Origin of the sequence: Streptomyces sp. NPDC002044 (genome assembly GCF_040296725.1) — a bacterium.
In the GTDB taxonomy this organism is placed as follows: domain Bacteria; phylum Actinomycetota; class Actinomycetes; order Streptomycetales; family Streptomycetaceae; genus Streptomyces; species Streptomyces antarcticus.
Genome location: NZ_JBEOXU010000050.1, coordinates 1 through 40,716, shown reverse-complemented (window position 1 = coordinate 40,716; position 40,716 = coordinate 1). Strand labels below are relative to the sequence as shown.

The window sequence follows — 40,716 nt, the reverse complement described above, 5'->3', positions numbered from 1 at the left end:
CCCGCGTACGGGACCGCACCGCGGACGGCGGCCGCCACCGCCGGGCGGTGCGGCGCCCGGCCCTGCGGTGTCAGGGCCCGTCGTCGGTCGGCACGCACAGCACCGGGACGGGCGAGAGGTGCAGCAGCTTGTGCGGGGTGGAGCCGAGCAGCGCGCCCCGGATCGGGCTGTCGCCCCAGCTGCCGACGATGATCACCCGGGCGTCGTGCCGCGCGGCGGCGTCGATCAGCGCCTGGGCCGGCTTCTCGTCGACCACCTCGACCGCGGACGGCACCCCGGCCTCGTCGGCCGCCTCGACGGCGTGCGCCAGGGCGCTGCGGCCCGCCTGCCGGACGGCCTCGCGGTGGGCGCGGTACTCCTCCCCGGTGGAGCCGGGGGCGGCGGCGCCGAAGACGAGGACGAGGGGCTCGCCGAAGGCGGCCGCGACCTCCAGCGCCACCCGCAGGGCACGTTCCGCGCCGGGTGACTCGTCGTATCCCAGGACGACGGACATCGGGCCTCCTCAGGACTTCTTCGCGTGGACGAGTTCGGGGTCGGCCACGCCGCGCCGCTCCTGCCAGAACCTGCCGTCGCGGACCCGCCAGAAGCACATGACGAGCACGCCGACGACGGCGATGGCGATGCCGATGACCAGCGGCGGGCCGAGGCCGAACCAGGAGACCCCGCCGGCCGAGTTCTCCGGGTTGGACATGTCGCCGATCGACTCCACCAGCAGCCAGGTCAGCAGTCCGGCCCCGACCAGCGGACCGAGCCCGATGAGCACGAAGTTGTGCACGTTCTCCAGCAGGTGGCGGCGGTAGTAGATGGCGCAGGCCAGCCCGGTGAGCGCGTAGTAGAACGCGATGAGCAGGGAGAGCGCGGTCAGCGAGTCCAGCAGCGCGTTCTCGCTGATCTGGTTGACGACCAGGTACCAGCCGATCGCGATGCCGGCCACCCACCACGTGCTCACGTCGGGGGTCCGGAACCGCGGGTGGATGTGCGCGAGCTCCTGCGGCAGCGCGTGCCTGCGGGCCATCGACAGGGCCGTGCGGGAGGCCGGGATGATCGTGGTCTGGGTCGAGGCGAGCGCGGAGGTGCAGACGGCGAGGAGCACCACCCAGTCCCAGCCGCCCATGACCTCGTGGGCGAGGACCGCGAAGACGGCCTCCTCCTCGGAGGCGTTCTCGGCGAGGAAGACGGTTCCGGCGTACGCGACGACGGCGAAGCCCACCGACAGGTAGGTCACCAGCAGCACCACGGTCGACCAGATCCCGGCCTTGCCGGGGGCGGTGGCGGAGTTCTCGACCTCCTCGGTGAGGTTGACCGCGGATTCCCAGCCCCAGTAGATGAACACGCCGAGCAGCAGCCCGCCGGTGAGCGCGGCGCCGCCGGCCCCGAAGGGGTTCAGCCAGGACAGGGACGGTTTGACCGAGTCGAGGGTGCTGGTGTCGGCGTAGACGCGGTAGAGGGCCACGACGGCGAAGACCAGGAGGAAGAAGACCTGGGCGAGGATCAGCACGTTCTGCAGCTTGGCGGACATCTCGGTGCCGATGACGCAGATGGCGGTCATCACCAGGATCACCAGGACGGCGAGGCCCTGGCGGATCAGCGCGTTGGTGGCCCAGCTGTCGAGCCCCGCGGCGAGCAGGCCGAAGTGGACGGCCACGTCGGCGAGCGAGCCGATGACGAGGACGCCCGTCATCGCGATCGCCCAGCCGCCGAGCCAGCCCGCCCAGGGCCCCATGGCCCGGGTGACCCAGGAGAAGGTCGTCCCGCAGTCCTGGTCGACCTTGTTGAGGTAGTAGAAGGCGGCGGCGATCAGGAGCATCGGTACGAAGGACGCCAGCATCACGCCGGGGGCGTAGATCCCGGCCAGGGCCACGATCGGGCCGATCACCGCTGCCAGGGAGTACGCGGGCGAGGTGGAGTTGAGGCCGATGACGAGCGCGTCGAGGAACCCGATCGCGTTGGCCTTCAGCCCCGCTTCCGGGATTCCGGTCTCCGGTCCGCCGCCACCGCCCGCACCGTCGTCGTGGGCCATGTACGCATCGTCGCCCCGGGCCCGCGTCCGCGCGAGGCGAGCGGCCGGAAACGGGGCCGGCCGGGGTGGGGACGGGGCCGGACGGGCCGGCGCCGGGTCAGGGGTGGGTGTTCCAGCCCGCGATCACCGGGAGGCCGTGCTCCGTGGAGAGCACGCTCACCGTGCCGGTGCGGAGCAGGAACAGCCGTCCCTCCTCGGGCCCGAGCCCCAGGTAGCGGGCGGTGAGGACGCGCAGGAAGTGGCCGTGGGCCACCACGACGGCGTTCCCGCCGTCCGCGCGCAGTACCGGGGCCAGCCGGGCCAGGGCGCGGTCCGCCCGGGCTCCCACCTGGGCGGCGCTCTCCCCCGGGTGCTCGGCGTCACCGGGCGGCACCCCGTCGGTCCACAGCGACCAGTCGGGGACGGTCCGCCGGATCTCGGCGGTGGTGACGCCCTCGTAGCCGCCGTAGTCCCACTCGTACAGGTCGGGGTCGGTGACCCCGCCGGTGAGGCCCGCGAGCTGCGCGGTGGCCACGGCCCGGCGCAGCGGGCTGGTCAGCACCAGCGCCGGCTGCCGGTCGCGGAAGTAGGGGGCCAGCGAGATGGCCTCCTCGACGCCGCGCGCGGTCAGCGGCACGTCGGTGCGCCCGGTGTGCCGCCCGTTCGCGCTCCACGCCGTCTCGCCGTGTCTCACCAGCAGCAGGTCGCTCATCCTCCGGACCCTACGCCCTGCGGCCCGCGCGATGCCCCGCGGCCCTCCCGGCATGTCGGCGCGGGATGATCCCGGGAGGCGTGTCACTGTCGGGCGTCATGGATGTGAGCACGTTCTACGCCCTCTTCTCCGCGACCTGTTTCACGCTCGTCGGCCTGTGGTGGAACGTGGTGCAGGGCCATCCGGACTGGATGCGCGCGCCCGCGCTGCGCCGGGTCGTCGGGGGGATCTACCTCTCGTTCCTGCTGCCCGCCCTGATGGGCCTGTTCGCCCAGGTGGGCGGCACGGAGCAGCCGCAGATCTGGCGGGCCAGCTTCGTCGTGGTGTCCGTCGTCGGCTGTGTGTCCACGCTGCGGCTGCTCGCCCGGGGCAGGTCCGGCGGGGACTCCCCCGAACTGCTCTGGCACCGGCTGGGAGTGGCGGTCCTGTACGTGCTGGTGGCCGTGGTGGGCGCGGCGCCCGAGGTGGCCGGCGTGGTGAACCTGCGGCCCATCCAGGCGGAGGCACTGCTGCTGATCCTGCTGGTGGTCCTCGGCCACGGGCTGGTGTGGCGGTTCATGGCGGGCGAGGGCCGGCCCGCCGAAACGGCCTGACGCCGGTGCCGCCGCCGTCACGCCCGTCGCTCACCGGGCCGCCCGCGCAGGTGGGGGGCGTTTCCGGGCCGTTCCGGGAGCGCCCGGGAATCGATGCGAAAACGCTGCGAGTTTGCCGGGCGGGCCGTGCTCGCGAGGCTCGGGCCATGAACGACGAGGAACGCGAGGAACGCGTCACCGCCGGATTCGCGGCGGGCGACGAGGGCTGCATGGAGACGGTCTACCGGCGCTGGCGGCCGCTGGTGCACTCCATGGCACGCCGTTCACTGGGCGACGAGCGGGAGGCCGAGGACGTCACCCAGCAGGTGTTCCTGGCCGCCTGGCGCGGCCGGCACGGCTACCGGCCCGGCCCCGGCGGGCTCGGCGCCTGGCTCACCGGCATCACCCGCCACAAGGTCGCCGACGCCCTGGAGGCGCGGACCCGGCGCGCCCGCGCGGCCGCGGCCGCCGCCCGCGCCTTCCCCGCCCTCGTCCCGCGCCCCGGCGGACACGCCTGGCCGGAGCCCGAGCCGGAGCGCGTGGTCGACCGGATCCTGGTCCTGGGGGAGCTGTCCCGGCTGCCGTCGGCGCAGCAGCGGGTGCTGCGCCTCGCCTTCTACGGCGACCTCACCCAGACACAGATCGCCGCCCGCACCGGGCTCCCGCTCGGCACCGTCAAGAGCCATATGCGGCGGGCGCTGCACGTACTGCGCCGGTCGCTGGAGGCGTCGTCCCCGCTGCTGCCAGTGCCGCGATGAGGTCGACCCCCGAGCGCAGCCCGAACAGCCGCTCGGTGCGCGGGTCCTGGGGCCCGGAGGCCCAGCCCGGTCCGGCGAGCAGCACGGCCGAGTGCCCTCGGGCGCCGCGCAGGCCCCACTCGATGCCGGCCACGGACCGCACCAGCGGCCGGTCCGCGGTCGTACGGGACTGGGACCACAGCACCACGGCCCGCGGGCCGGTACGCCGTACGGCCTCGTGCAGCGCGTCGGCGGGCAGCGCGGGCCCGAACATCCGCACCGGCAGGCCCCGCTCGCCCAGCGCCGCGGCCAGCGCCTCCATCGGCAGGCTGTGCAGTTCGCCCGGCACGCACGCGAGGAGCACCGGCGGGGTGTGCGGCTGGCCCGGCGCGGTCCGGATCCGGCGCAGCGCCGAGGAGACGTACCAGGACAGCAGGTGCTCGACCTCCACGTAGCGCTCCCCCGCCGAGGCCCACTTGCGGCCCACCGCGTGCAGGGTCGGCGCGATCACCTCCTCCCAGGCGGTGACGAGGCCGTGCTCCGCGAGGGCGGCGTCCAGCAGTTCCTCCACGGCCGGCGCGTCCAGGCGCACGGCGGCCCGTGCGAGCCCCCGGCACTCCGGGCGGACCTCGCCGAGGGGCAGGGAGTTGGGCCCGCCGGGGGCCCGGCCCGCGTCCTCCCGTACGGCGGGTGCCGCGGGAGCGGTGTCCTGGGCGGCCCGCGCCGCCTCGGCCGGGGGCACGCCCTGCGCGGTGAGCCGGCACATCAGCTCCAGCCGGGCGATGTCCTGCGCGGTCCAGCGGCGGTGCCGGCCGTCCTCGCGGCGGGCCGGGCCGATCGCGTACCGGCGCTCCCAGGAGCGCAGGGTGGTGGGCGACACCCCCAGCCGCCGGGCGACGGCTCCGGTGCTCAGCGCGGCGGCGGGGAGGTCCTGCGGCGGTGTGGTCGGCGGCACGGGCTGCACCCGCTCACGATACGTCCGGCGCGGTGCCGGACGGCCGGGTACGGAGCGCACGGGCCGTCCCGGCGCGGGCGGGGCGGCCGGGCCGGTGCGGCGGGCACGGGCCGGGCGGGTACGGCGCGGCGGCGCTCACTCGGTGCCCCGTCCGTGCCGGAAGCGGTCGAGGCCGTCGGCGAGCTCCACCACCGGGTCCGGGTAGTCGTAGCGGGCGCGGTCCGGGCCGGACAGCCGCCAGGGCTCGTGGACGCGCGGCGCGGGGAGGCCGGCGAGTTCCGGGACCCAGCGGTGCACGTAGCGGCCCTCGGGGTCGTAGCGCAGGCCCTGGCGGACGGGGTTGAGGACGCGGTTGGGCCGGCTGTCGGTGCCCGTCCCGGCCACCCACTGCCAGTTGAGCTGGTTGTTGGCGAGGTCCCCGTCCACGAGGAGGTCCAGGAAGTGGCGGGCGCCGACCCGCCAGTCGACGTACAGCGTCTTGGCCAGGAAGCTCGCGGCGAGCAGCCGGCCGCGGTTGTGCATCCAGCCCTCGTGGCGCAGCTGGCGCATCGCCGCGTCGACCACGGGGTAGCCGGTGCGGCCTTCCTTCCACGCCTCGGTCTCCTCCTCGGCGGCGGGACCGGTCCGCCAGTGGTCCTGGCGGGTCCGGTAGTCCTCGGCGGCGGCCGCGGGGCGGGCGGCGAGGACCTGGTGGTGGAAGTCGCGCCAGCACAGCTGCCGTACGAAAGCCTCGGCGCCGGGGCCGCCCGCGGCGCGGGCCCGGTGGACCGCCTCGGTCGGCGAGAGGGTGCCGAAGTGGAGGTGCGGGGAGAGGCGGGAGGTGGCGTCGCCGGCCAGGTCGTCGTGGACGTCCTCGTAGCGGGTGATTCCGGAGCGCAGCCAGTTCGTCAGCAGCCGGCGGGCCTCGGTCTCGCCGCCGCGGGCGAGGCCCGGGGAGGTGCCGGTGACAGCGGTGCGCCCGAGCAGCGGCTCGGAACCGATGCCGTCGGGGACGTGCAGGCCGCGCGGGGCGTTGCCGACGGGCCGCAGCGGCAGGTCGGCCCAGCGGCGGAAGTACGGGGTGAAGACGGCGAAGTGGTCGGATCCGGCGGGGGTGACGGCTCCGGGAGCGACGGCGTTGACCACCATGTCGTGCACGTACAGCCGCCGGCCCTCGGCTTCGAGGGCGGCGCGCAGCCGCTCCTCGCGGGCGTGGGCGTAGGCGCTGACCCCGGCGGACATGTGGACCTCGTCGGCGTCGGCCTCCCGGACCAGGGCGGTGGTCTCGGCGACGACGTCCCCGGAGCGGACGACGAGGCGGCCGCCGCGCTCGCGCAGGCCGGAGTCGAGGTCGGCGAGGCAGTCCGCGAGGAAGGCCCGCCGGTTCGGCGAGGCGAAGCCGGGGGCGGCCTCGACGGAACGGTCGCGGACGAAGAACGGGACGATCCGGTCGCAGGAGGAGAGGGCCGCGCGCAGCGGCGGATGGTCGTGCAGGCGCAGGTCTGAGGTGTACAGGACCACCGCGATGTTCATGGGCTCTCGCTCCGCGTCGGGACTGTCGGGACTGCCGGGGCTGTCAGGACCGTGGGTGACGGCCGCCATCCGGTACTTCGGTGACGGGGCCGCCCTTGGATGCGCCGCCGCCTTCGGCGCCGTCGAGGCGTTCGGCGGCGCGGGCGATGTTGCGGGCCATGCCGCCGAAGACGACGGCGTGGAAGGGCGAGACGCTCCACCAGTACAGGTGTCCGAGCAGCCCGTGCGGGTGGAACAGCGCCCGCTGCCGGTACCGCGTCCGGACCGCCCCGGCGCCGGGGGTTCCCCCGTCGGCGATGACCGGACCGGTGACCGGACCGGTGGCGCCGGCCCGTCCCGGTCCGGGCTCCCCGTCGGAGGCGGCCTCGCAGGGGTCCGCGTACATCTCCAGCCAGGCGAGGCCCGGGAGCCGCATCTCGGCGCGCAGCCGCAGCAGGCGGCCCGGTTCGAGCTCCTCCACCCGCCAGAAGTCCAGGGAGTCCCCCACCCGCAGGTGGGCCGCGTCCCGGCGGCCGCGGCGGATGCCGACCCCGCCCGCGAGCCGGTCCAGCCAGCCCCGCACGGACCAGGCCAGCGGGAAGGAGTACCAGCCGTTCTCCCCGCCGATGCCCTCCACCACCCGCCACAGCGCCTCGGGCGAGGCCCCGACCTCCCGCTCGCGCTCGTCCTCGTAGAGGCTCCCGCCCGCCCAGTCGGGGTCGGTCGGCAGCGGGTCGCTGGGCGCGCCCGGGACGGAGGCGGAGGACCAGCGGGTGTCCACCTTGGCCTCCCGCACCCGGCGCAGGGCCAGCGCGAGCGCCTCATCGAAGCCGATGGGGGCGCCGGGCGGATCGGGCACGTACCGGGCGATGTCGTGCTCGGAGCAGACCACCTCGTGGCGCAGGGACTCGGCCAGCGGCCGGGCCAGGGCCCGCGGTACCGGGGTGACCAGGCCGATCCAGTGGCTGGAGAGCCGCGGGGTGAGCATCGGGACGCGCAGGATGAGGCGTCTGGGCAGCTCCGCCACCACGGCGTAGCGGCGCATCATCTCCTCGTAGGTGAGGACGTCCGGGCCGCCGACGTCGAAGGCCCGGTCGACCTCGGGCGGCATGGTGGCGCTGCCGACGAGGTAGCGCAGGACGTCCCGGACGGCGATGGGCTGGCAGCGGGTGCCGACCCAGCTGGGGGTGACCATGACGGGCAGCCGCTCGGTGAGGTAGCGCAGCATCTCGAAGGAGGCCGAGCCGGAGCCGATGATGACGGCGGCGCGCAGGACGGTGGCCGGCACGGCTCCGGCGAGGAGGATCTCGCCCACCTCGGAGCGGGAGCGCAGGTGCGGGGAGAGTTCCCGGACCGGGATGCCGGCGGGGGTGAGACCGCCGAGGTAGACGATGCGGCGGACCCCGGCCGCGGCCGCCCGCTCGGCGAAGATCCGGGCGGCGTCCCGGTCGCGGTCCTCGAAGCCGGAGCCGCCGCCGAGGGCGTGGACCAGGTAGTAGGCCACGTCGATGCCGTCCAGGGCCGCCGCGACCGAGTCCGCGTCGGTGGCGTCGCCGGCCACCACCTCGGCGCGGCCGGCCCAGGGGTGGTCGCGCAGCTTCGCCGGGGTGCGGGCCAGGCAGCGGACCCGGTGCCCGGCGTCGAGCAGTTCGGGCACCAGTCGGCCGCCGATGTAGCCGGTGGCTCCGGTGACCAGGCAGTTCAGGCCCGTCATGTCGGTCTCCGCTCCGTGTCGTCCCGTATGGGGTTTCCGGTGGAGTGGCCCGTCCGGATGCGCCGTTCCCCCGATCGGCGCATCCGGATGACGTGTCCCGGCCGAAAGACGGTGCAGAGGACACCGACACACCGAACACACCGAACACACCGAAGCACCGGCGTACCCACGCGCCGCGCCGCCGGACAGCACCGCGCCGCCGGAAGCCGCACCACCACGAGCACCACCAGACCACAGACACCCCTCGGAACCCGGAGTGCCATGCGCCCGTCTCCGCGGATCACCCTCCTGGTGATTCCGTTCCCGCCGCCGATCGGTTCGCCCGGCGACACATCCGCACCCCCCTACGGCTCCGAAGTACCGCTGAAGGAGGGAACGCGATGACCGAACGACAAGGACCGCGGCCGCGCACGGCCGTGGTCGGCGGGGGCGTTTCGGGGCTCACGGCGGCATACGTGCTGGCCCGCGGCCACGAGGTCACCCTGTACGAGGCCGACGACCGGCTGGGCGGACACGCCCACACCCACGACCTGAAGGGCCCCGACGGACACATACGGGCCGTGGACTCCGGCTTCATCGTCCACAACGACCGCACGTACCCGCGGCTGCTGCGCCTCTTCGACGAGCTGGACGTCGCCACCCGGCCGACGACGATGAGCCTGTCGGTACACTGCGAGGGCTGCGGGCTGGAGTACGCGGGCGCCCGCGGCCCCCGGGGCCTGTTCGCCCGGCCGCGCAGCGCCCTGCGGCCCGCGTACCTGCGGATGCTGGCACAGGTCCCGGTGTTCCACCGGCAGGCGCGGCGGCTGCTGGCCGCGCCGGAGACCACCCGCGAGATCACCCTCGGCGCGTTCCTGGAGCGGTGCGGCTTCGGGCCCTACTTCACGGCGCACTTCGCGATCCCGCTGGTGGCCTCGGTGTGGTCCTGCCCGGCGGACACCGCACTGCGCTACCCCGCCCGGTACCTGTTCCGCTTCCTCGACCACCACGGGATGCTGGCGGTGGGCGGCTCACCGAACTGGCGTACGGTCACGGGCGGCTCGCAGCGGTACGTGGAGAGGCTGCGGGAGCGCCTGGACACGGTGTACTCCGCGACCCCGGTACGGGCGCTGGCGCGCACCCCGGAGGGCGTACGGGTCACCACCGCCGGCGGCGCCGAGGCGCTGTACGACTCGGTGGTCGTCGCCGTCCACGCCGACCAGGCGCTGGCGCTGCTGACCGACCCGACGGACGCCGAGCGGGCCGCGCTCGGCGCGTTCCGCTACTCCCGCAACCGCACGGTCCTGCACACCGACGACTCGGTGCTGCCGCGCGCGGGCGGGGCACGGGCCTGCTGGAACTACCGGCTGTCGGGCTGCGGGCCGGACGAGGCGCGGGTCCGGGTGAGCTACGACATGAACCGTCTGCAGGGGCTGGACTCCCCGGAGCCGTACGTGGTCACGCTGAACGCGGAGACGGGCGCGGGCCCCGGCGCGGTGCGGGCGGACCGGGTCCTGGCGGAGATGGAGTACGAACACCCCGTGTACACCCCGGAGTCGGTGGCCGCGCAGCGGCTGCTGCCCGCGCTGTCCGGGCCGGTGACGGCCTTCGCCGGGGCCTACCACGGGTGGGGGTTCCACGAGGACGGCTGCCGCTCCGGCGTGGAGGCAGCGGCCGCGCTCGGGGTGGTGTGGTGAAGCCCGCCCTGTACGAGGCCGACATCCGGCACGTCCGCGCCGGCGGGCCCGCGTACGCCCTGCGCCACCGCACCTACCTGTGGCTGGTGGACCTCGACGAACTGCCGCGGCTGCCGGGGCCGTTGCGCAGCCTGGCGCGTTTCGACCCGCGGGACCACTTCGGCGGCGGCCGGCCCACGATCCGGGCGGGCCTGGACGGCTTCCTCGCGTCCCGGGGCGCGGCGCTGCCGCCCGGGAGCCGGGTGCGGATGCTCGCGCACGCCCGGGTCTTCGGGTACGTCTTCAACCCGCTCACCGTGTACTGGTGCCACGGCCCGGACGGGGCCCTGCGCCAGGTGGTGGCCGAGGTGCACAACACGTACGGCGGGCGCCACTGTTACCTGCTCGGCCCGGAGGCCGCCGAGGCCGAGGGCAGCGTGCCCAAGGAGTTCTACGTCTCCCCCTTCCTCGACGTGGACGGCGCCTACCGGATGCGTCTGCCCGCGCCGGACGGCCGCCTCGCCCTGAGCGTCCAGCTCGCCGGCGGGGCGGACGGCGCCCGGCTGACGGCCACCGTGCGCGGGGTGCGCCGCCCCGCCGGCGCCCGCGGCGTCCTGCGGGCCGCCCTGCGCCATCCCTGGTCCACCGCCGCCGTGGCGGTGGGCATCCGTTTCCACGGCATCCGCCTGTGGCTGCGCGGCGTGCCGGTGCGGCCGCGCCCCCGACCCGTACCCCAGGAGGGTGTGCAGTGACCGCGACGACGACTCTTCCCTTGGTGCCGCCGTGCTCCCGGACCCGGGCCGCGGTCGGCCGGCTCATCATCCGCCGGGCCCTGGACCGGCTTCCGCTCCAGGTCCGGATGGGGCCCGACGGGACGCTCGGCCGGGGCGGTCCCGCCATGGCCGTGCACGATCCCATCTCCTTCGAACGGCGGATCGCGGCCGAGGGACTGATCGGCTTCGGCGAGTCCTACGTGGCCGGCGAGTGGGACGCCCGGGACCCGGTGGCGGTGCTGACCGTGCTGGCCGGGCACGTCGCGGCCCTGGTTCCGGCGCCGCTCCAGCGGCTGCGCGGGCTGTGGGCGGCCCGGCACCCGGTGACCGACCGCAACACCCCGGACGGCTCCCGGAGCAACATCGAGCGCCACTACGACCTGTCCAACGAGCTGTTCGCCGAGTTCCTCGACCCGACGATGACGTACTCGTCGGCGGTCTTCCCCGCCCTGCCCGCCCGTCACGAGGACCTCGCCGCGGGGCAGCACCGGAAGATCGACATGCTGCTGGACCTGGCCGCCGTCGGCCCGGACACCCGGCTGCTGGAGATCGGCACCGGCTGGGGCGAACTGGCGATCCGGGCCGCCCGCAGGGGCGCCGACGTGGTCACCCTGACCCTGTCGCGGGAGCAGAAGGACCTGGCGGAGCGCCGGATCAAGGCCGCCGGGGTCGAGGACCGGGTGGAGGTCCGGCTCTGCGACTACCGGGAGGCGCGGGGCAGTTACGACGCCGTGGTCAGCGTGGAGATGATCGAGGCGGTCGGTGCCGAGTACTGGCCGGTCTACTTCGCCACGCTCGACCGGCTGCTGGCCCCGGGCGGGCGGGTGGCGATCCAGGCGATCACCATGCCGCACGAGCGGATGCTGGCCACCAAGGACACGTACACCTGGATCCACAAGTACATCTTCCCGGGCGGGATGCTGCCGTCGGTGCAGGTGGTGGAGGAGATGGCACGCCGGCACACCGGACTGCGGGTGACCCGCTGCGAGGGGTACGGGGCGCACTACGCGCAGACGCTGAAGCTGTGGCGGGAACGGTTCACCGAGCGGGCCGGCCGTGTCGCCGAGCTGGGTTTCGACGAGACCTTCCGGCGGATGTGGACCTTCTACCTGGCGTACTGCGAGGCCGGGTTCGCCTCGGGCTACCTGGACGTGCACCAGATCCTGCTGACGGCCGGCGACGGGGACGGTGACCGGGCGTGAACTGGTCCGGTTTCGGCATCAACCTGGCGGTCGCCGCGGCGGTCGCCCTCGCGGTCATGCTCGCCACCTTCGCGGTCGGCGTGCGCAAGCGGATGCACCGCGTCGTGGACGTGGCGTGGGGCCTCGCCTTCGCCGCGGTGGCCGCGGCGACGTACGGGATGTCCGACGGCGGCGGGCGGGCGCTGCTGCTGGCCGTGCTCACGGCGGTGTGGGGGCTGCGGCTGGCGGGCCACATCGCGTGGCGCGGCCGCGGGCACGGCGAGGACCCGCGGTACGACCGGATGCTGGCGAAGGCTCCGGGCAGCCGGAACCTGTACGCGCTGCGCATGGTCTACCTCCTCCAGGCCGCGCTGGTGTGGCTGGTGTCACTGCCCGTGCAGGCCGGGTCGTACGCGACCGGCCGGCTCGGCTGGCTCGCGCTCGCGGGCACCCTGCTGTGGCTGACCGGGCTCGTCTTCGAGGCGGTGGGCGACCACCAGCTGGCCCGGTTCAAGGCCGATCCCGCGCACCGGGGGCGGATCATGGACCGGGGCCTGTGGTCCTGGACCCGGCATCCGAACTACTTCGGCGACTTCTGCGTGTGGTGGGGCATCTACCTGGTCGCCGCCGGTTCGGTGGGGGCCGCGGCGGTCTCGGTGGTGGCTCCGCTGGTCATGTCGTACCTGCTGACCGCGGGCAGCGGGAAGCGGCTGCTGGAGCTGCACATGGCGGACCGGCCGGGGTACGCCGCGTACCGGGAGCGGACGAGCGGCTTCTTCCCGTGGCCGCCGCGCGGGGGCCGGGCGCGCTCCGACTGACGCGACCGCCCGGCGGACGGCCCCGCTCCGGGCCGCGGGCGCGGGGCGGCCCGCGGCCCGGAGTGCGGTGGAGGGGGCCGTTGGTACAGTCGCGGCATGGCGGTGGACGAGCTCGACACCAGAATCCTGCGCCTGCTGATCGAGCAGCCGCGCACCAGCGTCCGCGAGTACGCCCGGCTCCTCGGGGTGGCGCGCGGCACCCTCCAGGCCCGGCTGGACCGGCTGGAGCGGACCGGGGTGATCACCGGGACCGGTCCTTCCCTGTCCCCCGCCGCGCTCGGACACCCGGTGCTGGCCTTCGTACACATCGAGGTCACCCAGGGGCACCTGGACGAGGTGGGCGACGCCCTGTCCGCCGTCCCGGAGATCATCGAGGCTTTCTCCATCACCGGTGGCGGGGACCTGCTGACGCGGGTCGCGGCCCGGGACAACGCGCACCTGGAGGACGTGATCCAGCGGCTGATCCAGTTGCCCGGCGTGGTGCGCACCCGGACCGAGGTGGCCCTGCGCGAGCGGGTCGCGCACCGGCTGCTGCCGCTGGTCGAGTCCGTGGGGCGGGCTGCCCGCACGACCTGACAGAATGGTCTAGACAGGACAGAACCGGCAGGACGGGCGCAGCGGATGATTTCCGTCATATTCGATCTCGACGGCACCCTCGTGGACAGTGAGCCGAACTACTACGAGTCCGGGCGCCGCACGCTGGCCCGGCACGGGGTCCCCGACTTCACGTGGGAGCAGCACGCCCGCTTCATCGGCATCGGGACCCTGGAGACGCTGGAGATCCTCAGGGACCGGTACGCGATCGAGGCGCCGGTGGAAGAGCTGCTCGCCGAGCAGAACGCCGTCTACCTGGAGCTGGCCCGCACCGAGACCGCGGCCTTCCCCGAGATGCGCGCGTTCGTGGAGCGGCTGCACGCCGCCGGCGTGCCGATGGCGGTGGCCTCCGGCTCCTCCCTGGAGGCGATCGACGCCGTGCTGGCCGGGACCGGCCTGGACGCGCTGCTGACCACGGTGGTCTCCGCGGAGGAGGTGGCGCACGGCAAGCCCGCGCCGGACGTGTTCCTGGAGGCGGCCCGCCGGCTCGGCGCCGAACCGGCCGACTGCGTGGTCGTCGAGGACGCGGCGCCGGGCGCGCTGGCCGCCCGGGCGGCCGGGATGGCGTGCGTGGCCGTCCCGTACGTGGCGCGGACGGCGCACGACCCGGCGTTCGCCGGCGCGGACCTGCTCTTCCCCGGCGGGCAACGGGAGTTCAGCGCGCAGGCCGCGCACGACTGGCTGACGGCACACCGGACCGCCTGAACGGCGGCCGGGGCGAGGGCCGTTCGGCGCCACTGCCGCCGGAACGGCCCCGCGCTTCCCCTGGTGTCCCGCGCGGTCCGCTGCCACCATGCCCGGGTGACCGCCACCCTGCCGCCACCCCCGGGCGCCGAGCGCGGACCGCGCCGGTGGCCCCTCCTCGGCAACCTCCCCGCCTTCGCCCGCGACCCGCTGGCCTTCTTCGAATCCCTCCGCGACGACTACGGCGACTGGGTGCCGTGGTCGCTCGGCCCCCAGCGCAACGTGCTGGTCTCCCGGCCCGAGCACGCCGGTGAGCTGCTCGGCGCCGTCGAGTCCACCTTCAAGCCGACCGAACTGGGCTGGGCCTTCCGGCAGTTGCTGGGCAACGGCGTGGTGGTCGCCACCGGCGACGACTGGCGTCGCAAGCGGGCGCTGGTCCAGCCCGCCGTGCGGCCGCGCCAGGTCCGCTCGTACGCCGCCGCGATGGTGGAGTGCGCGGACGCGCTGGCCGGCGGCTGGCGCGAGGGCGACCGGATCGACGTGCACCGGGAGATGGCCGGGCTCACCCAGCGGATCGCGGTCCGCACCCTGTTCGGAAGCGACGCCGCCGGCCGCGAGGCACCCATCAGCGCGGCCATGGCCACGGCGCAGCGGGAGCTGGGGACCGAGTTCCGCGGGATCACGCTGTTCCTGCCGCCGTGGGTGCGAACCCCGGGGCGGCGCCGGATGCGGGCCGCGGTGGAGGTCCTCGACCGGGAGATCGAGCACGTCATACGGGAGCACGAGAGCGCGTCCGCGGCGGGGGACGGGCGGGACGACCTGCTGAGCCGGCTGCTCGCGGCCCGCGACGAACGGGGCGGCCCGCTGTCCCGCACGGAGCTGCGGGACGAGTCCATCACCCTCTACATCGGCGGTCACGAAACCACCTCGACCACCCTGACCTGGGCCTGGCAGCTGCTGTCCGGGGCGCCCGGGGCGCGGGCCAGGCTGACCGAAGAACTGGACCGGGTGCTCGGCGGGCGGCTGCCGACGTACGAGGACTACCCGCGGCTGACGTGGACCCAGCAGGTGGTCAAGGAGGCCCTGCGGATCTACCCGCCGATCTGGCTGATCTCGGCGGTGGCCGCGGAGGGGGCCTCCATCGGCGGGCGGGCGGTGCCCGTCGGCACCTCGGTGTGGACCAGCCCCTGGTCGGTGCACCGGGACGAGCGGTGGTTCCCGCAGCCGGAGGTCTTCCGCCCCGAGCGGTGGGACGCGGACGCCCCCGATCCGGTGCCGGAGCACGCCTGGTTCCCGTTCGGCGGCGGCCCCCGGGCCTGCCTGGGGGCGCGGTTCGCCCTGGTGGAGGCGGCGCTCGTGCTGGCCGTGCTCGGGCAGCGGTTCCACCTGGACACCGGCGCCCGGCGGACCGGGGTGTTCCCCGGGCTCACCCTCCAGCCGGCGGGCCCGGTCCCGGCCACCCTGCGCGCGGCGCGGCCCTAGGGCACGCGCCCGTCCCGCACCGCGCCTCCCCAACTGCCGCCGGATACTGCCGCTCCGAGCCGTTTCCCCGTCCTACGTTCGTTCCGCAACAGGACCGCGGCGGAGCCTCCGCCGCCCACACCGGGAGAAGCCCCATGAACCCCATGAAGAAGAACAAGCTCAAGGCCGGCGGCGCCGCGGCCGTGATCGCGGCGGGCCTCGCGATCACGGCGGTGGGCGCGGCGAACGCGGCCGACGCGGCCCCGAGCCAGTCCACGCGCATCACCTCCGTACAGCAGCTGCACGAGAACCTCGCGCAGGCGGTGGAGCAGGAGCAGGCCCTCGGCCTCCAGGGCACCATCGGCGGGCCCGTCGGCCGCGCGCTGGACGAGTCGACCGCCGCGATCGACGGCTGACGGGACGGGTGAGCACCGTGGGAACCGACCAGTCAGCAGCCGCTCCGGCGACCTGGTGTCCGAGCGGCGACGCCCGGGCCCCCGAGTCGGTCGTCCTCGGCGTCCGCTCGGGTGCCGACGGCCGGGTGACGTACCTCGCCGACCCGGTCCCGGCGTCCGAGGTGCTCGGCGCCGTACCGGAGGGGATCGAGCCGACCCGCGTCCTGCGGTTCGCCTCGCACTGCGTCACCGGCTGCGCGAACCGGCGGGGGAACGACTGCACCCTGGTGGAGCGGGTGCTGACCCTGCCGCCTCCGGCGGCGGCCGAGGCCCGCGCGGTCCCACGGTGCCACCTGCGCTCCCGCTGCCAGTGGTGGCAGCAGACGGGCGTCGACGCCTGCCACCGCTGCCCGGCCGTCACCACGGCCACCTTCCAGGAGGACGAGTTGGCCACCCTGGTCGCCGACCCGTCCACCACCCCGGAGCAACTCGCCTCCTGGATCGCCGCGTCCGCCTGACCGGCGGCCGACGGCCGTCAGGCCCCTGCCCGGCCGGGACCCCGGCCCGGCGGCACACTCCCGCCCGGAACGCTCCGGCGCGGTCGAGGTGCTGCCGGGCCGTCGGCGTGTCCGGCGCATGCCCGGGCCCACCGGCGCGGGTCCGCGGGGGCTGCGTCCGGCCCGTCCGACCGGGGCCCGCGGGACGGCCTCCGCCACCACGTGTCCCAATATCGGAGACGCGATGTCCAGAGGGCGAGACACCATTGACCCGCCCCCGGCCATCTGGCTAGGTTTCGCCGCATGTTGCGTTCAGCCATGCTCACCACGCGCGGTCACATCGACCTGCTGCGGGTGGCCTCCGCCGCGTGTCGCCGCGGCTGCTGACGCCCTCATTCCCTGACGTGTCACGAGCGCTCCGCGCTCGGCTTCCGCGCGCCCCGGGCTCCCCGGCCCGGTGATCCGGCCCGGTGATCCGGCCCGGTGATCCGGCCCGGCGCCCCCTGTGGACCCGCCCCCGTTCCGCCGCACCGGTACGGGGCCGGCCCGGCGCGCGTTCCCCGCCTCCCCGCCTCACCCTTCCGTGGAGCCGCCATGAGCATCGACCTCGACCACGCGCCGCCCGACATATCCGCTAAATCGATATCCGCTCCGTCTTCCTCCCCGGCCCTCGTGGCCGTCGTGCCGACATCGGCACGACGGCGCTCCGTCCCCCGCTGGATCCGCCGGACCGCCGGCCCGCTGCTGCTCCTCGGCCTGTGGCAGCTGACCAGCAGTCTGGGATGGCTGCCCGTCGACACGCTCGCGCCGCCGTCGACCATCGCGTCCGCCGCGGCGGACCTGATCGAGGACGGGACGCTGCCCGGGGCGATGGCCGTGTCCCTGCAGCGCGTCGCGATCGGCCTGGTGATCGGCGGGACGGCCGGCACCGCGCTCGCCCTGCTGTCCGGGCTGTCGCGGCTCGGGGAGGACCTGATCGACGCCAGCGTGCAGATGCTGCGCACGGTGCCGTGGGTCGGCCTCATCCCGCTGTTCATCATCTGGATGGGCATCGGCGAGGCACCGAAGGTCGCCCTCATCGCACTCGGCACCGCCTTCCACCTCTACCTGAACGTGTACGCCGGGATCCGCGGGGTGGACGAGCAACTGATCGAGGCGGGCGGGGCGTTGGGCCTCGGCCGATGGGGTCTGGTACGGCACGTGGTCCTGCCGGGCGCGCTGCCCGGCTTCATGACCGGCCTGCGGTATTCGCTCGCCACCGCCTGGCTGGCCCTGGTGTTCGGCGAGTCCATCAACGCCGACGCCGGCATCGGCTTCCTGATGAACCAGGCCCGGGAGTTCTTCCGCACCGACGTGATCGTCGTCTGCCTCGTCGTGTACGCCTTCCTCGGCCTGACCGCCGACCTCGTCGTCCGCACTCTCGAAAGGCTGCTGCTGCAATGGCGACCGACCTTCACGGGGCAGTAGCCGCCGCCACCGCCGTACGGGTGGCCGGGCTGACCCGGTCCTTCGGCGGCCGTGCCGTCATCGACTCCCTCGATCTGACCCTGCGGGCCGGGGAGTTCACCGTCCTGCTGGGCCGCAGCGGCTGCGGGAAGTCGACCCTGCTGCGCATCCTCGCCGGCCTGGACCGCGAGATCGAGGGCGAGGTCCTGGTGCCGGAGCGGCGCGCGGTGGCCTTCCAGGCGCCGCGGCTGATGCCGTGGAAGCGGGTGTGGCGCAACGTGCTCCTCGGACTCCCCGGCCGCCCCGACCGCGAGCGCGCCGAACAGGCCCTGGCCGAGGTCGGGCTGGAGCACCGTACGGACGCCTGGCCCAAGACCCTCTCCGGCGGCGAGGCCCAACGCGCCTCACTGGCCCGGGCACTGGTCCGCGAACCCGATCTGCTGCTCCTGGACGAGCCGTTCGGCGCCCTCGACGCACTGACCCGGATCAAGGCCCAGCAACTGGTGGCCCAGCTGTGGCAGCGACGCGGCTGCGCGGTGCTGCTGGTCACGCACGACGTCGACGAGGCCGTCCTGCTGGCCGACCGCGTCCTGGTCATGGACGAGGGCCGGATCTCCTACGACACCCAGGTCCCGCTGGACCGCCCGCGCGAGGTCGGCGACCCGGGGTTCGGCGCGCTGCGCACCCGGCTCCTCGCCGAGCTCGGCGTCGTCTGACCCACCCCGCCCGCTCCGCACGCCCCGCCCCCCCACCTTCACCGCCCGTTCCCACCCTCCCCCGCCCCGTACGAGAGATCGAAGAGAAGCGACATGAGACGCCACTCCCTTTCCCTGCCCCTGCTGGCCACCCTGATCCCGCTGTCCCTGGCCCTGACGGCCTGCGGCGGCGACAGCGCCGCGGACACCGGCTCGGCGCCCGCCGCGGACGGCGGCAAGGGCGGCGCCAAGGTCACCCTCACCATCGGTGACCAGAAGGGCGGCAACGAGTCGCTCCTGCGCGCCGCCGGCGAGCTGGAGGGTCTCGACTACTCCGTCAAGTGGTCCACCTTCACCTCCGGCCCGCCGCTGCTGGAGGCCGTCAACGCCAAGGCCGTCGACATCGGCGGCGTGGGCAACACCCCGCCCGTGTTCGCCGCCGGCGCCAAGTCGAAGATCACCGTGGTGGCCGCCACGCACGGTTCCTCGGCCGGCGAGGCCATCCTCGTGCCGAAGGGCTCCGCGCTCCAGTCCCCCGCGGAGCTGCGCGGCAAGAAGATCGCGGTGGCGCAGGGCAGTTCGGCCCACTTCCAGCTGATCGCCTCCCTGGAGCAGGCGGGCCTGAAGCTCTCCGACGTGACCGTCAACTTCCTCCAGCCGGCCGACGCCCTGGCCGCCTTCAACAGCGGCTCGGTCGACGCCTGGGCGGTCTGGGACCCGTACACCTCCCAGGTGCTGCGCACCGGCGCCCGCATCCTCACCTCCGGCGAGGGGGTCGTCAACGGCCTCGGATTCCAGGTCGCATCGCCCTCCGCCCTGGAGGACGCGGGCAAGAGCAAGGCCATCGGCGACTACCTGACGCGGCTCCAGCGCGCCCAGGACTGGGTGTTCAAACACCCGGAGGAGTGGGCGAAGGTCTGGGCGAAGGAGACCGGGCTGCCGTACGAGGTCGCCTTCGACGCGGTCAAGCGCAGCAACGGCACCCGGGTGCCGGTCGCCGTGGACGACGCGGCTGTCGCCTCCGAGCAGAAGATCGCCGACACCTTCACCGAGCTGAAGCTGATCCCCGGCAAGGTCGTCTTCAAGGACTTCGTCGACCCCCGCTTCAACGGCACCCTGCCGCCGTCCACGACCACCCCCCGCACGTACGGGAAGGACTCCTGATGACCGTCCGCCTGCACTGGTTCCTGCCCACGGGCGGCGACGGCCGCACCCTCGTCGACCGGCACGCCTACGCCCACAACACGGCCGCGCCGGGAGTGCGCGAACCGGACATCGAGTACCTCGCGCAGATCGCGAAGGCCGCCGAACGCCTCGGCTTCGAGGCGGTGCTGACCCCCACCGGGACGTGGTGCGAGGACGCCTGGCTGACCACGCTCGCCCTCTCCCAGCACACCGAACGGCTGAAGTTCCTGGTGGCGTTCCGGCCCGGGGTGATCTCGCCGACGCTCGCGGCCCAGATGGCCGCCACCTACCAGCGCATCACCCGCGGGCGCCTGCTGCTGAACGTGGTGACGGGCGGCGACTCGGCGGAGCAGCGGCGCTTCGGGGACCACCTGGACCACGACCGGCGCTACGAGCGGACCGCGGAGTTCCTGTCGGTCGTACGGGGCGTCTGGCGCGGGGAGCCGTACGACTTCCACGGGGAGCACTACCGGATCGACGGCGGGCTGACCGCGCTGCCGCCGGACCCGCTGCCGGAGATCTTCTTCGGCGGGTCCTCGGCGGCCGCGGGGCCGGTCGCGGCCGAGCACGCGGACGTCTACCTGACCTGGGGCGAGCCGCCGCAGCAGGTGAAGGAGAAGATCGACTGGATCCGCTCGCTGGCCGAGGAGCGCGGGCGGACGGTTCGGTTCGGGATCCGGCTGCACACCATCTCGCGCGGCTCGGCGAAGGAGGCCTGGGGCGCGGCGGACCGGCTGCTGGCCGACCTGGACGACGCGGACATCACGCGGGCGCAGACCCTGCTGGGGGCGAGCGAGTCGGTGGGCCAGCAGCGGATGCTCGCCCTGCACGGCGGTTCGCGGGACAAGCTGGAGATCGCGCCGAACCTGTGGGCGGGCGTGGGCCTGGTCCGCGGCGGCGCCGGCACGGCGCTGGTGGGCAGCCACGGCGACGTGGCGGACCGGATCGAGGAGTACCACGCGCTCGGGGTCGAGAACTTCGTCCTGTCGGGCTACCCGCACCTGGAGGAGGCGTACTGGTTCGGCGAGGGGGTGACCCCGGAGCTGGCCTCCCGCGGGCTGCTCGCCCCGTAGCCGGGAAGATCCCCGCACCCCCGCGGGTTGGTAGAACCGTGAACGATCTGATGCGGGGCGCGGGTGCGGGCGTGAATCCGGCCCCGGACACGGAGGTCGACGTGGTGGTGGTCGGCGCGGGGCAGGCGGGCCTGTCCAGCGCCTACCACCTCGCCCGGGCGGGGCTGGACCACGTGGTCCTGGACCACGCGCCCCGCCCGGGCGGGGCCTGGCAGTACCGCTGGCCCTCGCTCACCTACGGCAGGGTCCACGGGATGCACTCGCTGCCCGGCATGGAGCTGACCGGGGCCGACCCGCTGCGGCCCTCGTCGGAGGTGATCGGGGAGTACTTCGCCGCGTACGAGGACCGCTTCGGGCTGCGCGTACGGCGTCCCGTGGACGTCTCGGCGGTCCGCGGCGCGGCCGACGGACGGCTGCGGGTGGAAACCTCCGCGGGCACCTGGTCGGCGCGGGCCCTGATCAACGCCACGGGCACCTGGGACCGCCCGTTCTGGCCCCGGTACGCGGGCCAGGAGACCTTCGGCGGCCGCCAGCTGCACACCGCGGACTACCCGGGGCCGCGGGAGTTCGCGGGGGCCCGCGTCATCGTGGTGGGCGGCGGCACCTCCGCGGTGCAGCACCTGCTGGAGATATCCGAGGTGGCGGCGGAGACCGTCTGGGTGACGCGCCGGCCGCCGGTGTTCCGCGACGGGGACTTCGGCGAGGCCGAGGGCAGGGCCGCGGTGGCCCTGGTCGACGAGCGGGTGCGGCGGGGGCTGCCGCCGCAGAGCGTGGTCAGCGTGACCGGGCTCCCGCTGAACGAGGCGGTGCGGGCCGGCCTGGCCTCGGGGGTCCTCGACCGCAGGCCCGTGTTCGACCGGATCACCCCCACGGGGGCGCTCTGGGCGGACGGCGGCAGCGTGGAGGCCGACGTGATCCTGTGGGCCACCGGCTTCCGCGCGGCGGTCGACCACCTGGCCCCGCTGCACCTGCGGGAGCCGGGCGGCGGCATCCGCGTCGAGGGCACCCGGGCCGTCCGGGACGAGCGGATCCACCTGGTGGGCTACGGGCCGTCGGCGTCCACGATCGGCGCGAACCGCGCGGGTGGCGCCGCCGCCCGCGCGATCCGCCGCCTCCTGGGCGGCGCGCGGGCCACGGCCCCGGCGGAGGCGGGGCCGCGCGCGGCGCAGGGAGGGGCGGCGCTGGGAGCTGCGGCGGGAGCGGCGGCGGCGCTCCCGGTGGCCGAAACACCGGCGGGCTGATCCGCGCGGAGGCTCCCGGGGGCGGCGGCTCTCGTCGCGCGGCGCCGCTCCCCGCCCCCCGCCGCCCGGCCACGTCAGGTGGCGGGAGGTCCGGCGCTGGCGCGGGCGCCCGCGGTGGCCCGCAGGCGGTTGAACTCCGCCACGTGCTTCTTGTGCTCCTCGTACGTCGCCGAGAAGCGGGTGTCCCCCGGCTTGACCGTCACGAAGAACAGCCAGTCACCGGGCGTCGGGGCGACGGCGGCCGCCATGGCCTCCAGCCCCGGACTGTCGATCGGCGTGGGCGGCAGTCCCTGGCGTTCGTAGGAGTTGAAGGGGCTGTCGATGCGCGTCTCGCTCAGCGTGGTGTCGAGGGTGCTGCGGTTCAGCGCGTAGTTGATCGTGGAGTCCATCTGGAGCGGCATCGACTTCGCCAGCCGGTTGTGCACCACCCGGGCGACCTTGCCCATGTCGGCGCGGCTGCCGGCCTCCGCCTGGAGGACGCTGGCCAGGGTGGCCGTCTGGTACGGGGTCATCCCGTGTGTCCTGCCGCCGTTCGCGACGGCCGGGGTGGCGAGTGTCCGGTTCGCCGTCCGCACCATGGAGGCGAGGAGGACGGCCGGCGTGGACTTCGAGGTCACCGGGTACGTCGCCGGGAAGAGGTAGCCCTCCGGGTTGCCCTTCGCCTCCGCGGGCAGTGCCAGTGCGGCGGTCGCCGCCGCGGCCTTGGCGGAGCCGGCGGGGAGTTTCAGCTCGCGGTCGACCGCGGCGTACACCTGCGAGGCCCGCCAGCCCTCGGGAATCACCAGCGTGCGGGGCTTTTCGGGGGCGCCCGCACCGCGCAGCAGCGGTATCAGGGCCGCCACCCCGATCGCGAGGAGCGTACCGAGGAAGAGCGCCAACCGGCCCCGGCGGGTGAGCCGGGAGCGGCGCTGTGGTGGCGGCAGGTACTCATGACGCATACGGGAACGCTAACCCGCGAAGCGGCGCATTCCCGGCATCCCACCCGTGCGCCGGTCATACGATCACACGTTTACGGGGGCCAGCTCGGCTCCCTGCGCCGTCTGTGCCTTCCGGGCGCCGTCCGGTCCGGTCACGGGTGCCAGCGCGGCGTCCCGGTCCCGGCGGACCAGGGCCGCGTACCGGCCTTCTGCCCGCAGCAGCTCCTCGTGCGTACCGCGCTCGGCTATACGGCCCGCGTCGAGGACCACGATCTGGTCGGCGTCGCGGACGGTGGACAGCCGGTGGGCGATGGTGATGGTGGTACGGCCCGCGGAGAGGTTGTCGATGGCCTGCTGGACGGCGTGTTCGGTGCGGGTGTCCAGGGCGCTGGTGGCCTCGTCGAGAATGAGCACCGGCGGGTCTCGCAGGATGGTGCGGGCGATGGCGAGCCGCTGCTTCTCACCGCCGGAGAACCGGTAGCCGCGCTCGCCGACGAGGGTGTCGTACCCGTCGGGCAGGGACGCGATGTGGTCGTGGATCTGGGCCGCCCGGGCCGCGTCGGCGATCTCCTCGTCGGTCGCGTCCGGCTTGGCGAAGCGCAGGTTGTCGGCCACCGAGGCGTGGAAGAGGTAGGTCTCCTGGGAGACCACGCCTATGGAACGGGCCAGCGAGTCGAAGTCCAGGTCGCGGACGTCGACTCCGTCCAGGGCCACCCGTCCTGCGGTGACGTCGTAGAGCCGGGGCACGAGGTAGCTCAGCGTGCTCTTCCCGGACCCCGTCGCGCCGACCACCGCGAGGGAGCCGCCGGCCGGGACGGTGATGTCGATCCCCTTCAGGGCGGGCCCGTTCTCCGCGTCGTACGCGAAGTCCACTCCTTCCAGGCGGACCTCGCCCGCGGCCCGGTCCAGGCGCACCGCGTCCTCCCGCTCGGTGATGTCCACCGGCAGGTCGAGGTACTCGAAGATGCGGGCGAACAGGGCCAGCGAGGTCTGGATCTGCACGCCGGTCGACAGCAGGCTCACGGCGGGCCGGAAGAGGCCCTGCTGGAGGGTGACGAAGGCGACGAGGGTGCCGACGGAAAGCGAGGGGGATCCCGTCTGGAGCGCCAGGCCGGCCGCCCAGTAGATGAGGGCCGGCATGGCGGCCATGACGATGCCGATGGTCGACATCCGCCAGCGCCCGGCCATGCTGGAGCGCACCTCCAGGCTGACGAGCTTCTCGGATTCGTCGGAGAAGGACGAGGTCAGCGAGTCGGAGCGGCCCATGGTGCGGCCGAGCAGGATGCCGCTGACCGACAGCGACTCGGTGACGGTCGCGGCCATCGCGGCCATCTGCTTCTGACGCTGTGTGGTGATCTTCTTGCGCTCGCGGCCGACCCGACGGCTGATCCAGACGAACACGGGGAGCAGCAGCAGCGAGACGAGGGTGAGCCGCCAGTCGAGCGCGAGCATGGCGACGACCGAGGCGATGACGGCCGTCAGGTTGGAGACGAGCGAGGTCGCGGTCGAGGTGACGGTGGCCTGCATGCCGCCGATGTCGTTGGCGATGCGGGACTGCACCTCACCGGTGCGGGTACGGGTGAAGAAGGCCAGCGGCATCCGCTGGAGCTGGGCGTAGACGGCGGTGCGCAGGTCGTGCATGACGCGCTGGCCGACCGTGGTCGATATGTAGGTCTGGAGCACGCCGAAGACGCTCGTGACCACGGCGGTGAGGATCATGCCGAGCGCGAGGAGGCTGAGGAGACCGGTGCGGCCCTGCGGGATCGCGACGTCGAGGATCTCCCTCAGCAGGAACGGCGAGGCGACCCCGACCAGCGAGGAGGCGCCGACCAGGAGACCGACGACGGCGAGCCTGCCCCGGTAGGGCCGGAAGAGGGACACGATGCGGCGCAGCTCGCGGGGCCGCTCCGCCGGGGCGGGGCGGCTGGGGTCGAGGGATTCGTTCGATGGGGTCCACTTCGGTTCTTCGGGGCGCATGGGCCTCCTTCTGACGAGACTCGAATGAGCATAGCTCATTGTTACCTATACTCACAATGAATCCGGTCCTGATACTGTTTCCCAGTATGAGGACACCTTCCGAGACCGACACCACAGACGGCGTTCTCGCCGAGCAGCTGCTGCGCCTGACCCGTCGGCTCCACCGCATCCAGAAGCGCCACATGGAGCCGCTCGGCATCACGCCCGCCCAGGGCCGCCTGCTGCGCCTGGTCTCGCACTACGAAGGCGCCCAGCCGCCCCGGATGGCGGACCTCGCCGCCCGTCTGGAGGTCGTCCCCCGCGCCGTCACCACGCTCGTGGACGGTCTGGAGGCCGCGGACTGCGTGCGCCGCGCGCCGGACCCCGCGAACCGGCGGGTCATAAGGATCGAGCTGACCGACACCGGCCGCGCCACGCTGCGCCGCCTGCGCAACGCGCGAACCGACGCCGCGGAGGAGATCCTGGCTCCATTGACCGCCGATCAGCGCGAGATGCTCGGCGGCCTGCTGAACGCCCTGGCGGACGTGCCGCCGGAGGGCGCCTGCCCATAAAGGCCACGCGCGGGCCGTGACGAGGCGAGGGGTCGGACCATGCCGATGCTGGAACCGAAGCCGGGAACGCTGCGCCCCCGCGGCATCGGCGGCCCCGCCCCCGACCGGCTGCCCGAGCACCGGGCCGGCGGCACCCCGGAGCCGCTGCGCACCGAGCTGACCGGACTGCTCGGCCCCGAGAAGGTCCTGTGGAAGGTGTCCGACCTGGTCCGCTACGCCTCGGACGCCTCCCCCTACCGGTTCGTGCCCCAGGTCGTGGTGGTCGCCGAGGACATCGACGACGTCTCGGCGGTGCTCTCCTACGCGCACGGCAGGCAGCGCGAGGTGGTCTTCCGCGCGGCCGGGACCTCGCTCAACGGCCAGGCGCAGGGCGAGGACATCCTCGTGGACGTACGCCGCCACTGGGCCGGCGTCGAGGTGCTGGACGAGGGCCGGCGCGCCCGCATCCGCCCCGGGACCACCGTCCTGCGGGCCAACGCCGCGCTGGCCCGGCACGGGCGGATCCTCGGCCCCGACCCGGCCAGCGCCATCGCCTGCACCCTCGGCGGGGTCGTCGCCAACAACGCCTCCGGCATGACGGCGGGGACCACGCGGAACTCCTACCGCACCCTCTCCTCCCTCACCCTCGTCCTGCCGACCGGGACGGTGGTGGACACGGCCGGCCCGCTGGCCGACGAGGAGCTGGCGCGCGCGGAACCGGCCCTGTGCCGCGGGCTGATGGAGATCAAGCGGGAGATCGAGGCAGACCCGGAGCTGACGGCCCGCATCCGCGCCAAGTACGAGATCAAGAACACCACCGGCTACCGCCTGGACGCCTATCTCGACGGCGCCACCCCCGTCGAGATCCTGCGCGGGCTCGCGGTCGGGTCGGAGGGAACCCTCGGCTTCATCTCCGAGGTCGTGTTCGACACGCTCCCGCTGGACCGCGAGCTCTGCACCGGCCTGCTGTTCTTCCCCTCCCTGCCGGCCGCGGCCGCCGCCGTCCCGCTCTTCAACGAGGCGGGCGCCCTCGCCGTCGAGCTGATGGACGGCAACACCCTGCGCGCCTCGGTCAGCGTCGCCGGCGTCCCCGCCGACTGGGCGGACCTGCCGCGGGAGACGGCGGCGCTGCTGGTGGAGTTCCGGGCGCCGGACGAGGCGGGCCGCGCCGCCTGCGAACGCCGTGCGGCCGAGGTCCTCGCCCGGCTGGACCTGGTCGCACCGGCGGCCTCCGTGACCAACGCCTTCACCCGGGACGCGAAGACCATCAGCGGCTACTGGACGGCCCGCAAAGCCTTCGTCACGGCCGTCGGCGGAGCCCGCGCCCCGGGCACCACCCTGATCACCGAGGACTTCGCCGTACCGCCCTCCCGGCTGGCGGAAGCCTGCGAGGCCCTCCTCGAACTCCAGGCGCGGCACGGCTTCGACGCCGCCGTCGCCGGCCACGCGGCCCACGGCAACCTGCACTTCCTGCTCGCCTTCGACGCCGCCGACCCCGCCGACGTCGAGCGGTACGCCGCGTTCATGGACGCCTTCTGCCGGCTCACCGTGGAACGCTTCGACGGCTCCCTGAAGGCCGAGCACTCCACCGGACGCAACATGGCCCCCTTCCTGGAACTGGAATGGGGTCCCAAGGCCACCGGGCTGATGTGGCGCACCAAGCGGATCGTGGACCCCGACGGGGTGCTCGCCCCGCGCATCCTCCTCGACCGCGATCCGCGGGCCCACCTGCGCGGGCTGAAGACGATCCCGCGGGTGGAGGCGGTGGCCGACCCGTGCATCGAGTGCGGTTTCTGCGAACCGACCTGTCCCAGCGGGGACCTGACGACCACACCGCGCCAGCGGATCGTGCTGCGCCGCGAGATGAACCGCCAGCAGCCGGGCTCCCCCGTCCTGGACGGCCTGCTCGACGCCTACGGCTACGACGCGGTCGACACCTGCGCCGGCGACTCCACCTGCAAGCTCGCCTGCCCGGTCGGCATCGACACGGGCGCGCTGATGAAGGACTTCCGCCACCGCCGGCACAGTGCCCGCGAGGAGCGGGCCGCCGCGCTCGCCGCGCGGCGGTTCGCGGCCGTGGAATCGGCCGCCCGGCTGGCCGTGGCCGCCGCCGGGAAGATCACCGACCGGGTCGGGGACGGGCTGCTCGAAGCCGTCACTGGAGCCGCGCGCAGGGCCGTACGCCCCGACCTCGTACCGCGGTGGCTGCCGCGGACGCCCGGCGCCGCCGCGCGGCGGCTGCCCGTCACCCGGCGGGCGGGCGCCGCGGCCGTCTACTACCCGGCCTGCGTCAACCGGATCTTCGGCGGCCCGGACGGCCACCCCGGCCCCTCGCTGCCGGAGGCCGTGGTGGTCGTGTCGGAGCGGGCCGGGAAGCCGGTGTGGATCCCCCGCGACGTCCGCGGCACCTGCTGCGCGACGATCTGGCACTCCAAGGGGTACGACGCCGGGAACCGGGTGATGGCCAACCGGATCGTCGAGGCGGCCTGGGGCTGGACGGCCGGCGGGCGGCTCCCGCTGGTGGTCGACGCCTCCTCCTGCACGCTGGGCATCGCGCACGAGGTGGTCCCGTACCTGACCGACGACAACCGGGCGCTGCACGCGGAGCTCACCGTCGTGGACTCGGTGGTCTGGGCGGCGGACGAGCTGCTGCCGCATCTGGAGATCCGGCGCACCGCCGGGTCCGCCGTGCTCCATCCCACCTGCTCGATGCGGCACTTGGGCGACGAGGCGCAGCTGCTCGCGGTGGCCGCGGCGTGCGCCGACGAGGTCGTCGTGCCGGACGACGCCGGCTGCTGCGCCTTCGCGGGCGACCGGGGCATGCTGCACCCGGAGCTGGCGGCCTCGGCGACGGCCCGCGAGGCCGCCGAGGTGACCGCGCGGTCCTTCGACGCGCACCTGTCGGCGAACCGGATGTGCGAGGTGGGCATGGACCGGGCGACCGGGCGGAGCTACCGCTCGGCCCTGCTCGAACTGGAGCACGCCACGCGTCCCTGAACGGGACGGATGCGTCGCCCAGGCCGTCCGCGGGTGGAAAACCCATTGCCCGGAGCGGGTCCGGAAGGCGAACCTTGCACGGTTTGGACCACTCGACCGTCATGGGGCGTCATGCAGATCAGCGATCTTCCGTATCCGGACCCCGGGGTACCCGACGCTCGCTCCGGCCCCCGTTTCCTCGTGTGGCTGGGACGCGGCCAACTCGGCGGACAGGCCAAGAGCCTGTGCTGGGGTCTGGTGCACTTCTCCGGCATCGCCGGACTGCCGTACGCGGTGGGGCTGGGAGTCGACGCCGTCGTCGACCGCGACGCGCACCGGCTGCTGCTCGTCGGCGGCCTGCTCGTCCTGCTCGGCGCGGCCGTCACCGTCGGCGACGCCATGCTCCACCGGACCGCCGTCACCAACTGGATCACCGCCGCCGCCCGCGTGCAGCAGCTCCTCGCCCGCAAGACGGCCGAGCTGGGCTCCGCGCTGAGCCGGCGGGTCGCCGCCGGTGAGGTGATCGCGGTGTCCACCGGCGACGTGGAGAAGATCGGCTGGTTCGTCGAGGCCGTCTCCCGGTTCCTCGCCGCCGCCTTCGCCGTCGTCCTCGTCTGCGTCGGCCTGCTCTTCTACGCCCCCGCCCTCGGCGTGGTCGTGGCGATCGGCGTCCCCGTGGTCGCCCTGGCGGCGCTGCCGCTGCTGCCGCGCGCCACCCGGCGCGCCGACTTCCAGCGGGAGAAGGCGGGCCGGGCGACCGAGCTGGCCTCGGACACGGTCGCGGGCCTGCGGGTGCTGCGGGGGATCGGCGGCGAGGAGCTGTTCCTCGGCCGCTACCGGGAGGCGTCGCAGGAGGTCCGCAAGGCCGCGGTGCGCAGTGCCCGGATGTGGGCGCTGATCTCCGCGATCCAGGTGCTCCTGCCGGGCGCGCTGCTGATCACGGTCGTCTGGTACGGCGCCACACTGGTCGTGGACGGGCGCATCGCGGTGGGTGAACTCGTCGCGGCGTTCAGCGCGGTGGCCACGCTGCTGTACCCGTTGCGGCACTTCGAGGAGATCGCCATGGCGTACTCCTTCTCCCGTCCGTCCGCGGAACGGGCGGCCCGGGTGCTGTCGCTGACGCGCGCGGACGCCGGGGAGCCGGGGGCCGCCGAGCAGGAGGCGCGCCCGGTTCCGGACGCGCCCGCGCCCGGCGCCGACCTGTACGACCCGCAGACCGGGCTGCTGGCGCCGACGGGCCGGTTCACCGCCGTGGTGTGCGGGGACCCGGATCTGGCGGGGCGGCTCGCCGAGCGGCTGGGCGGCCATCCGATGGAGGGCGCCGGCGGCGCCTCGGTCCTGCTGGGCGGGGTCGCGCTGGACGAACTCGCGCTGGACACCGCGCGCACGCTGGTCCTCGTACAGGACAAGGACCCGGTGCTGCTGTCGGGCACCCTGCGGGAGCTGTTCGACGTACCGGCCTCCGGGGCGGTCGGACCGACGGCGGCGCTGGAGGCGGCCCGGTGCGCGGACGTGCTGGAGGCGCTGGCGCAGTCGGCCCCGGACGGGGTCGACGACCCGATGGACGCACGGATCACCGAGCGCGGCCGCTCGCTGTCCGGCGGGCAGCGCCAGCGGCTCGCGCTGGCCCGGTCGCTGGTGACCGACCCGGAGGTGCTGGTGCTGGACGAGCCGACCTCGGCGGTGGACTCGCACACGGAGGCGCGGATCGCGGACGGCATCGCGGCCCTGCGCGCCGGGCGCACCACGGTGGTACTGGCGTCCTCGCCGCTGCTGCTGGACCGTGCCGACCGGGTCGTCCTGATCCACGGGGGCGTGGTGGCGGCGACCGGTACGCACCGCGAGCTGCTGCACGGCGAACCGCTGTACCGGGCGGTCGTCACCCGTGAGACGGAGGAGGAGCAGCGGCTCGCGCGGCTTGAACTGACAGGGCTGAAAGAAGCACTCACCGAGATCGAGGAGACCGCATGATCGGCGTGGCGCCGCCGGATTACGATCCGGCGGCCCCCGAATCGGCCGCGACCCTGCCCGTGGGCACGTCGGCGACCGTACGGGGCTATGTGCGCGGGCTGTTCCGGCGGCACCGGGGTGCCTTCGTGCTGCTGGTGGCGGTCAACGCGGTCGCGGTGATCGCCTCCATGGTCGGCCCGTACCTGCTGGGCCGGGTCGTGGACGACCTGACGGCGGGGGTGCGCGAACTGCACCTGGGACAGGTGGCGCTGCTGTTCGCGGTGGCGGTCGGCGTGCAGACCTTCTTCGTCCGGCTGGTCCGGCTGCGCGGGGCGGTGCTCGGCGAGGAGATGCTCGCCGATCTGCGCGAGGACTTCCTGGTGCGGTCGGTGGGGCTGCCTCCGGGCGTCCTGGAGCGGGCCGGTACCGGTGACCTGCTGTCGCGGATCACCACCGACATCGACCGGCTGGCCAACGCGATGCGCGAGGCGGTCCCGCAGCTGGCCATCGGCGTGGTGTGGGCGGGGCTCCTCTTCGGGGCGCTGGCGGTGACGGCGCCGCCGCTGGCGCTGGCCGCGCTGGTGGCGCTGCCGGTCCTGGTGATCGGCTGCCGCTGGTACTTCCGGCGGGCGCCCTCGGCGTACCGGTCGGAGTCTGCCGGTTACGCGGCGGTCGCGGCCGTGCTCTCCGAGACGGTGGACGCGGGCCGGACGGTCGAGGCGCACCGCCTGGGACAGGGCCGGATCTCGCTGTCCGAGCGGCGGATCAAGGAGTGGACGGCCTGGGAGCGGTACACGCTGTTCCTGCGGACGGTCCTCTTCCCCGTCGTCAACGTCACCTATATGACGATCCTCGGCGCGGTGCTGCTGGTCGGCGGCTACTGCGTGCTGCGGGGCTGGATCTCGGTGGGGCAGATGACCACGGGGGCGCTGCTGGCGCAGATGATGGTCGACCCGATCGGGCTGATCCTGCGCTGGTACGACGAACTGCAGATCGCGCAGGTGTCCCTGGCCCGGCTGGTGGGCGTACGGGAGATCGAGCCGGACGCGGGTGACGCGGCCGTCGCTCCGGAGGGCCGCACCGTCCGCGCCGACGAGGTGCACTTCGGCTACCGGGAGGGCGTGGACGTGCTGCACCGCGTCTCGATGGCGGTGCCGCCGGGAACCAGGATGGCGCTGGTCGGCCCCTCGGGCGCGGGCAAGTCCACGCTGGGGCGCCTGCTGGCGGGGATCTACGCGCCCCGGACCGGCGAGGTCACCCTCGGAGGGGCCCGGTTGTCGCGGATGCCGGCGGAGCGGGTGCGCGAGCACGTGGCACTGGTCAACCAGGAGCACCACGTGTTCGTGGGCTCGCTGCGGGACAACCTGCGCCTCGCGCGTACGGGCGCCGGTGACGCGGAGCTCTGGTCGGCGCTGGAGGCGGTGGACGCGGAGGGCTGGGCGCGGGCCCTGACGGCCGGTCTGGACACCGAGGTCGGGTCCGGCGGCAGCGCGCTGACTCCGGCGCAGGCGCAGCAGGTCGCGCTGGCCCGGCTGGTGCTGGCCGATCCGCACACGCTGGTCCTGGACGAGGCCACCTCACTGCTGGACCCGCGCGCGGCCCGGCACCTGGAGCGCTCGCTGGCCCGGGTGCTGGAGGGCCGAACGGTCATCGCGATCGCCCACCGGCTGCACACCGCGCACGACGCCGACGTGATCGCGGTGGTCGAGGAGGGCCGGATCAGCGAACTCGGTTCGCACGACGAGCTGGTGGCGGCCGACGGCGCGTACGCGTCGCTGTGGCGCTCCTGGCACGGCTGACCGGACCGGAGTCCGGCCACGGCCGTGCGCGAGGCCCCCGTCACCCGCGTCAGCGGGGGCCGGGGGCCTCGCCCGTGCCGCGGGGGAAACCGCGGGGGGGGAATCAGGGGACCCCCACGGGAGGATCAGATGAAACCGAGGGCCGAGGCGCCGCCGAAGCCGCCGAGCAGCAGGAACACCGGCATCAGGACCTTGAGCTCCACCCAGCTGCCCGCGCGGAAGCGCATCATCTTCGGCGGGCCGATCGGGTACCAGCGCTTGCCGGCGATCGGGAGCGGCCACAGGACGGGGCAGCCGGACACGGTCAGGGCGTCGCCGATGTCGTGGACCAGCGCCCCGAGCATGATCGGCAGGCCGAGCCAGAGGTACTCCTGGCCCGGGGCTTCGAACAACCAGCCCGCGCCGTTGCCGGGCTGGTCGAGCACGCCGGCCAGGATCCACGCGCTGGTGGCGCCGAGCAGCCAGACGAGGATGTCGCTGGACATCCGCGCGGCCCGCCAGAGCAGGCCCTCGACGGCCAGCACCAGGTGGACGAAGAGGAGCGCGAGCACCCCCCACCGGTCGGTGGTGACGGCCAGCGTGGAGGCGCCGGCGCCGATCAGGACCGCCCAGAGCCAGGTGTGCGTCAGGGTGCGGTGGCCCCCGGTGCGGCGGGCGTCCCTCGGGGAGCGGGTGGCCTTGTAGACGCCGTAGGAGATCTTGTCGACCACCTCGCACATCCCCCGGGAGAGCGGGCCGAAGGCACGCGAGATCGTCGCGGACTTGTGGTCGAGGTCGGGGGCCAGCGCCGCTCCGGCGCAGATCAGCGCGCCGACGACGAGGACCGGCCACGGCATCGGATACCCGGCGGACGCTGTCGCCGCTCCCACCCCCAGCCAGGCGGCCGCGCCGGACAGTGAGTGCGCCGGACCCATCATGGTCGTTCCCCGCCCCGGTGGTGTGGTGGCCGGGCCCGGTCGACGGTGTCGATCGGCCCGCATCGACGGCACAGCGTACCGTTGACGATCTTCCTTCCGTCCGCCGGTTCCCGCATCCGGGGTGAAGCCAGGCAAGATGGGGGGTGTGACCCTCATTGATCAGCTCCCGCCGAACGCCGACCCCGACGCCCTCTTCGAGGCTTTCTCCTCGTGGGCGGAGGGCCAGGGCATCACCCTGTACCCGGCACAGGAGGAGGCGCTGATCGAGGTCGTATCCGGCGCGAACGTGATCCTCTCCACCCCGACCGGCTCCGGCAAGAGCCTGGTGGCGGCGGGCGCGCACTTCACGGCGCTGGCCCAGGACAAGGTGACCTTCTACACGGCCCCCATCAAGGCGCTCGTGTCGGAGAAGTTCTTCGACCTGTGCAAGCTCTTCGGCACCGAGAACGTCGGCATGCTGACCGGCGACGCCTCCGTGAACGCGGACGCCCCGGTGATCTGCTGTACCGCCGAGGTCCTCGCCTCGATCGCCCTGCGCGACGGCAAGCACGCCGACATCGGCCAGGTCGTCATGGACGAGTTCCACTTCTATGCCGAGCCGGACCGCGGCTGGGCATGGCAGATCCCGCTGCTGGAGCTGCCGCAGGCGCAGTTCATCCTGATGTCGGCGACCCTCGGCGACATGAAGCGGTTCGAGGAGGACCTGACCCGGCGTACCGGGCGGCCGACCTCGATGGTCCGCTCCGCGACCCGGCCGGTCCCCCTGTCGTACGAGTACGTCACCACGCCGATCACCGACACGATCACCGAGCTGCTGGAGACCCGGCAGGCGCCGGTCTACATCGTGCACTTCACCCAGGCCCAGGCGGTCGAGCGCGCGCAGTCGCTCATGAGCATCAACATGTGCACCCGCGAGGAGAAGGACAAGATCGCCGAGCTGATCGGCAACTTCCGCTTCACGACCAAGTTCGGCCAGAACCTCTCCCGCTACGTCCGGCACGGCATCGGCGTGCACCACGCCGGCATGCTGCCCAAGTACCGGCGCCTGGTGGAGAAGCTCGCCCAGGCCGGTCTGCTGAAGGTCATCTGCGGTACCGACACCCTCGGCGTCGGCGTCAACGTGCCCATCCGCACCGTGCTGTTCACCGCCCTCACCAAGTACGACGGCAACCGGGTCCGGACGCTGCGCGCCCGCGAGTTCCACCAGATCGCCGGCCGCGCCGGCCGGGCCGGCTTCGACACGGCGGGCTACGTCGTCGCCCAGGCGCCCGAGCACGTCATCGAGAACGAGAAGGCCCTCGCGAAGGCGGGCGACGACCCGAAGAAGCGCCGCAAGGTGGTGCGCAAGAAGGCTCCCGAGGGCTTCGTCGCCTGGTCGGACACCACCTTCGAAAAGCTCATCGGCGCCGACCCGGAGGCGCTTACCTCGCGCTTCAAGGTCACCAACATCATGCTGCTGTCGGTCATCGCCCGGCCCGGCGACGCCTTCAAGGCGATGCGCCACCTTCTCGAGGACAACCACGAACCGCGCAAGGCCCAGCTGCGGCACATCCGCAGGGCCATCGCGATCTACCGCTCGCTGCTGGACGGCGGGGTCGTCGAGAAGCTGGACACCCCCGACGCGGAGGGCCGCACCATCCGGCTCACCGTCGACCTCCAGCAGGACTTCGCTCTCAACCAGCCGCTGTCCACCTTCGCGCTCGCCTCGTTCGACCTGCTGGACCCGGAGTCCCCCTCCTACGCGCTGGACATGGTGTCCGTCGTCGAGTCCACGCTCGACGACCCGCGCCAGATCCTCGCCGCGCAGCAGAACAAGGAGCGCGGCACGGCCATCGGCCAGATGAAGGCCGACGGGGTGGAATACGAGGAGCGGATGGAGCGGCTCCAGGACATCACCTATCCCAAGCCGCTCGAAGAGCTCCTCTTCCACGCCTACGACGTGTACGCCAAGAGCCACCCGTGGGTCCGCGACCACCCCGTCTCCCCGAAGTCGATCATCCGCGACATGTACGAGCGCGCGATGACCTTCACCGAGTTCACGTCCTACTACGAGCTGGCCCGCACCGAGGGCATCGTGCTGCGCTACCTGGCCGGCGCGTTCAAGGCGCTGGACCACACCATCCCCGACGACCTGAAGTCCGAGGACCTCCAGGACCTGATCGCCTGGCTCGGCGAGCTGGTCCGCCAGGTCGACTCCAGTCTGCTGGACGAGTGGGAGCAGCTGGCGAACCCGGAGGTGGAGACGGCGGAGCAGGCCCAGGAGAAGGCGGACCAGGTCAAGCCGGTCACCGCCAACGCGCGCGCCTTCCGCGTCCTGGTCCGCAACGCCATGTTCCGCCGCGTGGAGCTCGCCGCGCTGGACCACGTCAACGTGCTGGGCGAGCTGGACGCCGAGTCCGGCTGGGACGCCGACGCCTGGGGCGAGGCCATGGACGGGTACTGGGACGAGTACGACGACCTGGGCACCGGCCCGGACGCGCGCGGCCCCAAGCTCCTGCAGATCGAGGAGGACGCGGCGCACGGTCTGTGGCGCGTCCGCCAGACCTTCGCGGACCCCAACGGGGACCACGGCTGGGGCATCAGCGCCGAAGTAGACCTCGCCGCCTCCGACGAGGAGGGCCGTGCGGTCCTGCGCGTCACCTCGGTGGGCGAGCTCGGCCAGCTCTGACCGCACCCCGCCCCCAGCCAGCCCCCGCAGCCCCGCCGGACGTGCCGGACCCGCCGGACCAGACAGTGGAGATCCCCTGATGACGAACCCCGCCGAGAGACTCGTCGACCTGCTCGACCTGGAGCAGATCGAGGTCAACATCTTCCGCGGCGCCAGCCCGCAGGAGTCCCTCCAGCGGGTCTTCGGCGGCCAGGTCGCCGGCCAGGCGCTGGTCGCCGCGGGGCGCACCACCGAGGGCGACCGTCCGGTCCACTCGCTGCACGCGTACTTCCTGCGCCCCGGCATCCCCGGGGTGCCGATCGTGTACCAGGTGGAGCGGGTACGCGACGGGCGGTCCTTCACCACGCGCCGGGTCACCGCGGTCCAGCAGGGCAAGACGATCTTCAATCTCACCGCCTCCTTCCATCGTCCGGAGGAGGGCGGCATCGAGCACCAGCTGCCGCCCCGCCTCGACTTCCCCCATCCGGACACGCTCCCGAAGGTCGCGGACGAGATCCGCGAGCACCTGGGCGCCCTGCCCGAGGCGCTGGAGCGGATGGCCCGCCGCCAGCCCTTCGACATCCGGTACGTGGACCGGCTCCGCTGGACTCCGGAGGAGCTCAAGGACGCCGATCCGCGCAGCGCGGTGTGGATGCGCGCCGTCGGCCCGCTGGGCGACGACCCGCTGGTGCACACCTGCGCCCTCACCTACGCCAGTGACATGACCCTCCTCGACGCCGTGCGCATCCCGGTGGAGCCCCTGTGGGGGATGCGCGGTTTCGACATGGCGAGCCTCGACCACGCCATGTGGTTCCACCGGCCGTTCCGGGCGGACGAGTGGTTCCTGTACGACCAGGAGTCGCCCATCGCGCACGGCGGCCGGGGCCTGGCCCGCGGCCGCATCTACGACGTGGAGGGCAGGCTGCTGGTCTCCGTGGTCCAAGAGGGCCTCTTCCGCCCGTACTCCGCCGGGCCGCCCCGGCCGCCCCGGACCTCCCCCGCCTCCGAAGCCCCTCCCGAGAACTGAGCACGCCCATGCCCACCCCGGCCCTCCCCTGCCCCTGCGGGCTGCCCGCCGCCTACCCGGAGTGCTGCGGCCGCTTCCACTCCGGCGCCGGGCAGGCCCCCACCGCCGAACGGCTGATGCGCTCCCGGTTCAGCGCCTTCGCCGTCGGTGACACCGCCTACCTGCTGCGCTCCTGGCACTCCTCGACCCGGCCCGGCCGGCTCGGCCTGGACCCCGGACAGCGCTGGGACCGGCTGGAGATCCTGGCCACCGAGCGCGGCGGGATGTTCGAGACGGAGGGCTCGGTGGAGTTCCGGGCGCACTACCGCGAGGGCCGGCACGCCGGTTCCCTGCACGAGCACAGCGCCTTCGCACGGGAGGACGGGGCCTGGGTCTACGTAGGCCCCCTCTCCCCCGTCGACTTCGACTGACCGCGGGCCCCGGCCAGGGCCGAATCCAGGAGAGTGCGGTACCGGTGGACCTCCTCCGGCGCCTCGGCCCTCAGCAGCCGCTCCGCCACGGCCGCGGCCACGGGAGTCCGCGGGTGCCCGTACGGAGGGGGCGGGGCGAGGGCCGCGAGGACGACGCGCTCCGCCGGATCGGGAACGGCGTCGCGCACCACGTCCTGCGGCAGTACGGAGGCCGGCACCGCTGCCCGTTCCCACGGGTCCGCGGTACCTCTCAGCAGCAGCCCCACGTGCCGGCCGCGCCACTTCCGCGGCCGCAGGTCCCCCTTGGCCGCGATCAGTTCCCGGTCGGCCACCGACGCGGCCGTGCGCAGCGCACCCGGTTCCCGGGCGGCGAACTCCCTCAGTTCCCCGGCCAGGTAGAGCCAGACCACCGCCCGGTAGCGGTTGATCCGGTAGCCGACCGGGATGAGGTGCCCGCACCGGGCGAGCCGGGTGAACCGGCTCGGGCCGACTCCCAGCACCGCCGCCGCGGCCTCCGCCCCGGCCACGGCTTCGACCCGGCCGCGCAGTGCGGCCGGCGGCCCCTCGGCGGCCCGGACCCGGTCCAGTTCGGTCCGGGCGAAGCGCGCGGCGGCGCCCCCGGCGGCGGGGCTCGCCCGTACGATCCCCAACTGGACGGCCCGGGCGAACTCGCTCCGGCTCAGGCCCAGTTCCCCGGCGGCCTGCACCCCGCCCACCGAAGCCCCCGCGCGTCCGTCCACCGGCGGGGCCACGGCGACGGCAACGGCCACGGCTCCAGCCACGGTCCCGGCGGCGTCCGCGCCGGAACGCTCCGCCACATCGCCTCGAAGTACGGTCCCCATGCGCATCATCACGGTCCTCCCCCACGAGCATTGATTACTCTGTGTGAAGACCGTAACTCAGCGCAACGACACTCCGCGAGGCCTGTGGACAACTTCCGCACGCGACAGTCCCCCGGTTCCGGGGGGCGTCTCAGCCGCCGGTCAACCGCCGCTCCGTGACCCCCAGGTGCTCGCCCACCCGGTTGACCAGCAGAGTCATCTCGTAGGCGACCTGGCCGATGTCGGCCTCGGCGGCGCTCAGCACGCACAGGCAGCTGCCCGCGCCCGCCGCCATGACGAACAGGACGCCCTCGTCGTACTCCACCATCGTCTGGCGGACCTCCCCGGCCCGGAAGTGCCGCCCCGAGCCCTTGGCCAGGCTCTGCAGGCCGGCCGCCACGGCCGCCAGGTGCTCCGCGTCCTCTCGCGCCAGCCCCGCGCTCGCGCCCGTCACCAGGCCGTCGTTGGACAGCACCACCGCGTGCCGCACCTGCTGGACCCGGCGCGTCAGGTCGTCCAACAGCCAGTCGAGCTGCTTGTCCAGTGCCATTTCGAGCCCCTCCCGTGGGCGCCGCCGCCGTGGCCGCGCCCCACCCCCGCGTAGTCGTGCCGCAAGCCTTCCCCACCAGCGCCTTTCCGACAAGGAGGATGTCCCCATGGCGAAGAAGATGACGCAAGAGGAATGGCGGGCGTTCGCCTCTCATTCCACCCGTACCGGCAAACTTTCCACCGTCCGCGAGGACGGCAGTCCGCACATCGCCCCCGTCTGGTTCGTGCTCGACGGCGACTCCTTCGTGTTCAACACGGGAAAGGACACCGTGAAGGGGCGGAACCTGGCCCGTGACGGCCGGGTCGCGCTCTGCGTCGACGACGACCGGCCGCCGTTCTCCTACGTCGTGCTCCAGGGCCGCGCCGAGCTCAGCGAGCACGCCGACGACCCGGACGCGATGCTCACCTGGGCGACCAGGATCGGGGCCCGCTACATGGGCGAGGAGCGCGCCGAAGCCTTCGGCCGGCGCAACGCCGTCCCCGGCGAGCTCCTCGTCCGGGTCACGATCGACAAGGTGATCGCCACCGCCGCGGTCGCGGACTGACGCAGATCCCGCCGCGGTGGTGGGGGCCGCCGCTCCCCGCGGGCCGGCTCACACCGAGCCGGCCCGCGGCTCCACCGAGTCGAGCAGCCGGGCCGTGTGCACCCGACCCGCGTACTCGACCAGCCGGATCAGCACTTCCTTCCCCGAGTCCTTGTCCCGCGCGTCGCACAGCAGCACCGGTGTGCCCTGGTTGAGGTCCAGCGCCCGCGACACGTCGTGCGCCCCGTACCGCCGCGCGTCCGAGAAGCAGTTGACGGCGACGACGAACGGGATCCGCCGGTGCTCGAAGTAGTCGACCGCCGGGAAGCAGTCCTCCAGCCGCCGCGTGTCGGCGAGCACCACGGCGCCGAGCGCGCCCTGCGACAGTTCGTCCCACAGGAACCAGAAGCGGTCCTGCCCCGGCGTCCCGAACAGGTACAGCGACAGCCCGGACCGGATGGTGATCCGCCCGAAGTCCATGGCCACGGTCGTGGTCGTCTTCTGGTCCACCCCGTCCGTGTCGTCGACCAGTTCGCCCGCCTCGCTCAGCGCCTCCTCCGTCCGCAGCGGGCGGATCTCGCTCACGGCGCCCACCAGCGTGGTCTTCCCGACCCCGAAACCGCCGGCCACCAGGATCTTCAGCGCCAGCGCGGCCAGTTCTCCGTCGTCGTCGGGATCGGCGTCCCAGGGGTCGGTGTCCGGGGCCCGGCCGGCGGGTCCGTCGTCGTGTCGTCCCATCACAGCGCTCGCAATCCCTCGATGACTTCACGCAGAATCCGTTCGTCCGGCAGCTGGGCCGGCGGCACCGGTCTGCTGACCTTGACGTGTCCGCCCTCCAGCAGGTCCCCGAGGAGGACCCGCACCACTCCCACGGGCAGGTCGGCGTCGGCGGCGAGCTCCGCCACCGACTGGGTCTCGGACCTGCAGAGCCGCAGCAGCGCCCGGTGTTCGGGGCCGAGGAGCGCCTCGGTGTCCGCGTCGGTTCCCTCCGGGTCCACGACGACCAGCGCGATCAGGTCGAAGCGCACCCCGTGGGGTCCCGGCTTCGTACGTCCGCCGGTCATGGCGTACGGGCGGACGAGCGGGCCCGCGTCGGCGTCGTACCAGTGGCCGTTCATGTCCCGGACCGCCGCCTTCAGCCGGCGGCCGGCGGGTGCGCCGCGAGCCGGACCGGGGTGTGGAGGTGCTCGCCGACCCGCTTGACCAGCCGGGCCATCTCGTAGGCGATGAGGCCGATGTCCGCGCCGGCGGTGCTGAGAGCGGCCAGGCACGAGCCGTCCCCCGCCGCCGCCACGAAGAGGAACCCCTCGTCCATCTCCACCATCGTCTGGCGCACGCCCCCGGCGTGGAAGTGCCGCCCCGCGCCCTTGGCGAGGCTGTGGAAGCCGGAGGCCACGGCGGCCAGGTGCTCCGCGTCCTCGCGGCTCAGCGCGCTCGACGCGCCGACCGCCAGCCCGTCGTTGGACAGGACCACGGCGTGCCTGACCTCGCGGACCCGCACCACCAGGTCGTCCAGGAGCCAGTCCGGCCCGCCCGGCCCGCGGGCTCCGTCGAGGCCGGTTCTCTGGTGTTCGATCATCGTTCTTCTCCTTCACTGGCTGGGTGGGAGGCGTTCTCCCGGGACCCCCGGGTCCAGCCGTCCCGGTAGGCCGCCATCCGGTCCCGGGCCTGTTCCGGGCTGCGGCCCGGCGGGTCCTCGGGGCCGCGGGCGGCGGCCGCGGGCTCGGGCTCGGGGGCCTCGCGCAACTGCGGGACCAGGCTGGCCTGGCGTACGCGGCGCGGCAGTTCCGTCAC

The 40,716-nt window shown here is 73.9% G+C and carries 39 protein-coding genes and 1 pseudogene; 25 read left to right on the top strand and 15 right to left on the bottom strand.

All coding sequences use genetic code 11. The features are described 5' to 3' along the window. Positions 1 to 70 precede the first annotated feature (70 nt). From ABT106_RS15355 to ABT106_RS15345, 3 genes are all read right to left on the bottom strand, one after another. Positions 71 to 493 carry a universal stress protein gene (locus ABT106_RS15355; RefSeq protein ID WP_351276900.1) on the bottom strand — a complete coding sequence of 141 codons (423 nt, stop codon included), beginning with the start codon at positions 491 to 493 and terminating at the stop codon, positions 71 to 73. A 9-nt stretch (positions 494 to 502) separates the two neighbouring features. Continuing rightward, positions 503 to 2,020 carry an APC family permease gene (locus tag ABT106_RS15350; RefSeq protein ID WP_351276897.1) on the bottom strand — a complete coding sequence of 506 codons (1,518 nt, stop codon included), beginning with the start codon at positions 2,018 to 2,020 and terminating at the stop codon, positions 503 to 505. A 97-nt stretch (positions 2,021 to 2,117) separates the two neighbouring features. Further along, positions 2,118 to 2,711, bottom strand: coding sequence for a histidine phosphatase family protein (locus ABT106_RS15345; RefSeq protein ID WP_351276895.1), 594 nt, complete (start codon positions 2,709 to 2,711; stop codon positions 2,118 to 2,120). A 98-nt stretch (positions 2,712 to 2,809) separates the two neighbouring features. Between ABT106_RS15345 and ABT106_RS15340 the strand changes: the two genes are divergently transcribed. Both ABT106_RS15340 and ABT106_RS15335 read left to right on the top strand, forming a co-directional pair. Then, complete coding sequence (locus ABT106_RS15340) at positions 2,810 to 3,304, top strand: hypothetical protein (protein WP_351276892.1); 495 nt, start codon at positions 2,810 to 2,812, stop codon at positions 3,302 to 3,304. Positions 3,305 to 3,450: 146 nt separating this feature from the next. Continuing rightward, a complete protein-coding gene (locus ABT106_RS15335) occupies positions 3,451 to 4,041 on the top strand; it encodes an RNA polymerase sigma factor (RefSeq protein ID WP_351276889.1) in 591 nt (196 codons plus the stop codon). Here the strand turns inward: ABT106_RS15335 and ABT106_RS15330 are convergent. From ABT106_RS15330 to ABT106_RS15320, 3 genes are all read right to left on the bottom strand, one after another. After that, the gene (locus tag ABT106_RS15330) at positions 3,959 to 4,984 is read right to left on the bottom strand and encodes a MerR family transcriptional regulator (protein ID WP_351276886.1); all 1,026 of its coding nucleotides are present in this window, start codon (positions 4,982 to 4,984) and stop codon (positions 3,959 to 3,961) included. The genes ABT106_RS15335 and ABT106_RS15330 overlap by 83 nt on opposite strands. A gap of 126 nt (positions 4,985 to 5,110) precedes the next feature. After that, positions 5,111 to 6,487 carry a cryptochrome/photolyase family protein gene (locus ABT106_RS15325; RefSeq protein ID WP_351276882.1) on the bottom strand — a complete coding sequence of 459 codons (1,377 nt, stop codon included), beginning with the start codon at positions 6,485 to 6,487 and terminating at the stop codon, positions 5,111 to 5,113. A gap of 43 nt (positions 6,488 to 6,530) precedes the next feature. Further along, the gene (locus ABT106_RS15320; RefSeq protein ID WP_351276880.1) at positions 6,531 to 8,180 is read right to left on the bottom strand and encodes an SDR family oxidoreductase; all 1,650 of its coding nucleotides are present in this window, start codon (positions 8,178 to 8,180) and stop codon (positions 6,531 to 6,533) included. Between the two features lie 380 nt (positions 8,181 to 8,560). Between ABT106_RS15320 and ABT106_RS15315 the strand changes: the two genes are divergently transcribed. The 15 genes from ABT106_RS15315 (at position 8,561) to ABT106_RS15245 (ending at position 21,878) form a co-directional block, all read left to right on the top strand. Next, the gene (locus ABT106_RS15315; RefSeq protein ID WP_351276878.1) at positions 8,561 to 9,856 is read left to right on the top strand and encodes an NAD(P)/FAD-dependent oxidoreductase; all 1,296 of its coding nucleotides are present in this window, start codon (positions 8,561 to 8,563) and stop codon (positions 9,854 to 9,856) included. Beyond that, positions 9,853 to 10,587 (top strand): DUF1365 domain-containing protein, encoded by a 735-nt coding sequence (locus tag ABT106_RS15310; RefSeq protein WP_351276875.1) that lies wholly within the window; start codon positions 9,853 to 9,855, stop codon positions 10,585 to 10,587. The genes ABT106_RS15315 and ABT106_RS15310 overlap by 4 nt, the downstream gene beginning before the upstream one ends. Continuing rightward, positions 10,524 to 11,810, top strand: coding sequence for a class I SAM-dependent methyltransferase (locus ABT106_RS15305; RefSeq protein ID WP_502979382.1), 1,287 nt, complete (start codon positions 10,524 to 10,526; stop codon positions 11,808 to 11,810). Before ABT106_RS15310 ends, ABT106_RS15305 begins: the two co-directional genes overlap by 64 nt. After that, on the top strand, positions 11,807 to 12,607 hold the full coding sequence (locus ABT106_RS15300; protein WP_502979381.1) for a DUF1295 domain-containing protein: 801 nt from the start codon (positions 11,807 to 11,809) through the stop codon (positions 12,605 to 12,607). The genes ABT106_RS15305 and ABT106_RS15300 overlap by 4 nt, the downstream gene beginning before the upstream one ends. Before the next feature lie 96 nt (positions 12,608 to 12,703). After that, positions 12,704 to 13,183, top strand: coding sequence for an Lrp/AsnC family transcriptional regulator (locus ABT106_RS15295; RefSeq protein WP_351276873.1), 480 nt, complete (start codon positions 12,704 to 12,706; stop codon positions 13,181 to 13,183). A gap of 45 nt (positions 13,184 to 13,228) precedes the next feature. After that, positions 13,229 to 13,906 carry an HAD family hydrolase gene (locus tag ABT106_RS15290; RefSeq protein ID WP_351276871.1) on the top strand — a complete coding sequence of 226 codons (678 nt, stop codon included), beginning with the start codon at positions 13,229 to 13,231 and terminating at the stop codon, positions 13,904 to 13,906. A gap of 96 nt (positions 13,907 to 14,002) precedes the next feature. After that, entirely contained in the window at positions 14,003 to 15,367 is a 1,365-nt protein-coding gene (locus tag ABT106_RS15285; protein WP_351276869.1) for a cytochrome P450, read from the top strand. Positions 15,368 to 15,501: 134 nt separating this feature from the next. After that, on the top strand, positions 15,502 to 15,762 hold the full coding sequence (locus ABT106_RS15280; protein WP_351276867.1) for a hypothetical protein: 261 nt from the start codon (positions 15,502 to 15,504) through the stop codon (positions 15,760 to 15,762). Positions 15,763 to 15,770: 8 nt separating this feature from the next. Continuing rightward, on the top strand, positions 15,771 to 16,259 hold the full coding sequence (locus ABT106_RS15275; protein WP_351276865.1) for a hypothetical protein: 489 nt from the start codon (positions 15,771 to 15,773) through the stop codon (positions 16,257 to 16,259). A 282-nt stretch (positions 16,260 to 16,541) separates the two neighbouring features. Continuing rightward, positions 16,542 to 16,625: a putative leader peptide gene (locus ABT106_RS15270; protein WP_351276907.1), complete on the top strand. Its 84-nt coding sequence runs from the start codon at positions 16,542 to 16,544 to the stop codon at positions 16,623 to 16,625. Between the two features lie 213 nt (positions 16,626 to 16,838). Beyond that, positions 16,839 to 17,705, top strand: a complete 867-nt coding sequence (locus ABT106_RS15265) for an ABC transporter permease (RefSeq protein WP_351276905.1) — start codon at positions 16,839 to 16,841, stop codon at positions 17,703 to 17,705. Further along, complete coding sequence (locus ABT106_RS15260) at positions 17,678 to 18,400, top strand: ABC transporter ATP-binding protein (RefSeq protein ID WP_351276863.1); 723 nt, start codon at positions 17,678 to 17,680, stop codon at positions 18,398 to 18,400. The genes ABT106_RS15265 and ABT106_RS15260 overlap by 28 nt, the downstream gene beginning before the upstream one ends. Positions 18,401 to 18,493: 93 nt before the next feature. Next, on the top strand, positions 18,494 to 19,543 hold the full coding sequence (locus tag ABT106_RS15255) for an ABC transporter substrate-binding protein (protein WP_351276860.1): 1,050 nt from the start codon (positions 18,494 to 18,496) through the stop codon (positions 19,541 to 19,543). Beyond that, positions 19,543 to 20,637 carry an LLM class flavin-dependent oxidoreductase gene (locus ABT106_RS15250; protein WP_351276857.1) on the top strand — a complete coding sequence of 365 codons (1,095 nt, stop codon included), beginning with the start codon at positions 19,543 to 19,545 and terminating at the stop codon, positions 20,635 to 20,637. The genes ABT106_RS15255 and ABT106_RS15250 overlap by 1 nt, the downstream gene beginning before the upstream one ends. Before the next feature lie 50 nt (positions 20,638 to 20,687). Further along, positions 20,688 to 21,878: an FAD-dependent oxidoreductase gene (locus ABT106_RS15245; protein WP_351276903.1), complete on the top strand. Its 1,191-nt coding sequence runs from the start codon at positions 20,688 to 20,690 to the stop codon at positions 21,876 to 21,878. Positions 21,879 to 21,952: 74 nt separating this feature from the next. On the opposite strand, the gene mltG is transcribed toward ABT106_RS15245, so the two are convergent. Both mltG and ABT106_RS15235 read right to left on the bottom strand, forming a co-directional pair. Continuing rightward, a complete protein-coding gene (gene mltG / locus ABT106_RS15240; RefSeq protein ID WP_351276855.1) occupies positions 21,953 to 22,816 on the bottom strand; it encodes an endolytic transglycosylase MltG in 864 nt (287 codons plus the stop codon). A 63-nt stretch (positions 22,817 to 22,879) separates the two neighbouring features. Further along, positions 22,880 to 24,772 (bottom strand): ABC transporter ATP-binding protein, encoded by a 1,893-nt coding sequence (locus tag ABT106_RS15235; RefSeq protein WP_351276854.1) that lies wholly within the window; start codon positions 24,770 to 24,772, stop codon positions 22,880 to 22,882. Positions 24,773 to 24,858: 86 nt separating this feature from the next. Between ABT106_RS15235 and ABT106_RS15230 the strand changes: the two genes are divergently transcribed. The 4 genes from ABT106_RS15230 to ABT106_RS15215 all read left to right on the top strand — a co-directional run bounded on the left by ABT106_RS15230 (position 24,859) and on the right by ABT106_RS15215 (position 32,027). Then, positions 24,859 to 25,323 (top strand): MarR family winged helix-turn-helix transcriptional regulator, encoded by a 465-nt coding sequence (locus ABT106_RS15230; RefSeq protein WP_351276852.1) that lies wholly within the window; start codon positions 24,859 to 24,861, stop codon positions 25,321 to 25,323. A 39-nt stretch (positions 25,324 to 25,362) separates the two neighbouring features. Beyond that, positions 25,363 to 28,299: an FAD-binding and (Fe-S)-binding domain-containing protein gene (locus ABT106_RS15225; RefSeq protein ID WP_351276850.1), complete on the top strand. Its 2,937-nt coding sequence runs from the start codon at positions 25,363 to 25,365 to the stop codon at positions 28,297 to 28,299. A 111-nt stretch (positions 28,300 to 28,410) separates the two neighbouring features. Then, positions 28,411 to 30,249: an ABC transporter transmembrane domain-containing protein gene (locus tag ABT106_RS15220; RefSeq protein ID WP_351276847.1), complete on the top strand. Its 1,839-nt coding sequence runs from the start codon at positions 28,411 to 28,413 to the stop codon at positions 30,247 to 30,249. Then, a complete protein-coding gene (locus ABT106_RS15215) occupies positions 30,246 to 32,027 on the top strand; it encodes an ABC transporter ATP-binding protein (protein ID WP_351276844.1) in 1,782 nt (593 codons plus the stop codon). The genes ABT106_RS15220 and ABT106_RS15215 overlap by 4 nt, the downstream gene beginning before the upstream one ends. 125 nt (positions 32,028 to 32,152) lie before the next feature. On the opposite strand, the gene ABT106_RS15210 is transcribed toward ABT106_RS15215, so the two are convergent. Beyond that, positions 32,153 to 32,944, bottom strand: a complete 792-nt coding sequence (locus ABT106_RS15210; protein ID WP_351276842.1) for a metal-dependent hydrolase — start codon at positions 32,942 to 32,944, stop codon at positions 32,153 to 32,155. Positions 32,945 to 33,089: 145 nt separating this feature from the next. Between ABT106_RS15210 and ABT106_RS15205 the strand changes: the two genes are divergently transcribed. From ABT106_RS15205 to ABT106_RS15195, 3 genes are all read left to right on the top strand, one after another. After that, positions 33,090 to 35,612: a DEAD/DEAH box helicase gene (locus ABT106_RS15205; RefSeq protein WP_351276839.1), complete on the top strand. Its 2,523-nt coding sequence runs from the start codon at positions 33,090 to 33,092 to the stop codon at positions 35,610 to 35,612. A 79-nt stretch (positions 35,613 to 35,691) separates the two neighbouring features. After that, a complete protein-coding gene (locus ABT106_RS15200; protein ID WP_351276836.1) occupies positions 35,692 to 36,618 on the top strand; it encodes an acyl-CoA thioesterase in 927 nt (308 codons plus the stop codon). 8 nt (positions 36,619 to 36,626) lie between these two features. Beyond that, positions 36,627 to 37,028 (top strand): YchJ family protein, encoded by a 402-nt coding sequence (locus tag ABT106_RS15195; protein WP_351276834.1) that lies wholly within the window; start codon positions 36,627 to 36,629, stop codon positions 37,026 to 37,028. Here ABT106_RS15195 and ABT106_RS15190 read toward each other — a convergent pair. Then, entirely contained in the window at positions 36,992 to 37,798 is an 807-nt protein-coding gene (locus ABT106_RS15190) for a DUF6397 family protein (protein ID WP_351276832.1), read from the bottom strand. The genes ABT106_RS15195 and ABT106_RS15190 overlap by 37 nt on opposite strands. A gap of 202 nt (positions 37,799 to 38,000) precedes the next feature. Then, positions 38,001 to 38,399, bottom strand: coding sequence for a roadblock/LC7 domain-containing protein (locus ABT106_RS15185; RefSeq protein WP_351276829.1), 399 nt, complete (start codon positions 38,397 to 38,399; stop codon positions 38,001 to 38,003). A 106-nt stretch (positions 38,400 to 38,505) separates the two neighbouring features. Between ABT106_RS15185 and ABT106_RS15180 the strand changes: the two genes are divergently transcribed. Next, a complete protein-coding gene (locus ABT106_RS15180; protein WP_351276827.1) occupies positions 38,506 to 38,943 on the top strand; it encodes a PPOX class F420-dependent oxidoreductase in 438 nt (145 codons plus the stop codon). A 48-nt stretch (positions 38,944 to 38,991) separates the two neighbouring features. Here the strand turns inward: ABT106_RS15180 and ABT106_RS15175 are convergent, their stop codons facing one another. The 4 genes and pseudogenes from ABT106_RS15175 to ABT106_RS15160 form a co-directional block, all read right to left on the bottom strand. Then, positions 38,992 to 39,660, bottom strand: coding sequence for a GTP-binding protein (locus ABT106_RS15175; RefSeq protein ID WP_351276825.1), 669 nt, complete (start codon positions 39,658 to 39,660; stop codon positions 38,992 to 38,994). Then, positions 39,660 to 40,040 carry a DUF742 domain-containing protein gene (locus ABT106_RS15170; protein WP_351276822.1) on the bottom strand — a complete coding sequence of 127 codons (381 nt, stop codon included), beginning with the start codon at positions 40,038 to 40,040 and terminating at the stop codon, positions 39,660 to 39,662. The genes ABT106_RS15175 and ABT106_RS15170 overlap by 1 nt, the downstream gene beginning before the upstream one ends. Positions 40,041 to 40,057: 17 nt before the next feature. After that, the gene (locus ABT106_RS15165) at positions 40,058 to 40,501 is read right to left on the bottom strand and encodes a roadblock/LC7 domain-containing protein (RefSeq protein ID WP_351276819.1); all 444 of its coding nucleotides are present in this window, start codon (positions 40,499 to 40,501) and stop codon (positions 40,058 to 40,060) included. Then, positions 40,498 to 40,716 (bottom strand): annotated as a pseudogene (locus ABT106_RS15160) (sensor histidine kinase); the annotation flags it as partial. The pseudogene ABT106_RS15160 and the gene ABT106_RS15165, both read right to left, overlap by 4 nt.

Coding starts and splice junctions, on each gene's coding strand:
- ABT106_RS15295 (WP_351276873.1), top strand. CDS start 12,704: ATGGCGGTGGACGAGCTCGACACCAGAATCCTGCGCCTGCTGATCGAG.
- ABT106_RS15230 (WP_351276852.1), top strand. CDS start 24,859: ATGAGGACACCTTCCGAGACCGACACCACAGACGGCGTTCTCGCCGAG.
- ABT106_RS15335 (WP_351276889.1), top strand. CDS start 3,451: ATGAACGACGAGGAACGCGAGGAACGCGTCACCGCCGGATTCGCGGCG.
- ABT106_RS15180 (WP_351276827.1), top strand. CDS start 38,506: ATGGCGAAGAAGATGACGCAAGAGGAATGGCGGGCGTTCGCCTCTCAT.
- ABT106_RS15170 (WP_351276822.1), bottom strand. CDS start 40,040: ATGAACGGCCACTGGTACGACGCCGACGCGGGCCCGCTCGTCCGCCCG.
- ABT106_RS15270 (WP_351276907.1), top strand. CDS start 16,542: ATGTTGCGTTCAGCCATGCTCACCACGCGCGGTCACATCGACCTGCTG.
- ABT106_RS15280 (WP_351276867.1), top strand. CDS start 15,502: ATGAACCCCATGAAGAAGAACAAGCTCAAGGCCGGCGGCGCCGCGGCC.
- ABT106_RS15255 (WP_351276860.1), top strand. CDS start 18,494: ATGAGACGCCACTCCCTTTCCCTGCCCCTGCTGGCCACCCTGATCCCG.
- ABT106_RS15345 (WP_351276895.1), bottom strand. CDS start 2,711: ATGAGCGACCTGCTGCTGGTGAGACACGGCGAGACGGCGTGGAGCGCG.
- ABT106_RS15200 (WP_351276836.1), top strand. CDS start 35,692: ATGACGAACCCCGCCGAGAGACTCGTCGACCTGCTCGACCTGGAGCAG.
- ABT106_RS15315 (WP_351276878.1), top strand. CDS start 8,561: ATGACCGAACGACAAGGACCGCGGCCGCGCACGGCCGTGGTCGGCGGG.
- ABT106_RS15225 (WP_351276850.1), top strand. CDS start 25,363: ATGCCGATGCTGGAACCGAAGCCGGGAACGCTGCGCCCCCGCGGCATC.
- ABT106_RS15210 (WP_351276842.1), bottom strand. CDS start 32,944: ATGATGGGTCCGGCGCACTCACTGTCCGGCGCGGCCGCCTGGCTGGGG.
- ABT106_RS15250 (WP_351276857.1), top strand. CDS start 19,543: ATGACCGTCCGCCTGCACTGGTTCCTGCCCACGGGCGGCGACGGCCGC.
- ABT106_RS15195 (WP_351276834.1), top strand. CDS start 36,627: ATGCCCACCCCGGCCCTCCCCTGCCCCTGCGGGCTGCCCGCCGCCTAC.
- mltG (WP_351276855.1), bottom strand. CDS start 22,816: ATGCGTCATGAGTACCTGCCGCCACCACAGCGCCGCTCCCGGCTCACC.
- ABT106_RS15325 (WP_351276882.1), bottom strand. CDS start 6,487: ATGAACATCGCGGTGGTCCTGTACACCTCAGACCTGCGCCTGCACGAC.
- ABT106_RS15355 (WP_351276900.1), bottom strand. CDS start 493: ATGTCCGTCGTCCTGGGATACGACGAGTCACCCGGCGCGGAACGTGCC.
- ABT106_RS15340 (WP_351276892.1), top strand. CDS start 2,810: ATGGATGTGAGCACGTTCTACGCCCTCTTCTCCGCGACCTGTTTCACG.
- ABT106_RS15290 (WP_351276871.1), top strand. CDS start 13,229: ATGATTTCCGTCATATTCGATCTCGACGGCACCCTCGTGGACAGTGAG.
- ABT106_RS15235 (WP_351276854.1), bottom strand. CDS start 24,772: ATGCGCCCCGAAGAACCGAAGTGGACCCCATCGAACGAATCCCTCGAC.
- ABT106_RS15215 (WP_351276844.1), top strand. CDS start 30,246: ATGATCGGCGTGGCGCCGCCGGATTACGATCCGGCGGCCCCCGAATCG.
- ABT106_RS15245 (WP_351276903.1), top strand. CDS start 20,688: ATGCGGGGCGCGGGTGCGGGCGTGAATCCGGCCCCGGACACGGAGGTC.
- ABT106_RS15260 (WP_351276863.1), top strand. CDS start 17,678: ATGGCGACCGACCTTCACGGGGCAGTAGCCGCCGCCACCGCCGTACGG.
- ABT106_RS15185 (WP_351276829.1), bottom strand. CDS start 38,399: ATGGCACTGGACAAGCAGCTCGACTGGCTGTTGGACGACCTGACGCGC.
- ABT106_RS15320 (WP_351276880.1), bottom strand. CDS start 8,180: ATGACGGGCCTGAACTGCCTGGTCACCGGAGCCACCGGCTACATCGGC.
- ABT106_RS15175 (WP_351276825.1), bottom strand. CDS start 39,660: ATGGGACGACACGACGACGGACCCGCCGGCCGGGCCCCGGACACCGAC.
- ABT106_RS15165 (WP_351276819.1), bottom strand. CDS start 40,501: ATGATCGAACACCAGAGAACCGGCCTCGACGGAGCCCGCGGGCCGGGC.
- ABT106_RS15350 (WP_351276897.1), bottom strand. CDS start 2,020: ATGGCCCACGACGACGGTGCGGGCGGTGGCGGCGGACCGGAGACCGGA.
- ABT106_RS15220 (WP_351276847.1), top strand. CDS start 28,411: ATGCAGATCAGCGATCTTCCGTATCCGGACCCCGGGGTACCCGACGCT.